Annotated in this window: 49 protein-coding genes; 34 read left to right on the top strand and 15 right to left on the bottom strand. The window is 66.0% G+C overall.

The genetic code is table 11. From position 1 onward, the window contains the following. From aroC to dxs, 10 genes are all read left to right on the top strand, one after another. Positions 1-708, top strand: a 708-nt coding sequence (gene aroC, locus EJC49_RS03245) for a chorismate synthase (RefSeq protein WP_126698029.1), incomplete at its 5' end; no start/stop codon positions are given. Between the two features lie 99 nt (positions 709-807). After that, entirely contained in the window at positions 808-1158 is a 351-nt protein-coding gene (locus tag EJC49_RS03240; RefSeq protein WP_126698028.1) for a type II toxin-antitoxin system prevent-host-death family antitoxin, read from the top strand. Beyond that, entirely contained in the window at positions 1155-1784 is a 630-nt protein-coding gene (locus EJC49_RS03235; protein WP_126698027.1) for a hypothetical protein, read from the top strand. The genes EJC49_RS03240 and EJC49_RS03235 overlap by 4 nt, the downstream gene beginning before the upstream one ends. 133 nt (positions 1785-1917) lie before the next feature. Beyond that, positions 1918-3027 (top strand): 3,4-dihydroxy-2-butanone-4-phosphate synthase, encoded by a 1110-nt coding sequence (gene ribB, locus EJC49_RS03225; RefSeq protein WP_126698025.1) that lies wholly within the window; start codon positions 1918-1920, stop codon positions 3025-3027. A 133-nt stretch (positions 3028-3160) separates the two neighbouring features. Then, positions 3161-4093, top strand: a complete 933-nt coding sequence (locus EJC49_RS03220; protein ID WP_126698024.1) for a histone deacetylase family protein — start codon at positions 3161-3163, stop codon at positions 4091-4093. Positions 4094-4099: 6 nt separating this feature from the next. Next, on the top strand, positions 4100-4351 hold the full coding sequence (locus EJC49_RS03215) for an exodeoxyribonuclease VII small subunit (protein ID WP_126698023.1): 252 nt from the start codon (positions 4100-4102) through the stop codon (positions 4349-4351). A 115-nt stretch (positions 4352-4466) separates the two neighbouring features. After that, positions 4467-4727, top strand: a complete 261-nt coding sequence (locus EJC49_RS03210; RefSeq protein ID WP_126698022.1) for a type II toxin-antitoxin system Phd/YefM family antitoxin — start codon at positions 4467-4469, stop codon at positions 4725-4727. Further along, complete coding sequence (locus EJC49_RS03205; RefSeq protein ID WP_126698021.1) at positions 4724-5116, top strand: type II toxin-antitoxin system VapC family toxin; 393 nt, start codon at positions 4724-4726, stop codon at positions 5114-5116. The genes EJC49_RS03210 and EJC49_RS03205 overlap by 4 nt, the downstream gene beginning before the upstream one ends. Before the next feature lie 10 nt (positions 5117-5126). Continuing rightward, positions 5127-6044 carry a pirin family protein gene (locus EJC49_RS03200; RefSeq protein WP_126698020.1) on the top strand — a complete coding sequence of 306 codons (918 nt, stop codon included), beginning with the start codon at positions 5127-5129 and terminating at the stop codon, positions 6042-6044. A gap of 125 nt (positions 6045-6169) precedes the next feature. Then, complete coding sequence (dxs, locus tag EJC49_RS03195) at positions 6170-8089, top strand: 1-deoxy-D-xylulose-5-phosphate synthase (RefSeq protein WP_126698019.1); 1920 nt, start codon at positions 6170-6172, stop codon at positions 8087-8089. A gap of 12 nt (positions 8090-8101) precedes the next feature. Here dxs and EJC49_RS03190 read toward each other — a convergent pair whose 3' ends face one another. Next, positions 8102-8995, bottom strand: coding sequence for a LysR family transcriptional regulator (locus EJC49_RS03190; protein WP_126698018.1), 894 nt, complete (start codon positions 8993-8995; stop codon positions 8102-8104). Positions 8996-9094: 99 nt separating this feature from the next. Here EJC49_RS03190 and EJC49_RS03185 point away from each other — a divergent pair, with 99 nt between their 5' ends. The 5 genes from EJC49_RS03185 (at position 9095) to EJC49_RS03165 (ending at position 13252) form a co-directional block, all read left to right on the top strand. Then, positions 9095-10084 carry an NAD(P)H-binding protein gene (locus tag EJC49_RS03185; RefSeq protein WP_126698017.1) on the top strand — a complete coding sequence of 330 codons (990 nt, stop codon included), beginning with the start codon at positions 9095-9097 and terminating at the stop codon, positions 10082-10084. Positions 10085-10172: 88 nt separating this feature from the next. Next, positions 10173-10610: a DUF6220 domain-containing protein gene (locus EJC49_RS03180; RefSeq protein WP_126698016.1), complete on the top strand. Its 438-nt coding sequence runs from the start codon at positions 10173-10175 to the stop codon at positions 10608-10610. A 102-nt stretch (positions 10611-10712) separates the two neighbouring features. After that, positions 10713-11096 carry a hypothetical protein gene (locus EJC49_RS03175; RefSeq protein ID WP_126698015.1) on the top strand — a complete coding sequence of 128 codons (384 nt, stop codon included), beginning with the start codon at positions 10713-10715 and terminating at the stop codon, positions 11094-11096. Between the two features lie 144 nt (positions 11097-11240). Continuing rightward, positions 11241-12005: a TlyA family RNA methyltransferase gene (locus EJC49_RS03170; RefSeq protein ID WP_126698014.1), complete on the top strand. Its 765-nt coding sequence runs from the start codon at positions 11241-11243 to the stop codon at positions 12003-12005. Continuing rightward, complete coding sequence (locus EJC49_RS03165) at positions 12002-13252, top strand: class I SAM-dependent RNA methyltransferase (protein ID WP_126698013.1); 1251 nt, start codon at positions 12002-12004, stop codon at positions 13250-13252. The genes EJC49_RS03170 and EJC49_RS03165 overlap by 4 nt, the downstream gene beginning before the upstream one ends. A gap of 16 nt (positions 13253-13268) precedes the next feature. Here EJC49_RS03165 and EJC49_RS03160 read toward each other — a convergent pair whose 3' ends face one another. Continuing rightward, positions 13269-13976 (bottom strand): NAD-dependent deacylase, encoded by a 708-nt coding sequence (locus EJC49_RS03160; protein ID WP_126698012.1) that lies wholly within the window; start codon positions 13974-13976, stop codon positions 13269-13271. Positions 13977-14092: 116 nt separating this feature from the next. On the opposite strand from EJC49_RS03160, the gene EJC49_RS03155 reads away from it, so the two are divergent. Next, on the top strand, positions 14093-14452 hold the full coding sequence (locus tag EJC49_RS03155; protein WP_126698031.1) for an antitoxin Xre/MbcA/ParS toxin-binding domain-containing protein: 360 nt from the start codon (positions 14093-14095) through the stop codon (positions 14450-14452). Next, positions 14445-14954, top strand: coding sequence for an RES family NAD+ phosphorylase (locus tag EJC49_RS03150; protein ID WP_126698011.1), 510 nt, complete (start codon positions 14445-14447; stop codon positions 14952-14954). Before EJC49_RS03155 ends, EJC49_RS03150 begins: the two co-directional genes overlap by 8 nt. Positions 14955-14969: 15 nt before the next feature. On the opposite strand, the gene tldD is transcribed toward EJC49_RS03150, so the two are convergent. Continuing rightward, on the bottom strand, positions 14970-16379 hold the full coding sequence (gene tldD, locus EJC49_RS03145) for a metalloprotease TldD (RefSeq protein ID WP_126698010.1): 1410 nt from the start codon (positions 16377-16379) through the stop codon (positions 14970-14972). A 148-nt stretch (positions 16380-16527) separates the two neighbouring features. Beyond that, positions 16528-17037 carry an invasion associated locus B family protein gene (locus EJC49_RS03140; protein WP_126698009.1) on the bottom strand — a complete coding sequence of 170 codons (510 nt, stop codon included), beginning with the start codon at positions 17035-17037 and terminating at the stop codon, positions 16528-16530. A gap of 370 nt (positions 17038-17407) precedes the next feature. On the opposite strand from EJC49_RS03140, the gene coxB reads away from it, so the two are divergent. From coxB to rnhA, 11 genes are all read left to right on the top strand, one after another. Then, complete coding sequence (coxB, locus tag EJC49_RS03135) at positions 17408-18277, top strand: cytochrome c oxidase subunit II (protein ID WP_425358789.1); 870 nt, start codon at positions 17408-17410, stop codon at positions 18275-18277. A gap of 40 nt (positions 18278-18317) precedes the next feature. Beyond that, positions 18318-19970, top strand: coding sequence for a cytochrome c oxidase subunit I (ctaD, locus tag EJC49_RS03130; RefSeq protein ID WP_126698008.1), 1653 nt, complete (start codon positions 18318-18320; stop codon positions 19968-19970). A gap of 79 nt (positions 19971-20049) precedes the next feature. After that, positions 20050-20985, top strand: a complete 936-nt coding sequence (locus EJC49_RS03125) for a heme o synthase (protein WP_126698007.1) — start codon at positions 20050-20052, stop codon at positions 20983-20985. A 5-nt stretch (positions 20986-20990) separates the two neighbouring features. Next, positions 20991-21152, top strand: coding sequence for a hypothetical protein (locus EJC49_RS25545; protein ID WP_170314588.1), 162 nt, complete (start codon positions 20991-20993; stop codon positions 21150-21152). A gap of 8 nt (positions 21153-21160) precedes the next feature. Then, positions 21161-21796, top strand: a complete 636-nt coding sequence (locus EJC49_RS03120; protein WP_126698006.1) for a cytochrome c oxidase assembly protein — start codon at positions 21161-21163, stop codon at positions 21794-21796. Between the two features lies 1 nt (position 21797). Continuing rightward, a complete protein-coding gene (locus tag EJC49_RS03115; protein WP_126698005.1) occupies positions 21798-22688 on the top strand; it encodes a cytochrome c oxidase subunit 3 in 891 nt (296 codons plus the stop codon). 163 nt (positions 22689-22851) lie between these two features. Next, on the top strand, positions 22852-23238 hold the full coding sequence (locus tag EJC49_RS03110; RefSeq protein WP_126698004.1) for a DUF983 domain-containing protein: 387 nt from the start codon (positions 22852-22854) through the stop codon (positions 23236-23238). Next, positions 23235-23984, top strand: coding sequence for an SURF1 family protein (locus EJC49_RS03105; protein ID WP_126698003.1), 750 nt, complete (start codon positions 23235-23237; stop codon positions 23982-23984). Before EJC49_RS03110 ends, EJC49_RS03105 begins: the two co-directional genes overlap by 4 nt. Before the next feature lie 61 nt (positions 23985-24045). Then, positions 24046-25062 (top strand): 4-hydroxy-3-methylbut-2-enyl diphosphate reductase, encoded by a 1017-nt coding sequence (gene ispH, locus EJC49_RS03100; protein WP_126698002.1) that lies wholly within the window; start codon positions 24046-24048, stop codon positions 25060-25062. A gap of 26 nt (positions 25063-25088) precedes the next feature. Continuing rightward, positions 25089-26057, top strand: coding sequence for a homoserine kinase (locus tag EJC49_RS03095; RefSeq protein ID WP_126698001.1), 969 nt, complete (start codon positions 25089-25091; stop codon positions 26055-26057). Continuing rightward, positions 26054-26497 carry a ribonuclease HI gene (gene rnhA, locus EJC49_RS03090; RefSeq protein ID WP_126698000.1) on the top strand — a complete coding sequence of 148 codons (444 nt, stop codon included), beginning with the start codon at positions 26054-26056 and terminating at the stop codon, positions 26495-26497. Before EJC49_RS03095 ends, rnhA begins: the two co-directional genes overlap by 4 nt. Before the next feature lie 73 nt (positions 26498-26570). Here the strand turns inward: rnhA and EJC49_RS03085 are convergent, their stop codons facing one another. Together EJC49_RS03085 and EJC49_RS03080 are read right to left on the bottom strand one after the other, a co-directional pair. Next, positions 26571-27056: a peroxiredoxin gene (locus EJC49_RS03085; protein ID WP_126697999.1), complete on the bottom strand. Its 486-nt coding sequence runs from the start codon at positions 27054-27056 to the stop codon at positions 26571-26573. 84 nt (positions 27057-27140) lie between these two features. Then, complete coding sequence (locus EJC49_RS03080; RefSeq protein ID WP_126697998.1) at positions 27141-27950, bottom strand: protein-disulfide reductase DsbD domain-containing protein; 810 nt, start codon at positions 27948-27950, stop codon at positions 27141-27143. Positions 27951-28096: 146 nt separating this feature from the next. Between EJC49_RS03080 and EJC49_RS03075 the strand changes: the two genes are divergently transcribed. Continuing rightward, positions 28097-28705 (top strand): YqgE/AlgH family protein, encoded by a 609-nt coding sequence (locus EJC49_RS03075; protein WP_126697997.1) that lies wholly within the window; start codon positions 28097-28099, stop codon positions 28703-28705. Between the two features lie 5 nt (positions 28706-28710). Here the strand turns inward: EJC49_RS03075 and EJC49_RS03070 are convergent, their stop codons facing one another. Genes EJC49_RS03070 through thrC form a run of 4 tightly spaced genes read right to left on the bottom strand, consistent with a single transcriptional unit; the run spans position 28711 to position 34945 of the window. Continuing rightward, positions 28711-31584 (bottom strand): EAL domain-containing protein, encoded by a 2874-nt coding sequence (locus EJC49_RS03070; RefSeq protein WP_170314590.1) that lies wholly within the window; start codon positions 31582-31584, stop codon positions 28711-28713. A gap of 19 nt (positions 31585-31603) precedes the next feature. Beyond that, complete coding sequence (locus tag EJC49_RS03065) at positions 31604-32215, bottom strand: GNAT family N-acetyltransferase (protein WP_126697995.1); 612 nt, start codon at positions 32213-32215, stop codon at positions 31604-31606. A gap of 16 nt (positions 32216-32231) precedes the next feature. Beyond that, entirely contained in the window at positions 32232-33524 is a 1293-nt protein-coding gene (locus tag EJC49_RS03060) for a M16 family metallopeptidase (RefSeq protein ID WP_126697994.1), read from the bottom strand. Positions 33525-33547: 23 nt separating this feature from the next. After that, positions 33548-34945, bottom strand: a complete 1398-nt coding sequence (thrC, locus tag EJC49_RS03055) for a threonine synthase (protein ID WP_126697993.1) — start codon at positions 34943-34945, stop codon at positions 33548-33550. A gap of 117 nt (positions 34946-35062) precedes the next feature. On the opposite strand from thrC, the gene EJC49_RS03050 reads away from it, so the two are divergent. Continuing rightward, on the top strand, positions 35063-35653 hold the full coding sequence (locus tag EJC49_RS03050) for a hypothetical protein (protein ID WP_126697992.1): 591 nt from the start codon (positions 35063-35065) through the stop codon (positions 35651-35653). A 3-nt stretch (positions 35654-35656) separates the two neighbouring features. Here EJC49_RS03050 and EJC49_RS03045 read toward each other — a convergent pair whose 3' ends face one another. After that, a complete protein-coding gene (locus tag EJC49_RS03045; RefSeq protein ID WP_126697991.1) occupies positions 35657-36355 on the bottom strand; it encodes an HAD family hydrolase in 699 nt (232 codons plus the stop codon). A 147-nt stretch (positions 36356-36502) separates the two neighbouring features. Here EJC49_RS03045 and EJC49_RS03040 point away from each other — a divergent pair, with 147 nt between their 5' ends. Then, positions 36503-37636, top strand: a complete 1134-nt coding sequence (locus tag EJC49_RS03040; protein WP_126697990.1) for a site-specific DNA-methyltransferase — start codon at positions 36503-36505, stop codon at positions 37634-37636. A gap of 31 nt (positions 37637-37667) precedes the next feature. Here EJC49_RS03040 and EJC49_RS03035 read toward each other — a convergent pair whose 3' ends face one another. Genes EJC49_RS03035 through mutY form a run of 4 tightly spaced genes read right to left on the bottom strand, consistent with a single transcriptional unit; the run spans position 37668 to position 39986 of the window. Next, a complete protein-coding gene (locus EJC49_RS03035; RefSeq protein ID WP_425358790.1) occupies positions 37668-37892 on the bottom strand; it encodes a Txe/YoeB family addiction module toxin in 225 nt (74 codons plus the stop codon). A 40-nt stretch (positions 37893-37932) separates the two neighbouring features. After that, positions 37933-38178, bottom strand: a complete 246-nt coding sequence (locus EJC49_RS03030) for a type II toxin-antitoxin system Phd/YefM family antitoxin (RefSeq protein ID WP_126697989.1) — start codon at positions 38176-38178, stop codon at positions 37933-37935. 60 nt (positions 38179-38238) lie between these two features. Continuing rightward, entirely contained in the window at positions 38239-38850 is a 612-nt protein-coding gene (locus EJC49_RS03025) for an HAD family hydrolase (protein ID WP_126697988.1), read from the bottom strand. Continuing rightward, positions 38847-39986, bottom strand: a complete 1140-nt coding sequence (mutY, locus tag EJC49_RS03020) for an A/G-specific adenine glycosylase (protein WP_126697987.1) — start codon at positions 39984-39986, stop codon at positions 38847-38849. The genes EJC49_RS03025 and mutY overlap by 4 nt, the downstream gene beginning before the upstream one ends. Before the next feature lie 75 nt (positions 39987-40061). Here mutY and EJC49_RS03015 point away from each other — a divergent pair, with 75 nt between their 5' ends. From EJC49_RS03015 to EJC49_RS03005, 3 genes are all read left to right on the top strand, one after another. Further along, on the top strand, positions 40062-40559 hold the full coding sequence (locus EJC49_RS03015) for a DUF721 domain-containing protein (protein WP_126697986.1): 498 nt from the start codon (positions 40062-40064) through the stop codon (positions 40557-40559). Between the two features lie 144 nt (positions 40560-40703). Further along, on the top strand, positions 40704-41411 hold the full coding sequence (locus tag EJC49_RS03010; RefSeq protein ID WP_126697985.1) for a DsbA family protein: 708 nt from the start codon (positions 40704-40706) through the stop codon (positions 41409-41411). 60 nt (positions 41412-41471) lie between these two features. Next, positions 41472-43389: chromosome segregation SMC family protein (locus tag EJC49_RS03005; protein ID WP_148106286.1), on the top strand; the 1918-nt coding region annotated here is incomplete at its 3' end.

The raw sequence follows: 43389 nt of genomic DNA, 5'->3' as shown, positions 1-43389 counted from the left end.
CGGTCCTCCGCGCGCGAGACGGCGGCCCGCGTGGCGGCGGGCGCGCTGGCCCGCAAGGTGGTGCCGGGCCTCGTCGTGCGCGGCGCGCTCGTCTCGATGGGCGAAAAGACCATCGATCGCGCCAACTGGGACTGGGACTTCGTCGACGACGCGGAAAATCCCTTCTTCACGCCCGACCGGTCCTCCGTGCCCGTCTTCGCCGGGTATCTCGACGGCATCCGCAAGGCGGGCTCCTCCGTCGGCGCCGTCATCGAGATCGTCGCCGAGGGCGTTCCGCCCGGCCTCGGCGCGCCGATCTACGCCAAGCTCGACCAGGACATCGCCTCGTTGCTGATGTCCATCAACGCGGTCAAGGGCGTCGAGATCGGCAACGGCTTCGAGGCCGCGCGCATCACCGGCGAACAGAACGCCGACGAGATGCGCATGGGCAATGACGGCGTGCCGCTGTTCCTGTCCAACAAGGCTGGCGGCATTCTCGGCGGCATCTCCACCGGCCAGCCGGTGGTGGCCCGCTTCGCCGTCAAGCCCACCTCGTCCATCCTGACCGAGCGCCAGTCGATCGACCTCGACGGCAACAATGTTCAGGTCCGCACCAAGGGTCGCCACGATCCCTGCGTCGGCATCCGCGCCGTGCCCATCGGCGAAGCCATGGTCGCCTGCGCCATCGCCGACCATTATCTGCGCCACAGGGGACAGACGGGGCGGTGAGCGAGGCAGGCAGACGGGCCACGGTCTCGTTTCTGGACTGCCCTTGCCGTCGGCGTAGAAAATACGTATTTTACGTCGATTGAAGCGGGGAGATGGCCCATGCGTGCTTTCAGTTCCGTCGACTTGCAGAAGCAGACCGGAGACGTTCAGCGGGCGGCGAATCGGGAAGGTGCGGTCATTACGTCCCACGGAAAGCCCCGGACCGTCATGCTTTCCGTCGAGGAATTCTGCCGGTTGAAACGCATCGCGGGAGAGGCCGTCGAGCCCGAATTGCAGCGGCACGGGTCACGGACCCTCCGTCCGCGCCCAGATCCGCTGGGATACGACGTGCGGCACTTCGAAACGGCCGCCCTGAGGATGGCCCACGAGGCCTTGTCGGGCGTCGGTGAAGACGCGGTCGAGATGGAACTCGCTGCGATTCGACGGAAATTCGGCCGTCCGGGTTTATGATCGAGCGGCCCGAAGGCGCGGATCGGCGGACCCTGCGCTTCCTGATCATGGACAGCACGCCGCTCTCCCTGCTGGGATGCATCGGGGCGCTGGACTGGCTGTTCCTGCCCGGTTGCCCCGTGATGATCACCGACATGGTTGTCACCGAGGTGCTCCGCGAGCCCGGAGAGGGGAAAGATCAGCGGCGCGGCGCGAGAGACGACATCCGCGCTTGGATGGACAGGAACAGGGACCGGCTTACCATTCTGGTGACCCCGGAAGGAGTCCGCTACGAACGTGAAATGAAACTCTGGGAACTCGCTTCGAAGCCGGAGTTCTTGATGCCATCCTGGAGTGATCGCGGCGAGCGGAGCCTCCTGTCCGCCGTTCAGGACCTCAAGCAGGCTCTCGCGCGTGGAGAGGAGATTGTCGTCATCGTCGACGACAGGGATGCGCGTGACGCCGTTCGGGCTGTCCGCGCGGACCTGACCATGATGGGGACACGGACGTTCATCCGCTGGATGGACGAGGATTTCGGCGCTCCCGGTGCGGACACCGCCTGGCACGCCATCCGGATCGCAACCGCAAGAAAGGCCGACGACGGCGATCCGGAGGACCCGGTCTTCATCCGGCCGTGGAGCGTCTGACAGCCAAACCCTCTTGCGTTCTGCGGCAGCGGGTTTATTCCCCGACTGCCGACTGCCGACTGCCGACTGCCGACTGCCGACTGCCGACTGCCGACTGCCGACTGCCGACCGACCTGCGAGCGAAGCGAGCCCCATGCCCTACGACCAGAAGAAGATCGTCGAAGCCCTGCGCGCCTTCGAGCGCGGCGAGATCGTCGTCGTCATGGACGATGACGGGCGCGAGAACGAGGGCGATCTGATCGTCGCGGCCGTCCATTGCACGCCCGAGAAGATGGCCTTCATCGTGCGCCACACCTCGGGCATCGTCTGCGCGCCGATGCCGCGCGATCAGGCCCGCCGGTTGAACCTGGCGCCGATGGTGGCCGACAACGACGCTCCGCATTCGACCGCCTTCACCGTCAGCGTCGATTTCAAGCACGGCACGACCACCGGCATCTCGGCCGACGACCGGACGCTCACGGTGCGCAATCTGGCCAACGGCAATGTCGGCGCGTCCGATTTCGTCCGGCCGGGCCACATCTTCCCGCTCGTGGCGCGCGAGGGCGGCGTGCTCATGCGTTCGGGCCATACCGAGGCTGCGGTCGACCTCTGCAAGCTCGCCGGCCTGCCACCGGTCGGTGTCATCTGCGAACTGGTCAATGACGACGGCTCGGTCATGCGCGGCCCGCAGGTTTCCGGCTTTGCCGAAACGCACGGCCTCAAGCAGGTCTCGGTCGCCGACCTCATCGCCTACCGCCAGCGCCAGGAAACACTCGTCGAGCGCATCGATTCCTTCGACGTCGAGACGCCGGGCGGCAAGGCGCGCGCCCACACCTACACGCTGCCCTGGGATCCCATGCACCACCTCGCCATCGTCTTCGGCGATATCCGCGACGGCGAGGAGGTGCCGGTCCGTCTGCATCCCGAGGACGTGGTGACCGACATGTTCGGCACCTCGGACCGGCTTCGCCGTATCATGCGCGAGATGGGTGAGAAGCAGCGCGGCGTCATCGTCTACCTGCGCGAGGGGTCCGTCGGCGTCGCTCACCAGCGCCGCGTGCGCCCCGCCCCCGGTACCGAGGAGAGCCATGACGAGGCGCTTCGCCGCGAGAACGAATGGCGCGAGATCGGCCTCGGCGCGCAGATCCTGCGCGATCTGGGCATCTCGTCCATCGAACTCGTCACCTCGCGCGAGCGCCACTACGTCGGGCTGGAGGGCTTCGGCATCCGCATTGCCCGCACCCAGATCATGGACAAGGACTGAGACGGATCGGAGCGGCGGGTTTTCCCACTCGGGCGCGGCCGTGCTGCGGGCGGGAGCCACAAGCCTGTTGACGGGCGTCCGCCGGGCTCATGGGGCTGTGGCAAAGCGGCCGCGCACGTCCTAAGTTCTCGCCATGACAACGCGCCTCTACACGCACCCCATCTATCTCGAACACCTCACCCCCTCCGGCCATCCCGAGCGGCCCGACCGGCTGCGCGCCATCGGCCGCGCGCTGGAGCACGAGAGCTTCGACGATCTCGACCGGGTGGAATCGCCGCAGGCCGATCCTTCCGCCGTGCTGCTTGCCCATCCCGAGGAGTATCTGGAGCGCGTGCGGGCGGCCATGCCCGAGGAAGGGCAGGGGCTCGTGCGCGTCGACGCCGACACTTCGGCCAGCCCCAAGACATGGGAAGCGGCCCTTACCGCCATCGGCGCGGCCAATGCCGCCGTCGACGACGTCTTCACGGGCAAGGCCGACAACGTCTTTGTCGCCGCCCGTCCGCCCGGCCATCATGCAGAGCGGGCGACCGCGATGGGCTTCTGCCTGTTCAACAACGCCGCCATCGCTGCCCGCCACGCCCAGAAGGCCCACGGCGCCGAGCGCGTCGCCATCGTCGACTGGGACGTCCACCACGGCAACGGCACGCAGGACATCTTTTGGGACGACCGTTCCGTGCTCTACTGCTCCACCCACCAGATGCCGCTCTATCCCGGCACCGGGGCGAAGGACGAGACCGGCGCCGGCAACATCGTCAACGCGCCCCTGTCGGCGCACACGGGCTCGGACGTCTTCCGCGACGCCTTCCGCTCGCGCATCCTGCCGGCGCTCGACGATTTCCGCCCCGACCTGATCATCATCTCCGCCGGCTTCGACGCCCATCATCGCGACCCGCTGGCCGAGATCAACCTCGACGAGGCGGACTTCGACTGGGCGACCGCCGAGCTGATGGACCGCGCCGACCGCTTCAGTTCCAACCGGCTTGTCAGCCTTCTGGAGGGTGGCTACGACCTCCAGGGCCTGGCCATGTCGGTCGCGGTGCATGTTCGGCGGCTGATGAAGGGATAGCGACAGATGACCGACAAGGCCAATGACGACGTGCGCGCCATGAGCTTCGAACAGGCGCTGGAAACGCTGGAACGCATCGTCGATGATCTCGAGAAGGGCGACGTGCCGCTGGAGAAGTCGATCGCCATCTACGAGCGCGGCGAAGCCCTCAAGCGCCATTGCGACAAGCTGCTCAAGGCCGCCGAAGCCAAGGTCGAGAAGATCCGCCTGTCCCGCGACGGCCAGCCGACGGGCGTCGAGCCGCTCGATCCGGACTGATGGGGCGGCGGCGCTCCGGTCGACAGGTTCCGGGTCCGTTGCATGGACCGGTATTCAGGCTTATCGTCTGAGTTTGCCGATCGTCATCTGGTGCAACCGCGAAGGAAGTCGGGCCATGGGCGTCGTGAAACTCTCCGATGCCGAAATCGATCTGGCGACGCTGGTCGAGGCCGTCGAGAACGGCACCGAGACCGAGATCGTCATCGAGCGCGACGGCAAGCCCGCAGCTAGGCTGGTCCCGATCGAAAAGCCGGCAGAGGCGCCCAAGGGAATACGCCTGGGCCTTGCGAGCGGAAAATATCCTCCGATGGACTTCGAGGCCTTCCAGGCCATGGACGCTGAGATCGAAAAGCTGTTCCTCGGCGAGGAGGAGTGAGGCTTCTCCTCGACACCCACGTCGCGATTTGGGCGACCAATACTCCCGAGCGCATCCCCGCACATATCCGTGTGCTGTTCGGCGGTGGGGATGGCACGGTGATGGTTTCGGCGGCCGCCGTATGGGAGATCGCAATAAAGCACGGTCGAGGTCGTCGCGACGCTCCGCCGATGTCGGCGCTGCAAGCCATCGAAGAGTTCGATGCGGCCGGTATCGGCATCCTCGACGTCACCGCTTCCCATGCCGCCTTCGTCGAAAAGCTTCCTCCCCTCCACGGCGATCCCTTCGACCGGCTGATGCTCGCCCAGTCGATCGTGGAGGACATGCACTTCGTCACCTATGATCGCCACCTCCTGCGCTACGATGCGCGGATCCTGACATGGCCCTGAGGATTTCCCCATGAGCTTCTTCCCCGGCAACGACCCCGAGCCCGGCGATGCCTTCGCCTGCGACGCCATCGAGCTGATGGTGATCCCCAACGCCAAGGACATCGGCGGCTTCGAGGTGCGCCGGGCGCTGCCGACGGCGAAACGCCGCCTCGTCGGCCCCTTCATCTTCTTCGACCGCATGGGCCCGGCCATCCTGCGCGCCGGCACGGCCATGGACGTGCGCCCGCACCCGCATATCGGGCTCGCCACCGTCACCTATCTCTTCGACGGAAAGATCCGCCACCGTGATTCGCTCGGCACCGAGATGGTCATTGCGCCCGGCGACGTGAACCTGATGACGGCCGGCCGCGGCATCGTTCATTCCGAGCGCACCCCCGAAGAGCTGCGCGGCGCGCCGATGTCGATCTCGGGCCTGCAGACCTGGATCGCGCTGCCCGACCACAAGGAGGAGATCGATCCGCTGTTCGAAAACACGGCCGCCGCCACCTTGCCGCTGTTTTCCGACGACGGCGCCTCCGGCCGCGTCGTCATCGGCGACTTCTCCGGCGTCCGCTCAGCCGTCCGCACCCATGCCGATACGCTCTATGTCGACATCACGATCGCGCCCGGCGGCCGCGTCCGCATTCCCGCCGATGCCGAGGAGCGCGCCATCTACGTGCTCGACGGCCGCGTCACCATCGCCGGCGACCGCTTTCCCTCAGACCGCCTTCTCGTCTTCCGCCCGGGCGACGAGATCGTCGTCTCGTCGGAGGAGGGCGCCCACCTGATGCTCTTCGGCGGCGCCTCCATCGGCTCGCCGCGCTACATCTGGTGGAATTTCGTCTCATCGTCGAAGGAGCGCATCGAGCAGGCCAAGGAAGAGTGGCGCACCGGCCGCTTCGACATCGTGCCGGGCGACGCCGAGGAGTTCATCCCGCTGCCTGAATGACGACACGTCCCGGCGCGGCAATGTGACCTTCGCCGGCTTGGCATGTCACTCATCGGCATCTCGCGCGTTTACTTTCAACGGCCCAGCGCCTATCTCCCGATGATCGGCAAATGCGAAACACCTGAATGACCGTCAAATCGCCGCCCGTGACCCCTCTTCTGGATCGGGTCTCCGTTCCCGCCGACCTGAAGAAACTCTCCGAGTCCGAGTTGCCGCAGCTCGCGGCCGAGTTGCGCGCGGAAATGATCGACGCTGTCTCGCAGACCGGCGGCCATCTCGGCGCCGGTCTGGGCGTGGTCGAGCTGACGGTGGCGCTGCATTATGTCTTCGACACGCCGGCCGACAGGCTGATCTGGGACGTCGGCCACCAGGCCTATCCGCACAAGATCCTGACCGGCCGGCGCGACCGCATTCGTACGCTGCGCCAGGAAGACGGGCTGTCGGGCTTCACCAAGCGCGACGAAAGCGAGTACGATCCCTTCGGGGCGGCCCATTCCTCGACGTCGATCTCGGCCGGGCTCGGCATGGCCGTCGGCCGCGACCTCAAGGGTGCGAAGAACAACGTCATCGCCGTCATCGGCGACGGCGCCATGTCGGCCGGCATGGCCTATGAGGCGCTCAACAATGCCGGCGCGCTCGACGCTCGGTTGATCGTCATCCTCAACGACAACGACATGTCGATCGCGCAGCCCTCGGGCGCCATGAGCGCCTATCTGGCGCGGTTGGCGTCCGGGCGCACCTACCAGGGCTTCCGCGATCTCGGCAAGAAGCTCACCTCCTATCTCGGCAAGAGCGTCGACCGCGCCATCACCCGCGCCGTCGAGCATGCGCGCGGCTACGTCACCGGTGGCACGCTGTTCGAGGAACTGGGCTTCTTCCACATCGGCCCGATCGACGGCCACAATCTCGAGCACCTGATCCCGGTGCTGAAGAACGTGCGCGACAATGGCGCCGGCCCGATCCTCATCCATGTCGTCACCCAGAAGGGCAAGGGCTACGCGCCCGCCGAGGCCGCGTCCGACAAGTATCACGGCGTCAACAAGTTCGACGTCATCACCGGCGCGCAGGCCAAGGCGCCTGCCAATGCGCCCGCCTATACGCGGGTGTTCGCCGAGACGCTGGTGCAGGAAGCGCGCGACGACGACCGCATCGTCGCCATCACCGCCGCGATGCCCACCGGAACCGGCCTCGACCTGTTCGGGGACCTTTTTCCGGCGCGGACCTTCGACGTGGGCATCGCCGAACAGCACGCCGTTACCTTTGCCGCCGGCCTCGCCACCGAGGGCTTCAAGCCGTTCTGTGCCATCTATTCGACCTTCCTGCAGCGCGCCTACGACCAGGTCGTCCACGACGTCGCGCTCCAGCACCTCCCGGTGCGCTTCGCCATCGACCGCGCCGGCTATGTCGGGGCCGACGGCGCCACCCATTGCGGCGCCTTCGACGTCGGCTATCTCGCCATGCTGCCGGGCTTCACCGTCATGGCCGCCGCCGACGAGGCGGAGCTGCGCCACATGATCCGCACCGCCGTCGAACATGATTCGGGTCCCATCGCCTTCCGCTATCCGCGCGGCAATGGCGTCGGCGTCGACATGCCCGAGCGTGGCGTGGCGCTGCCCATCGGCAAGGGACGCGTGCTGCGCGAGGGCACCAAGGTCGCGCTGCTTTCCTTCGGCACGCGCCTCGCCGACTGCCTCGCCGCGGCGGAAGAACTCGACGCCGCGGGTCTCTCCACCACGGTCGCCGACGCACGCTTCGCCAAGCCGCTCGACACCGATCTGGTCGCCCGGCTCGCGCGCGAGCACGAGGTGCTGGTGACCGTCGAGGAAGGCTCGATCGGCGGCTTCGGCACGCAGGTCCTGCATCATCTGGCCGGCGCCGGTCTGCTCGAAAGCGGCGTGCGGGTGCGACCGCTCGTCCTGCCCGACGTGTTCACCGACCAGGCCAAGCCCGAGCGGATGATCGAACTCGCCGGTCTCGACGCGCCGGGTATCGTCCGTACGGTCTTCTCGGCCCTGGGGACCGGGGCCAAGGCAGTCAGGGCGTAGCGTCGGCGCCGGTCACTTCTGCCGCGCCATCGCGCCGAACGACTCCACCAGCGAATCGAACACCGCGCGCACCCGCGAAACCCGCGCCAGGTTTTCGTGCGTGACGATCCACGTCTCCAGCACCGCGACCTCGATCTCCGGCAGAATGCGGACCAGATCGGGGTCGCCTTCGCCAACGGGTACCTGCGCGACCGCGATGCCGACGCCCGCCCGCGCGGCGGCAGTCTGCGCCGGGTGGCTGTCGGTGCGCAGCACCAATCGTTCGCGGTTCAGGGCGGGGCCGAAGCGCGCGGCCAGCGCAAGGTCGCTGCGATTGCGATCCGGTCCGATCAGGTCATGCGCCGCCAGTTCGGCGAGGCTCGCCGGCGCGCCGCGCCGCGCGACGTAGCGACGCGACGCGAACAGGCCGAGAGGAATAGCCGCGACCTTCCGCGCCACCAGCGCCTCCTGCCGCGGGGCCACGGTCCGCACAGCGACGTCCACCTCCTGCGCGAGGAGGTCGGCGGGCGCGTTGCTCAGCGACAGTTCGATCCGCACTCCGGGATGCGCCTCGCGCAGCCGCGCGAGCATTGCCGGCATGACTTCGATCCCCATGAATTCCGGCACGCTGATCCGAACCGTTCCCGCGACCTCGCCCACGGAAGACGAAGCCTGGCGCACGAACAGTTCCGACGCCATCGCCATGGCGCGCGCCGGGCCGCGCAGCGCTTCCGCCGTCTCGGTCGGGGTGAGGCCGTTCACCGAGCGGGTGAACAGCACCGTGCCCAGTCCCTTTTCCAGCGCCTCGATGCGGCTGCGCACCGTCGGGTGCGACAGACCGAGTTTCCGGGCCGCGGCCGAGAGGCTGCCTTCTTCGAGGACGGCCAGAAAGACGCGTTGGTCGTCCCATTCGATGGAAGTGCTCATAAGAATCTTTCTACCATCTGTCGGATCGTTTGCAATTCCCTTTCATCTGCCTGCGTCCCATCCTCTTTTCATCGTAACGACGAAAGACAGGAGATTTCGATGGAACGGAGCAGGACGGCGCTGGTACTCGGAGCGACGGGCGGAATAGGAGGCAGCATTGCCACGGCCTTGCTGCGCCATGGCTGGCAGGTGCGTGGTCTGGCCCGCGACACTGCGAAAGCGCGTGGCGTCGGCCCCGGCCGGGTGGAATGGGTCGAGGGCGACGCCATGCGCCGGGACGACGTGGTCCGCGCTGCGGAGGGCGTCTCGCTCATCGTGCATGCGGTCAACCCGCCCGACTACGCCAACTGGGACAAGCTCGTCCTGCCGATGATCGACAACACCATCGCGGCGGCGCTGTCGGCCGGCAATGCCCGCATCGTACTGCCGGGCACGATCTACAATTTCGATCCGGCGGCGACGCCTGTCATCGACGAAAGCAGCGTCCAGAACCCGAAGAGCCGCAAGGGCATGATCCGCGTGGCGTTGGAGGAACGATTGTGGCGGGCCGCGCCGGAGGTGCCCTCGCTGATCCTGCGCGCCGGCGATTTCTTCGGCCCGGGCGCTCGGGCCAGTTGGTTCGCGCAGGCCATGGTTCCGGCCGGAAAGCCGCTGCGCCGCATCCTCAATCCGGCGCGCGGAGCCGGTCACAGCTGGGCGTATCTGCCGGACCTTGCAGAAGCCTTCGCGCGGCTGGTCGATAGGCCCGAGCACCTGCGCCCCGTCGAGGTGCTGCAGTTCGAGGGCCTCTACGACGCCGACGGCACGCGGATGGTGGAGGCCATCCGCCGGGCCAGTGGTCGCCGATTGCGTGTCTTCGCCTTCCCCTGGTGGCTGATGCGTCTTGCGGGCCTGTTCGGCGGCTTCCCTCGCGAGGCGGCCGAGATCGCGCCGTACTGGCGTCATCCGATCCGGCTCGACAACACCCGTCTCGTCGCCCTTCTCGGAGAAGAGCCCCGCACCGATCTCGACGTTGCGGTCGCCGAGACGCTCGCCGCCCTCGGCTGCCTGGAGACCCCGCCGCAAGGGCGGATCCCTCAGGTTGCCTGAGACGCCCCGTCCGCGCTGTCCCGTGACCACGATGGCTCCGTCAAGGGCCGTGGCAGCCGACCTGTTTCCACACGACTGGAGATTTCTCATGGACGAGACGCATGACACGCTCGCCGAGCTTCGTTGCGGAACTCCCATTTGGTTCGCGGCTCTTGCCTGGCTCATGCCGGCCGGAGTGTTTTCCCAGTTCGTGATCGCGGGATTCGGGCTGCTCCTCGATCCTGCCCTGCTCGGACTGCACGGCGCGATCGGCTCGATCCTGGCGCTTCCTGCCATCGGGCTCGCTGCGGGCGCCTTCACGATCCGTCGCCTGCGCGGCTTCGGCTGGTGGGCGGCAATCCTGGTGGCGCTCTATCTGGTGCAGGTCGGGCTCGCGGCCGGCCCTATCCCGGTGTTGTTGTCGCTTCACCCGGCCAATGGTGCGCTTCTTCTGGCCGCGAGCCTTGTCCTGCTCGCCAAGGTCGAGCATCGCCGGTCGGCAAAGGGCGCCTCTGCGTCCACGACGCCTCCGCAGGCCTCCTCGTAACACCCTGTTTACGCTGCCTGTTCGCCTCCCGCTTACCGTCTCTCTTGGGCCGATCTTAGGATCGATGCGCTAGACACGCTCCCGGGACTGGGAGACGACATCATGAAGATGATCATCGCGGCCGCGGCGCTTGTCGCCGCGCTGAACGGTTCGGCTTTGGCCGACGGCAAGGTCGATCGCTCGATGGACCCGGTCGAGCAGGTGGCCCCGCTCGACCAGGCCGATCGATCGATCGACCAGATCGACCGATCGATCGACCAGGCGGCGGCGCGCATTCTCGCCGGCCGCATCGGCGACATCCGCGGCGGCTTCGCGCCGGGCCAGAAGCCGGCCTTCATCCGCACCGTCAGCGCCGAGACGACCGCCAGCACGAAGCGACAGGACCCGGCGCCGGTCAGGCGCGTTTCGAGGAGCGACGGCCCCTGGATCGACGGACTGGCAAGGGCCCGCGATCCTCTGGCCGGCCGGGCGATCGTCGGTCTCTGAGTCCATGTCCCCCGAAAGTGGCTCCCGGTTGCGGGACAGGGACATGCAAACAAGGGCGCTGAAGCGCAAAGCGCGGATCTGAAAGATCGCGACGCGCTTCAGCGCGACTTGCGCTCGGGCGCTGCATTCGCCAATGAGGGGCGGATGCAGCCCGACCAGCACAGTTCCGCAAAGATGCGCCTCGACGAAGCGCTGGTGGCGCGCGGTCTCTTCGCCTCTCGTTCGCGGGCGCGCGACGCCATCCTGCGCGGCACGGTGACCGTCGACGGTGTGTCCGAAACGAAGCCGGCGCTGGCGGTTGTGCCAACGGCCCGGATCGCGGTGGCCGATCCGGCACGGCGCTACGTTTCCCGCGCGGCGCTGAAGCTCATCGCGGCCCTCGACGCCTATGCCTTCGACCCGGCGGGCCGGGTGGCGCTCGATCTCGGTGCGTCGACCGGTGGCTTCACGCAGGTGCTGCTCGAGCGCGGGGCAGGGCATGTCGTGGCCCTCGACGTCGGTCACGGCCAGTTGCACGAGAGCCTGCGCGACGATCCGCGCGTCACCGTCCTCGAAGGTTTGAACGCCCGCGATCTCGCCGCCGCCCATCTCGCCGGCCACGCACCCGACATGCTGGTTTCCGACGTCTCCTTCATCTCGCTCAAGCTGGCCCTGCCGCCGGCACTGTCGCTCGCTGCCCCGGGCGCCCTTGCTGTCTTTCTCGTCAAGCCGCAGTTCGAGGCCGGCCGCGCGGCGATCGGCAAGGGCGGCCTCCTGCGCGATCCCGCCGATGGTGCGCGGGTCGCGCAAGACCTCGCCGCCTGGCTGGCCAACCAGCCTGGCTGGCGCACGCTCGGCTTCATGCCGTCGCCCATTGCTGGCGGCGACGGCAACCGCGAATTCCTGCTGGCTGGAGTAAAGGACGCATGAGCGCCGAATCGACCCGCCTCGTCATCGAACGCCTCGGCGCGCAGGGCGACGGCATCGCCCGCACCGCGCGTGGCCACGCCTACGTTCCCTTCGCGCTGCCGGGCGAGACCGTCACGGCCGCCGTCGTCGGCGAGCGCGGCACCCTGATGGCGCTGATCGAGCGGGCGCCCGAGCGCGTCGAGCCGCCCTGCCGCCATTTCGGCACCTGCGGCGGCTGCGCGCTGCAGCATCTCGAAGCCTCCGTCTATCATTCCTGGAAGCGCGACAAGCTTGTGCAGGCGCTGGCCGGCCGCGGTATCGAGGTCCCTGTCGATCCGCTGGTGACCTGTGCGCCCGAAAGCCGCCGCCGCGCCGGCTTCACGGCCAGGCGCACCGACCGCGGCATCGTGCTCGGCTACAATCAGGCGCTGTCCAACGAGATCATCGACATCGAGGAATGCCCGATCCTCGTGCCGGCCATCGTTTCGGCGCTGCCGGCACTGCGCGAGGTCGCCGGCATCATTGCGGCGACGAGCCAGCCTTTCCGCCTGCTGGTGACCGCCACCGATTCCGGTCTCGACATCGCGGCCATGGACTCCGGAGCGCTTTCCGAACATGCGCGCCATGCCGCCGGCCGCTATGTGCTCAAGGCGGGCTTCGCGCGCCTCTCGGTCGATGGCGAAATCGTCATCGAGCCCAGGAAGCCGATGGTGAAGGCGGGCGACGTCGCGCTCGAGCCGCAGCCGGGCGGCTTCCTGCAGGCGGTCGCGTCGGCCGAGGATGCGATGGCCGCGCTCGCCGTCGGCCATCTCGGCAAGTCCAGGAAAGTCGCCGACCTCTTCTCCGGCGCCGGCGCCTTCACCCTGCGCCTCGCCCGCTACGTCGAAGTCCATGCCGTGGAGGCCGAAGCCGCCGCGCTCGGCGCCCTCGACCGCGCCTTCCGTTTCGCCACCGGCCTGAAGCGCGTCACGCTGGAGCGCCGCGACCTCTTCCGCCGCCCCTTGACCTTCAAGGAATTGAACGCCTTCGGCGGTGTGATCTTCGATCCGCCGCGCGCTGGCGCCGAGGACCAGGCCAAGCAGCTGGCCCGCAGCGACGTGCCCCGGGTCGTCGCGGTCTCCTGCAATCCCGTCACCTTCTCGCGGGATGTCGCGACCCTCGTCGAGGGCGGATACGTCGTGAAGCGCGTGGTCCCGATCGACCAGTTCCTGTGGTCGCCGCATGTCGAGGCCGTGGCCCTTCTGGAGAAGCCGAAGAAGCGCCGCTGAGCGCGGGAGCGCGCGACTACCGCCCGTTGAGCAGTCGCTCGACGAAGGCGGGCACGATCTCGGTCGCCCTCCCGTGTTCCGCCTCGGCGAACAGCGAGTGCCCCTCCGATCTTTCCAGATTGAGCTCCACCGTATGGGCGCCATGACGGCGCGCTTCCTCGACGAAGCCTGCCGCCGGATAGACGCTGCCGCTCGTCCCGATCGAGACGAACAGGTCGCATCTCTCCAGCGCCTGCTCGATCCGGCCCATGTGATAGGGCATCTCGCCGAACCACACGACGTCGGGCCGGATCGTGCCCGTCGAATGGCAGGCGGGGCACATCGTGTCGACGCCCATGTCGCCCGGCCAGTGCAGACGGTTGCCGCAATTGGTGCACAGCGCCTGGCCGAGTTCGCCATGCATGTGGATCAGCCGGGATGAGCCGGCGCGTTCGTGCAGGTCGTCGATGTTCTGCGTCACCAGCAGAAGGTCGCCGGCAAACGCCTGCTCCAGCCTCGCCAGCGCAGCATGCGCGGCGTTCGGGGCCACGTTCGCCATGGCGCGGCGACGCTGGTTGTAGAAGTCGTGCACCAGCCGCGGGTCGCGCGCAAAACCTTGCGGCGTCGCCACGTCGCGATAGTCGACCTTCGACCATATGCCCCCCGCGTCCCGAAACGTGTCGACGCCCGATTCGGCGGAGACGCCGGCGCCGGTGAGGATGACGATGGAGGAGGGGCGGTTCATGCCGATTTCCATAGCCGTCCCGGCGTCGTTGCGAAAGTACGGTACTTGCACCATGCAGGAATTGAGCACATATTGAGCAGGAAGCGTTCAATGAGCGGAAGGCAATGAACATGGCCATGATGGCGGTTTCGGCTGCGAACCTTCACGAGGAGGGTGTGCCGCATCTGTCTGCTCGTCGGGTCGCCGATCATCTCGGCATCACCATGAGCGAACTTGCAACGCTGGTGGGCGTGGCCCGAAACACTCTGAGCACCGCGGTCGGTGGCCGCAAGGTGGACACGGCGCTCAGCCCGGTGGTTCGCATCCTCGCCATGGCGGGGGAGATGGCGGGTGGCGAGGATCGCGCCGTCATCTGGTTCAAGCACCAGCCGATCCCGGGATGGGCCGGAAAGTCGGCATATGATCTCGTGCGGGAGGGAAAATCCGAAAAGGTTCTGACCTATCTGGAGGCCGTGAGATCCGGCGTTTATGCCTGACGTCACCCCTTGCGACCTTCTTCTCTGGCGCGCCTATGTCCCACGATGGGCCTATATGCCGGGAGAAGGGGCGGCGCGCTTCGGCGGACGCTGGAACCCGGTTGGTGCGCCTGCCATCTATGCGGCACGCGAACTGTCGACGGCCTGGGCCGAATACAATCAGGGTTTCGTCCAGCATCCAGCCTTGATCGCTCGCCTGCAGCTGAAGGGTGCGCGCCTGATCGACCTCACGGACCGAGCCGTGCTCGCCGACCTTGGTGTCGGCAGCGACATTCACCGATGCGAGTGGCGACAGAACCTCGACTCGGGGCTGGAGCCACCCACCTACGCCTTGCGGCGCGTTCTGGTCGAGGCTGGCGCCGATGGCGTGATCTTCCCGTCGCACATGTCCCCCGGCGGAACTTGCATTGCGCTCTGGCGATGGAACGCGAAAGGATCGCCGGAACTCTCGATCATCGATCCCGACGAACGACTTCCGCGGACGCCTGCGTCGTGGACCTGACGCGCTTCTGTCGCCTCACGCCTGCGTTCCGCCCACCGTCATCTGGTCCATCCGCAGATGCGGCTGGCCGACGCCCACCGGCACGCCCTGGCCGGCCTTGCCGCACATGCCGATGCCGGTGTCGAGCTTCATGTCGTTGCCGATCATCGAGACGCGGTGCATGGCGTCGGGGCCGTTGCCGATCAGCATCGCGCCCTTGATCGGCCGCGTCACCTTGCCGTCCTCGATCATGTAGGCCTCGGTGCAGCCGAACACGAACTTGCCCGACGTGATGTCCACCTGCCCGCCGCCGAAGGAGACGGCGTAGATGCCCTTCTTCACCGAGGCGATGATCTCGGCCGGTTCCATGTCGCCGCCGGTCATGAACGTGTTGGTCATGCGCGGCATCGGCTGGTGGGCATAGCCCTCGCGCCGGCCGTTGCCGGTGGCGCGCATGCCCATCAGGCGGGCGTTCTGCCGGTCCTGCATGTAGCCGACCAGCTTTCCGTCCTCGATCAGCACGTTGCGCGCACTGGGCGTGCCCTCGTCGTCGATCGTCAATGATCCGCGACGCTCGGCGATGGTGCCGTCGTCGACCACCGTCACGCCCTTGGCCGCCACCTGCTGTCCCAGCAGCCCCGAGAAGGCGGAGGTCTTCTTGCGGTTGAAATCGCCTTCCAGGCCATGCCCGACCGCCTCGTGCAGCATCACGCCCGGCCAGCCGGAGGAGAGCACGATGTCGAAGGTGCCGGCAGGGGCGGGAATGGCTTCGAGATTGACCAGCGCCTGACGCAGCGCCTCTTCGGCCGCGTGCTTCCAGCTCTGTTCGGCCACGAATTCGCCGAAGCCCTTGCGGCCGCCCATGCCGTAGGAGCCGCTCTCCTGCCGGTCGCCCTCGCCGACGACCACCGAAACGTTCATCCGCACCAGGGGCCGGATGTCGCGCACCAGATGGCCGTCCGCCCGCAGGATCTCCACCTGCTGCCAGGATGCCGTCATCGCCGCCGTCACCTGCCGCACGCGCGGATCGCGCGCCCGCACCCAGCCGTCGATCTCCTGGAGAAGCGCGGCCTTTTCGGCGAAGGCGGGCGACGCGATGGGATTGACGTCGTCGTAGAGCTTGACGTTCGTTCCGGCCGGAGCCGGCGCCAGCGTTCCGGAATAGCCGGCCTTCACCGTGGACACCGCATCGGCGGCGCGCCGCAGCGCGGCACCGGACATCTCGCTTGCATGCGCGAAGCCGGTCGCCTCGCCGGCCACCGCACGCAATCCAAAACCCTGGTCGGTGTTGAAGCTCGCCGTCTTCAGCCGGCCATTGTCGAACACCAGCGCCTCGCCCTCGCTGTACTCGAGGAAAAGTTCTCCATCGTCGGCGCCGTCGATCGCATCGGCGACGACGCGCCGGACGGTGCTGTCATCGATGTCGAAGCGGGAAATCAGATCCATCGGAGGCTCCTTGCTGTCGACCCCGATGTAGGGCGTTCCGGCAAGACCCGCAACGCCGGCATGACGCCCCTGTCGTGGAACAGCCGCAGTCTCTCGCCGACTTCGCGGTCGAGCGCTGCGGAAGAGTGTCGGGGCGCGCCGCCCGGTGTTACGGCAGGGCCGCAAACCCGGCCGAGAACCCGCTGAGGTCGACCGGAATTCCGATGCCCTCCTCGGGCGTCTGGAACACGATGAACGTCGCCGACGTCCCCGCCTTCAGCGTGTCGAGCAGCGAGGCTTCGAGGATCACCTCGGCATAGCAGCCGTCCTGGAAGCAGCGCACGAAATAGGCGCGGCCTATGTCCTTGCCATCGACGTTGAGGCCCAATCCGTTCGGCAAGAGCACGCCGAGCGGGGCCAATACGCGCAGGATTTCGGCCTTGTTGTCGGCTGTGCGCAAAACCACGACGGACAGCCCGACCTCCGGCCTGTCTTCGGCCACCACGTTCTGCATCAGGGCGCACTGTTCGCCCGACGCGCCTGCCGGAACGTCGCAGATCACCGACCAGGCTCCATGCGTGGCACGTACGGTGCCGCTCTGCTGAGCGGCAGCGGGAAGTGCGGAGGCCGCGAGAACCGAACCGGCGAGTGCACCGGCAATGAAACGTGCGGGGATCATGGGGACTCCGTTTCGAATCACTTCAATCTGAGGTGCGTAGACGCTCGGCGAACCCTACCGCGCCGGCAGGCGCTTTCAAAGGAGAAGCCTTCTCAACCGCCCGAAGGAAAGCACTTGGCGCGCGATTGAGCCCGAATTGCGACGTTGCCTGGCGCCGCGTCGGCGACGGCGAAGCGGCGCAACATAAGGTACGCGGGCTCCGTCTCTTTGATCTCGCGCAAAAATGCCGCATGAAATGAACCGGAGCGTTTGTTGCGGTCGGGATCAGGATATGATTTTAACGGCCCAAACGCCGACCGGGGAGTCTCCCCCGGCGGAGAAGGCGTGACGGCGAGTTGGCCGAACCCGCAGCGATGAGGAGAATCCGAGCGTGACCAAGAAGTTCCTGACGATGCTGTCTGGTACGATTGCGCTTCTGGCCGCAGGGCAGGCCTGGGCCGCCCAGCCGGTCGACTGGCAAATTGGCTTCCAGCCGGCTGCCACGCCCATCATGGAGGCGATCCGCTGGTTCGAGCAGTACACGCTGTGGTTCATCATCCCCATCACGCTGCTCGTTCTCTTCCTTCTGGCCTGGGTGATCATCCGCTACAGGGCGAGCGTCAATCCCGTGCCGTCGCGCACCAGCCACAACACGCTGGTCGAGGTCGTGTGGACGGTCGGCCCCGTGGTCATCCTGCTCTTCATCGCCATCCCCTCCTTCCAGCTCCTGACCGCGCAGTACACGCCCACCGAGGAACCGTCGCTGACGATCAAGGCGACCGGAAATCAGTGGAACTGGGACTACGAGTACCAGATCGAGGAGCCCTTCTCCTTCAATGCGGCGATGCTGCAGGAAGGGCAGCGGGCCGACTTCGGCAAGGAAGACAGTGCTGCCTATCCGCGCCTGCTGGCCGTCGACAACGAGATCGTCGTTCCTGTCGACGCGACCGTGCGTGTTCTCGTCACGGCCAGCGACGTGATCCATGCGTTTGCGATGCCGGCCTTCGGCGTCAAGGTCGATGCCGTGCCGGGCCGGATCAACGAGACGTGGTTCAAGGCGACGCGCGAGGGTCTCTACTATGGCCAGTGCTCGGAGCTCTGCGGTAAGGATCACGCCTACATGCCGATCGCGATCCGAGTCGTCAGCCCCGAACTTTACGATCAGTGGGTTGGTGCAGCCGGTTCGGATCTGTCCGGCGCGAACCGTGCCCTGATGGCAGCGGTCGAAGCACAATCGAAGATGGCGTCCGCGGCCGAGTAAGGCCAGCGAACCGAACAAGAATGACAATGGAGCGGTGAACATGGCAGGCGCTGCAGCTCACGACGACCATCACGATCACAAGCCTTATGGCTGGACGCGCTGGGTCTATTCGACGAACCACAAGGACATCGGGACGCTGTACCTGATCTTCGCCATCATGGCGGGCATCGTCGGCGGCTTCCTGTCGGTCATGATGCGCTGGGAGTTGGCCGAGCCGGGCATCCAGATCTTCCATGGCCTCGCGTCCATGGTCTACGGCGTGGAGGGCGATGCCGCCATCGATGCCGGCAAGCACATGTACAACGCCTTCACCACCGCCCACGGCCTCGTCATGATCTTCTTCATGGTGATGCCGGCGCTGATCGGTGGCTTCGCCAACTGGATGGTCCCGATCATGATCGGTGCGCCGGACATGGCGTTCCCGCGCATGAACAACATCTCGTTCTGGCTGCTGCCGCCCGCCTTCATCCTTCTCATCCTGTCGGCCTTCGTGCCGGCCGGTCCCGGTGCCTATGGCGTCGGCGGCGGATGGACCATCTATCCGCCACTCTCCACCTCCGGACAGCCTGGCCCCGCGATGGATCTTGCGATTCTGTCGCTGCACATCGCCGGCGCCTCCTCGATCCTCGGCGCCATCAACTTCATCACCACCATCTTCAACATGCGCGCACCCGGCATGACGCTCCACAAGATGCCGCTGTTTGCATGGTCGGTGCTGATCACGGCTTTCCTGCTGCTTCTGTCGCTTCCGGTCCTGGCCGGCGGCATCACCATGCTCCTGACCGATCGCAACTTCGGGACCGCCTTCTTCGCACCCGAAGCCGGTGGCGACCCGATCCTGTTCCAGCACCTGTTCTGGTTCTTCGGGCATCCGGAGGTCTACATCCTGATCCTGCCGGGCTTCGGCATCGTCAGCCACATCGTGTCGACGTTCTCGCGCAAGCCGATCTTCGGCTATCTCGGCATGGCCTATGCCATGGTGGCGATCGGCGTCGTCGGCTTCGTCGTGTGGGCGCACCACATGTACACCACCGGCCTGTCGCTGGAGACGCAGCGCTACTTCGTCTTCGCCACGATGGTCATCGCGGTGCCGACCGGCGTGAAGATCTTCTCGTGGATCGCCACCATGTGGGGCGGTTCGATCTCCATGCGCACGCCGATGCTGTGGGCGATCGGGTTCATCTTCCTGTTCACCGTCGGCGGCGTGACGGGCGTGCAGCTCGCCAATGCCGGCCTCGATCGTGCCATGCACGACACCTACTACGTGGTCGCGCACTTCCATTACGTGCTGTCGCTCGGCGCCGTCTTCGCCATCTTCGCGGCCTGGTACTACTGGTTCCCGAAGATGTCCGGCTACATGTACTCGCCGCTGATCGCGCGCACGCACTTCTGGGTGACGTTCGTCGGCGTGAACCTTGTGTTCTTCCCGCAGCACTTCCTCGGCCTGGCGGGCATGCCGCGCCGGTACATCGACTATCCGGATGCCTATGCGGGCTGGAACATGGTTTCGTCCTACGGCTCCTACCTGTCGGCGATCGGCGTGCTGATCTTCCTCTACGGCGTCTTCGAGGCCTTCTCCAAGAAGCGCGAGGCAGGGGCCAATCCGTGGGGCGAGGGCGCAACCACGCTCGAGTGGCAGCTGCCTTCTCCGCCGCCGTTCCACCAGTGGGAGCAGCTGCCGAAGATCAAGTAGGCGCGACCGGATGGACTCGGGGCCGCCGATCCGTCGGCGGTCCCGCACCAAGAACAACAAGAACCTGGAAGCATTAGGCATGGCCCTGGCCACAACCGACCGCGAGATCGAAACCGGCATTCACCTGTCCGAGGCGACGCCGTCCGACTATTTTGCGCTGCTCAAGCCGCGCGTGATGGCGCTCGTCGTGTTCACGGCGGTCGTCGGCCTCGTGGCGGCGCCGGTCTCGGTCAATCCGTTCATCGCGCTGATCGCCATCCTCTCCATCGCGGTCGGCGCCGGCGCCTCCGGTGCGCTCAACATGTGGTACGATGCCGACATCGACGCCTTGATGTCGCGCACCGCCACCCGGCCGGTGCCGAGCGGTCGCGTCCAGCCCGGCGAGGCGCTGGTCTTCGGGCTCGTGCTCTCGGCGCTGTCGGTGATGACGCTCGGCGTGCTGGTCGACTGGCTGGCCGCCTCGCTGCTGGCCTTCACCATCTTCTTCTATGCCGTCGTCTACACGATGTGGCTCAAGCGCTGGACGCCGCAGAACATCGTCATCGGCGGCGCGGCCGGCGCCTTCCCTCCGATGATCGGCTGGGCCGCCGCCACGGGCTCGGTAAGCCTGGAAAGCGTCATCCTTTTCGCCATCATCTTCCTGTGGACCCCGCCGCATTTCTGGGCGCTCGCCCTGTTCAAGTCGGCCGACTACGGCCGCGCCGGCGTTCCGATGATGCCGAATGTCGCCGGCAATGCCTCGACGCGCCGCCAGATCTTCGCCTATTCCGTCATCATCGCCCCGGTCGGCGTGCTGCCCGCGGCGCTCGGCTACGCCAGCCTCGGTTACGGCATCGGCGCCGCCGCGCTTGGGGTCGGCTTCGTCTGGTATGCCTGGCAGGTCCTGCGCATGAGCGACGACGACCAGGTCATGAAGCCGGCCAAGGCGCTCTTTGCCTATTCGATCCTCTATCTCTTCGCGATCTTTGCAATCTACCTGGTCGACACCGTCGTTGGCCGGGCCATGGCGGGATGACGCAGATGAGCGAGGACGACAAAGGCATCACGCTCACGCCGGCCCAGAAGAAGGCACGTCGGTCGCGCAATGTCGCGATTGCGATCGGTCTGGCGCTTCTCGTGGTGATGTTCTACGTGGCGACGATCGCGAAGTTCGGCCCCGCGATCCTGAGCCGGCCCTTGTGAGGTGAGCGATGAGCGACAGCGCTAGGTCTGCGAATGTGGAACGCAAGGCATCCTCGAACCTTCTGGTCGCGGGAGCCTGCACGGCAACCTTCCTCGGCATGATCGGCATGGCCTACGCAGCCGTGCCGCTCTACCAGCTTTTCTGCCAGGTCACCGGCTATGGCGGAACGACCCAGCGGGTCGAGCAGTATTCCGACACCGTCATCGACCGCCAGGTGACGGTCCGTTTCGACGCCAACGTCGCGTCCGGCCTGCCCTGGGAGTTCAAGCCGGAGCAGCGCTCGGTCACGATGAAGATGGGCGAAACGGTGCAGGTGAGCTATCGCGCCGTCAACCCGTTCAACAGGCCGACCCGCGGACGCGCCAGCTTCAACGTCTCTCCGGCGATGGCAGGGGCCTACTTCAACAAGGTCGAGTGTTTCTGCTTCACCGACACCGAATTGAAGCCGGGCGAAGCGCTCGAGATGCCGGTGGTGTTCTTCGTCGATCCGGCCATCGACAAGGTTCCGGAATTGCGGAACATGACGACCATTACATTGTCCTATACCTTCTTCGGCATCGACGGGGAGCCGGCCGAGTCCGTCTCCGTACGCGGAAGCGCGCCTGTCGACACCGGCATCACGTCCAGCAACTTTGGGGGCTGAAATGGCTGACGCTCACGCCAAACCGCAACACGACTATCACATCATCGACCCCAGCCCCTGGCCGTTCATCGCCTCCGTCGGGGCGTTCGTCATGGCGATCGGCGCGGTCGCCTGGATGCAGGCCCTCAAGAGCGGATCGCTGAACCTGTTCGGGCTCGATTTCTCCGCGGCGAACTACTGGATCTTCGCGATCGGCCTGCTGATCGTGCTCTACACCATGTACGCATGGTGGGCCGACACCATCAAGGAAGGCAACGAGGGCCACCACACCCGGGTCGTCTCGCTTCACCTGCGCTACGGCATGATCATGTTCATCGCCTCCGAGGTGATGTTCTTCGTGGCCTGGTTCTGGGCCTTCTTCGACGCCGCCCTCTTCCCCGGAGAGGCTGCGCAGGTGTTGCGGTCCGATTACACCGGCGGCCAGTGGCCGCCTGCGGGCATCGAAGTCCTCGACCCGTTCCACCTGCCGCTCTACAACACCATCATTCTCTTGCTTTCGGGCACCACCGTCACCTGGGCGCATCACGCGCTGCTGCACGACGATCGAAAGGGCCTCGTCTGGGGTCTCGCCCTGACCGTCGCGCTTGGCATCTTCTTCTCCTTCGTGCAGGTGTATGAGTACATGCACGCGCCGTTCGCGTTCAGCGACTCGATCTATGGCGCGACCTTCTTCATGGCCACGGGCTTCCACGGCTTCCACGTCCTCATCGGCACCATCTTCCTGCTGGTCTGCCTGCTGCGCGCCATGGCGGGTGGCTTCACGCCGAAGCAGCATTTCGGTTTCGAAGCCGCTGCCTGGTACTGGCACTTCGTCGACGTGGTCTGGCTGTTCCTCTTCGCCGCCATCTACGTCTGGGCATCGGCCGGCGCGACGATCGCCGTGATGCACTGACGGCTTCCCATCGAAAGACGGGTTCGTACGAACGGCCGCCGCAAGGCGGCCGTTCTGCTTCCGGGCAGGCGCATCGCGCCTGCGGCATCGGGCGTTGTCGACCTGCCGTCGCCATTGCTCTATACCGCCGCCATGGCGGCTGCGGGGTGAAGGGAGCTTCGACATGAGCAACGACAAGGCCTTCTACCCCTCCGTCGATCCCGTGCAGGCGGGCCTGCGGGGCCGGTGTCCGCGCTGCGGGGAAGGGCGGCTCTTCAAGGGCTTCCTCACGGTCGGCGATCAGTGCTCGAATTGCGATCTCGACTATTCCTATGCCGATGCGGGCGACGGACCGGCCGTTTTCGTCATTCTCATCATCGGCTTCGTCGTGGTCGGTCTGGCGCTGTGGATGGAGGTCACCTACGGACCGCCGATCTGGCTCCAGTTTCTGCTCTGGACGCCACTGACGCTGTTTCTCACCCTCACGTCGCTGCGGCTCATCAAGGGCGTGCTGCTCACGCTGCAGTACGCCAACAAGGCGCGCGAAGGGCGACTGGACCTTCCCGAATGACGGACGATGTGATCCTTCCGCGCCGCGGTCGTCTGGCGGTCGTTCTTGCGCTGATCGTCGGCGCCGTAGCCTTTGCCACCCTTCTCATGCTCGGAAACTGGCAGGTCCAGCGGTTGCATTGGAAGGAGGCGCTGCTTGCGACCATCGAGGCGCGAATCCATGCCGAGCCACGGCCGCTCGATGAGGTGCTGTCTTCCGGCCCGGCGATCGCGGACCTGGAATACACGCCGGTGACGCTGGAAGGCGTCTTCGTCCACGCGGCCGAACGCCATTTCTTTGCCACCTGGAAAGGCGCATCCGGCTTCTTCATCTACACGCCGCTTCGACGCCCGCAGGGCGACCACGTCTTCGTCAACCGCGGCTTCGTGCCCTATGACCGCAAGGACCCGGCCACGCGCCCGCAAAGCCTCGTGGAGCAGCCGGTCGAGATCACCGGTCTGCTGCGTGCGCCGCTGGTCGAAAAGCCGTCATCGATCCTTCCCGACAATGATCCGTCGAAGAACCTGTTCTACTGGAAGGACATTCGCGCCATGGCCGATTCGTCCGGCCTTCCGGACGACCTCCCGGTTCTCGGCCTCTTCGCGGATGCCAACGAGGCGCCCAACCCGGGCGGTCTGCCGATCGGGGGCGTCACGATCATCGATCAGCCGAACAATCACCTGCAATATGCCGTCACCTGGTACGGTCTGGCCGCTGCGCTCGCAGTCGTGCTCGGCATCATGCTCTGGCGCAATTTCCGGCGTTGAGGGACCGACGGCTGGCGGCCTGCTCTTGACAGAGCGGGATGGTCGACATCATGTCCGGGCCATGGATATCCCCCCCGCCCCACAGACGGAAAAGCCCCTTCTGACGATACGCCTCTGCCAGCCGCGCGGATTCTGCGCCGGCGTCGACCGGGCGATCCAGATCGTCGTTCTGGCGCTAAAAAAGTACGGCGCGCCCGTCTATGTCCGGCACGAGATCGTGCACAATCGCTACGTTGTCGAGGGGCTGGAGGCCAAGGGCGCCGTGTTCGTTGAGGAACTCGACGAGATTCCGCTTGAACATCGCCGCCAGCCGGTCGTTTTCTCCGCGCATGGAGTGCCGAAATCCGTGCCGGCCGATGCGAAGGCACGTGAACTCTTTTATCTCGACGCCACCTGTCCGCTGGTCTCCAAGGTTCACAAACAGGCAATGCGGCACCAGCGGCTTGGCCGTCATGTGGTTTTGATCGGCCATGCCGGCCACCCCGAGGTCATTGGCACGATGGGGCAGTTGCCGACGGGCGCGGTGTCGCTGGTCGAGACGGTCGAGGACGCCGAACGCTACCAACCCGTCGATCCCGACAATCTCGGCTTCGTCACGCAGACGACGCTGTCGGTCGAGGACACGGCAGGGGTGATTGCGCGGCTGCGCCAGCGCTTTCCCAATCTTCAGGCGCCGGCTGCGGATTCGATCTGCTACGCCACCACCAATCGACAGGATGCGGTGAAGGAAACGGCGGACGGCGCTGATCTCTATCTCATCGTCGGAGCGCCCAATTCCTCGAATTCGCGCCGGCTCGTCGAGGTCGCGGAGCGGGCAGGGGCCGCGCGCGCGCTCCTCGTCCAGCGGGCTTCGGAAATCCCATGGGAGACGGTCGACGGGATTCGCACGCTCGGCCTGTCGGCAGGCGCATCGGCGCCCGAGATCATCGTCGACGAGATCATCGAGGCTTTCAAGACGCGGTTTGACGTCAAGGTTGAACTCGCGGTCACCGCGACCGAGACCGAGGAATTTCCGGTCATGCGCGATCTGCGCGATGTCGAGCTCACCAAGGCCGACATGGCCTTCGTCAACGGCTGATCGACGGTACCGGCGGGCGGGTCAAGATGGCGGTCTACACGGACATCTCGGAAGAGGAACTGGCGGCCTATCTGAAGGGCTACGCGATCGGCGAGACGCTGTCCTACAAGGGGATCGCCGAAGGTTCGGAAAATTCCAACTTCCTCCTGCACACCACCGGTGGCGTGTTCATTCTCACGCTCTACGAAAAGCGCGTCGAGCGCGCCGAATTGCCCTTCTTCCTCGGCCTGATGCAGCATCTGGCGCAAAAGGGTATCAACTGCCCGTTGCCGGTTGCCCGCAGCGACGGCGAACTCATCGGCGAACTGGCCGGTCGCCCGGCCGCGATCATCACCTTCCTCGAAGGTGTGTGGATGCGCCGCCCCACGGCCACTCATTGCCGCGAAGTCGGCCGCGCGCTGGCCGGGATGCATGTCGCCGGTGCTGACTTTTCCATGCACAGGCCGAACCGCCTGTCGGTCGCCGGCTGGAAGGAACTGTGGGAGCGGGCGCGCCCGATGGCCGATTCCTACGAGCCCGGCCTCGTGGCCGAAATCGACGCCGAGTTCGCCGCTTTCGAGAAGGGATGGCCGGTCGACCTGCCGACGGGCGTCATCCACGCCGACCTCTTTCCCGACAACGTCTTCTTCCTTGGCAACAGCCTGTCGGGCCTGATCGATTTCTATTTCGCCTGCAACGACTTGTTCGCCTATGATCTCGCCACCTGCATCAACGCCTGGTGCTTCGAGAAGGATCACTCGTTCAACCAGACCAAGGCGCGCGCGCTTCTGGCAGGCTATCAGTCCGTGCGTCCGCTCGAAGAGGCCGAGCGTCGGGCGCTCCCGCTTCTGGCGCGCGGCTCGGCGCTGCGCTTCATGCTGACGCGCCTCTACGACTGGCTGACCATCCCCGATGGCGCCCTCGTCCAGAAGCGCGATCCGATGGAGTTCATTCGCCGCCTGCGCTTCCATCGCCACATCGCTACGGCGGCCGAATATGGTTTGAAGGACGCATGAAGACAGTCGAAGTGTTTACCGACGGGGCCTGCTCCGGCAATCCGGGTCCCGGTGGCTGGGGCGCCTACATGCGCTTCAAGGGCAAGATCAAGGAACTGTCCGGCGGCGAAGCGGACACCACGAACAACCGCATGGAGCTCATGGCGGCAATCGAGGCGCTGAACGCGCTGAAGGAGTCCTGCCACGTCATCCTGACCACCGACTCGAATTACGTCCGGGACGGCATTTCGAGCTGGATCGATGGCTGGAAGAGAAACGGGTGGCGCACGGCGTCGAAGCAGCCGGTCAAGAATGTCGAGCTCTGGCAGGCGCTCGATCAGGCGCGCCTGCGCCACAAGGTCGAATGGCACTGGGTCAAGGGCCATGCCGGCCATCCTGAGAACGAGCGTGCCGACGAGCTCGCCCGTATGGGCATGGCGCCCTTCAAGCGGCGTCCCTGACGGCACCTTGAAACGAAATCAGCCGCCCGGAGGGCGGCTGACGGGGCGTGACCGGCGAGAGCCGCAGCCGATCTCAGAGCTGCTCGAGAATCTTCGCCGCGCCGGAATCGATCGCCTTGCCGGGCGAGTCCTCGATGTTGAGGGCGGTCACGACACCGTCCTCGACGATCATCGAGTAGCGCTTGCTGCGCATGCCGAGGCCGCCCATCGACAGATCCATTTCCAGACCGGCGGCCTTGGTGAAGGCGCCGTTGCCGTCGGCCAGGTAGAGAAGGCGTCCCTCACCGCCGGTGAAGCGTGCCCAGGCGCCCATGACGTGGTGATCGTTGACGGAGACGACGGCGATGGTATCGACGCCCTTTGCCAGGATCGCGCCGTGGTTCTCCAGATAGCCCGGCAGGTGATTGTTGCTGCAGGTCGGCGTGAACGCGCCTGGGACGCCAAACAGCACCACCTTCTTGCCTGCGAAAATGTCCGCGACGCTCATGTCCTTCGCGCCATCTTCAGTCAACGTCTTGAACGTCGCGGCAGGCAGTTTTTCGCCCACGGATATCGTCATTGAAAAGTCTCCAGGAATGGGATTCGCACGCAGGAAGCGAGTTGACCTTCAATAGCGGGCGAGCGAATTTTGTCCAGCCTCTCCTCAAGGAACGGCAAAAACGCCTGCCACTGCGGCGCTCCCGGACGTCAGCGTATAGGATATCTCGGCAGCCGGCTGGCCGTCAGCCGGTCTCGAAAGAACCGCCGCTTCGAAGGTGATGCCGTCCGGACCGGCTTTCACCGCCTTCGGTGCGCCGAACGCAAAGCCGCCGCCCGGCGCCAGGAAGAGGGCGGTCGCGCCGGAGGCGCTGTCCGGTATGATGGTCTTCAGCCGCAACACGTTGCCCGAAAGCGTCGCGTCGTCGATGCGGAAGGTCTCTCGGGGCTCGCCGGGGAGTGCCCGGATGGCTGCCTCCACGAAGGCCGCGTCATCGGGATCGTCCGGCGCGCTTGCCGGCTCGACCGTCAACCGCGCCTGGACAGGGATGCACATCGTCTCGCAGATGCCCAGAAAGACGTCGGCTTCGATCACGGAGAAGCGATCCGGCGCATCCACGGTAAACGTGATCGGCAGCACGACCGGCTCGCCATATCCCGCCCAGGCTCCATACTTGTCCTCGTGCCATGCCGGAGCCGGGAAATGGATGACGGCCGTCGAGGCGTTGATCGAGGCGCCGATGTCGATCTGCGGCGGAACGCCGGAGGCGCCCGGCTCCTTCCAGTAGGTCTTCCAGCCGGATGCCAGCCTGATGTCGAGGGCACCCATGAGCCTGCCGGTCTCGTCGGGAAGTCCGGTGGTGACCAGACGAAGCGTCACTCCATCGATGGCATGCGCCTCGCTCGACGACGACGAGGATGTGTTCACGCTTGCCGAAAGGGCAGCCGCGGCGACGAGGAGGCGGGCAAAGGACATGAGCGGCTTTAAGCCGGGCTCCAGCCGCGATGCAAGCGCGCCGCGTTCGCGCTGGCTTCATTTCTGCGTGACCTTGCCCGGCCTCAGCCCCGCCCGTCGACCGAAGCGTCTTTCAACCGAGCGGAAAACACGCTAGCTTTCACAGCATGGACATCTTGCGCCAGAAGAAAGACATCGCCCAAGGCGGATTTCTGGACGACCAGTTCCTCATTGCCATGCCCGGCATGCAGGACGAGAATTTTGCGCGCGCGGTCATCTATGTCTGCGCCCATTCCGAAGAAGGCGCGATGGGCATCGTCATCAATCGGGTCCAGCCGCTCCGCTTCCCCGACCTTCTCGTGCAACTCGGCGTCGTCGACGAGAAGCAGGCCATACGCCTTCCGGCACCCGCCCGCGACCTCCTGGTGCGAAACGGTGGCCCCGTCGACCGCAGCCGCGGTTTCGTGCTTCATTCCGACGACTACATCGTGGATTCGTCGCTTCCCGTCTCCGAAGACATCTGCCTGACCGCGACCATCGACATTCTGCGCGCCATCTCGAAGGGCAGCGGTCCGCGCCACGCCCTGATGGCGCTCGGCTATGCCGGCTGGGGGGCCGGACAACTGGAGCGCGAAATCGTCGACAATGGCTGGCTGACCTGCCCGGCCTCGCAGGACATGCTGTTCGATGGCGACATCGACCGGAAATACGAGAGACTCCTGATGTCGCTCGGCATCGACATGGCCCATCTGAGCCCCTACGCCGGCCACGCCTGACGACGTCAGGCCTGCGTGAGGGGAAACTGCTCCTTCAGCATCTTCGTCACCGCCTCTGACGACATCGGCTGTCCGAACATGAAGCTCTGGACATACTCGCAGCCCATCGACCGGAGGTGGTTGGCGTCCTCTTCGGTCGACACGCCTTCCGCCACCACCGACAGGCCGAGATCATGCGCCATGCCGACGATGGACTTCAGCAGCATGGGCTTCTTGGGGCTCTGGTCGTCGATGAAGCTCTTGTCGATCTTGATCGTGTCGAAAGGAAAACGCGTCAGGTAGGACAGCGACGAATACCCGGTGCCGAAATCGTCGAGCGAAAGGCCGATGCCGGTCTCGCGCAGCTTGTCGAGGATGTGGACCGAGCGTTCCGGATTGTCCATCACGAGCGACTCCGTCATCTCGAGCCGGAAATACAGCGGGTTGAGGTTGGCACGGGCGAGCGCCGAGCGGACGTCGGCGACGAGGTCCTGGCGGATCAACTGCCGGCTCGACAGGTTCACGGAAACCGAAAGCGGCGTCTCGCCGATCTGCTTGTGCCAGGACGACAGATCCTCGGCCGCGGTCTGCATGGCATACAGGCCAAGCTGCACGATCAACTCGCAGCTTTCGGCGATCGGGATGAACTCCGACGGGGCGATCATGCCGCGCCGCGGATGCTCCCAGCGCAGCAGGGCCTCGAAGCCGGCCACCGAATTGTCTTCCAGGCGGATGATCGGCTGGTAGGCGAGGCGGAACTCGTTGCGTTCGAGCGCGCGCCGCAGGTCGGATTCGAGCTGCAGGCGATCGCTCCCGAAGGACCGGAAAGCGGGGCGGAAGGGTTCGATGCGATCGCCGCCGAAGCGTTTCGCCTGCTGCATGGCCAGTTCGGCGTCCTTGACGAGATCTTCCGCCGATGTCTGTGGCGCAGTCCACGAGATCAGTCCAACGGAGGCTGTCAGCACGATGTCGCGCTTGGCATAGTTGATCGGTGACCGGATCGCCTGCCGCATGGCGTCCGCGAAGGCGGCGATACGCGCCGGATTCGGCTCCGAGAGGAGGATCAGCCCGAACTGATCGCCGGACAGCCGCGACAGCGAGTCGCCCGTCTTCATGAGCCGGTGCAGGCGGCGGGCGACGGTCAGGAGGATGGTATCGCCCGCCGACATGCCGAGTGCTTCGTTCACCTGCTTGAAACGGTCGATGTCGATGACGAAGACCGTCGGACGCACGGTTTCCTGGGTCTGGGCAATCGAGATCACCGTGTCCAGCCGGTTCAGGAACAGGCCTCGGTTCGGCAGGCCGGTCAGATTGTCGTGCACCGCATCGTGGAGGAGCCGTTCCTCGGCCTTCTTCTGCTCGGTCACGTCGATCATCGTGCCCACGCAACGGATGATCTCGCCATCGGAGCCGATGACGGGTCGTGCCCGCATCAGGAACCAGCGATAATGCCCATCGGCGCCCCGCATGCGGAAATCGATCGAGATGCGGCCGCGGCGATGCTCCAGCACGATGTCGAGCGTGGTGCGGAAATTGTCCCTGTCCTCGGGGTGCAGCGCCGGCAGCCAGCTGCGCGCTGGTCCAAGCAGGCTGCTTGCGGGCAGCCCGATCATTTCGGCGACGTCGGGACGGGTGATGATGCGGTCGCGCATCACGTCCCAGTCCACCACGATGTCGCCCGAGCCGGTGATCGCCAGCGCCTGGCGCTCCATGTCGCTGAACAGGCCCTGGTGCAGCGCGCCGCCGGAAAATGCGTGCTGCATGACCGTGAAACCGATCAGGAGAATGATCAGGATCAGTCCGCCGCCGAGCGCTGGCTGCACGATGTCGTTGTCGAGCGCGCCGGTGATCGTCATCCACGCAGCCAGAAGCCAGACCAGCACCATGATCCAGCTTGGAACGAGCATGATCGCGCGGTCGTAGCCCTGCATGCCGAGATAGATGATCAGCCCGACGCCGATCAGCGCGGTCGCGGCAAAGGACATGCGGGCGATGCCGGCGGCGACCGGGGGGTCGATCAGGGCCACGCCCGCGATCAGGCCCAGGCCGAGTATCCACGCGATGGCGCCATAGCTGAAGTGGCCGTGCCACCGGTTCAGGTTCAGATAGGCGAACAGGAAGACCACGAACGTGCCGGCGAGCGCGATCTCGGTGCTTGCGCGCCAGAACTGCTCGTTGCCCGGAGCGATCTCGATGACCTTGGTCAGGAATCCGAAATCGACGCAGATGTAGGCGAGAACCGCCCATGCGAGCGAAGCGGTCGCCGGAAACATCGACGTGCCCTTCACCACGAACAGGATCGTCAGGAAGAGCGCCAGGAGTCCGGCGATTCCGATCACGATACCGCGGTAGAGCGTGTAGGAGTTGACGGTATCCTTGTACGCTTCAGGCTCCCACAGATACACCTGCGGCACGCGCGGCGATGCCAGGTCGGCCACGAACGTCACCACGACACCAGGGTTCAACGTCAGCAGGAAGACGTCGGCATCCGGCGCTTCCTGACGGTCGAGCGCGAACCCTTCGCTGGGCGTAATCGCCGCGATGCGCCGCGAGCCCAGGTCGGGCCAGATGAGACCGGATCCGACGAGTCGGAAATGCGGTGCCACGATAAGCCGGTCGATCTGTTGCTCGGTCGTGTTGGCAAGCGCGAAAACCGCCCAGTCGCCCGTCGACTGCTGGTCCTTCGCCTCCACTTCGATGCGGCGCACGATGCCGTCGATGCCGGGGGCGGTGGAGACCTGGAAATTCGAGCCCCGGTTGCGGTAGATTTCCACGGCTTTGGACAAGTCGAGCGCAACGTCGTCTCGCGAAATCCGAATGGGCTCGATGGCTTGGGCCGTGGTGACGAGCGTCGACAACGCGATCAGCAACGCCACGAGCAGGCCTGAGAGGCCTTGCATCCTGCGTGTGAAGATTGAATCAACTTTCAACCGCTGCGCCCCGCGAACCATGGTCGTGATACTCCCCGGCCAGGAGAGCGTAAAGGTAGTGATCCTGCCAATCCCCGTTGATCCTCAGGTAGGATCGGAGAAGTCCTTCGCGGGTAAATCCGGCTTTTTCAAGCACTCGGATGGAGCGCAGGTTGTCGGGAATGCAGGCCGCTTCGATGCGGTGAAGCCGAAGCGGTCCAAAGCAGTATTTCGCGAGCTCGCCGACGGCTTCCCCCATCAATCCCCGCCCGGCATAGGGCTCGCCCATCCAGTAGCCTATCTGGCCGCTTTGAGCGACGCCGCGACGGATGTTGCCCACCGATATCCCGCCAACGACGGAATCGGTGTCGTTGAGCACGATCAGGAACGGGACGCCGGTTCCCCGACTGATCTCCTCCCTGTAGCGGCGAACCCGCTGCCGCCATGCGGCGCGGTCCAGTTCGTCGTTGGCCCAGCGCGGTTCCCATTTCTCCAGGAACGCGCGGCTCCGGCGGCGAAGGCTCGACCATTCCTCATAGTCGGACGTCGCGGGAATGCGCAGGGTCACCCGGGCCCCTGCCAGTCGCAGGCGGTCCCTGCCGAAATAGGAAAGGCCCAGCATGGCCCCGGGTCGGCGGTCAACCCGCCATCTTGCGGACGTGCGGCTGCGGCGAGGCCAGCAGGCCAAGAATGTCCTCGAAGGGGGCAAGGGTTCCGACCGGCCCGACGGCGGCGATCGTTGGGCGCGTCGAGAAGAGGCGTGTTGAAAGGTCCGTCAGCCGCTCGATGGTGATGCCGGAGAGGCGGTCCATGAGCTCCTCCTTCGAAATGGGGCGCCCGAACAGCATGATCTGTCGGGCAATCTGCGAGGCTCGGCTGGCGGCGCTCTCGCTCGACATCATCAGGCCGGCGCGGTACTGCGCCCGGGCTCGATTGAGCTCCTCGATCTTGATGAGTTCGCCCGTCTTTTGAAGCTCCGACAGGAGCACCGGAACGAGTTCGGCGATGTCCTCGCGGCCCGTCGCAGCGTGGACGCCGAAAACGCCGGTATCCGAAAATCCCCAGTGAAAGGCATAGACCGAATAGCACAGGCCGCGCCTCTCGCGGACTTCCTGGAAGAGACGGGACGACATGCCGCCTCCGAGGATCATCGACAGCAGCTGCGATGCGTAGAAGTCCCGCACATGATAGGCTCTGCCTTCGAAGCCGAGCACGATCTGGGCATCCATCAGATCACGATCCTCGCGGAAATCGCCTCCGACGTAGTTCGCGCTTGCCGGTGGCAATCCCGGCGCGTTGGGCCGGAATGCGCCGAGCCGTTTCTCGACCTCGCGGACAAACTCGTCATGCGTGACCGCGCCTGCCGCAACGACCACCATGCGGTCGGCGCCGTACTGCCGCGCCATGAAATCGTGGATCTGCTGCGCAGAGAATGATTTCACCGTCTCGGGCGTTCCCAGGATCGAGCGTCCGATCGTCTGGTGGCGGAAGGCGGTTTCGGTGAAGCGGTCGAACACGATGTCGTCGGGCGTGTCGTGCGCGGCGCCGATCTCCTGCATGATCACATGCTGCTCGCGCTCGAGTTCCTCGGCGTCGAACTTGGAGTCGGTCAGGATGTCTGCAAGGAGATCGATCGCAAGGGGCATGTCGTCGCGCAGCACGCGGGCATAGAACGACGTGGTCTCGACGCTCGTAGCGGCGTTGATCTCGCCGCCAACATCCTCGATCTGGGACGCGATGTCCCAGGCGGATCGGCTGCCTGTTCCCTTGAACGCCATATGTTCGAGGAGATGGGCGATGCCGTGCTCATCCTCGCGCTCGTTTCTCGAACCGGACTTGACCCAGACTCCCAGGGCGACGGTCTCGATGTGGGGAAGGGTTTCGGTCGCAACCGTCAGGCCGTTCGAAAGACGGCTTACCTCAACTCCCATGTAACGCGAACTCCTCGGGCTCCCTAGCCGGTCACCCTGGTATGACGGCTGATGTGATCTTCCACCATTTTCACGTCCGATGGAAGCAGGCTGTATTTTTCCTGACGCTCCATAAGGCCCGACAGCCAGGAAGGCAAGTTCGGGCGGTTTCCGACGGCGCTCTCGACCGAATCCGGGAACTTGGCTGGATGCGCCGTCGACAGCACGATCATCGGCGTTTCGTTGCCTTCCAGCGTGCGGGCGACATGAAGCCCTGTCGCCGTGTGCGGATCGGCCAGATATCCGCTCGCCTTCAGCGTCGCTGCGATCGCTGCGGCAGTCTGTTCCATCGTCGAACGACCGGCGGAGAACTCGGTCCGGATAGCTTCGAGCGTGGACCCGGCGATCGTGAAGGCGCCTGACTGCCGCAGGCTCTCCATGGCTGCGACGGTGGCCGACGCATCCCGGTTCGACGCTTCGAACAGCAGCCGTTCGAAGTTGGATGAAACCTGGATGTCCATCGAGGGGGATGTGGTGGCAATCACGCCGCGTGTCTCGTAACGCCCGCTCACGAGGGTGCGCGCCAGAATGTCGTTGTCGTTGGTCGCGATCACCAGCCGGTCAATCGGCAATCCCATGCGTTTGGCCGCATATCCTGCGAAAATGTCGCCGAAATTGCCGGTTGGAACCGTGAAGGACACCGGACGGTCTGGCGAGCCCAGGCTGATCGCGGCGGAGAAGTAATAGGCGATCTGAGCCATGATCCGGGCCCAGTTGATCGAGTTGACGCCCGACAGGCGCACCGAGTCGCGAAAATGATGGTCGTTGAACATGGCCTTCACGATCGACTGGCAATCGTCGAAATTGCCTTCGACCGCCAGCGCATGCACGTTCGAAGCGGTAGAGGTGGTCATCTGACGTTGCTGGACCGGCGATACCTTGCCCTCCGGAAACAGCACGAACATGTCGGTTCGGTCACGCCCCGCAAAGGCATCGATCGCCGCGCCGCCGGTATCACCCGAGGTGGCGCCGACGATGGTCGCGCGTTCGCCGCGCTCGGCCAGCGCATGGTCCATGAGACGTGCCAGCAGTTGCATCGCCACGTCCTTGAAGGCGAGCGTCGGCCCGTGGAAAAGCTCGAGGATGAACTCGTTCGGACCGGTCTGCACGATGGGGCAGGTGGCCGGGTGGCGGAAGGTCGCGTAGGCCTCGTGAACGATGGTCGCGAAGGTCTTCTCGTCGATTTCGCCCTCGACGAAGGGAGACAGGATCCGGATGGCGAGCTCGGGATAGGACAGTCCGCGCATGGCGCGAATGTCGGCAGCCGAGAAATGCGGCCATATCTGCGGCAGATACAGGCCTCCGTCGCGGGCGAGACCCGCCAGGAGAACGTCGCTGAAGCCGAGAATGGGGGCCGAGCCCCTGGTGCTGATGTAGCGCATGGTGTCCCTGTAGCCTGCGCCCGGACGGTCTGCCGTTGAAAAACCGCATTCCATCGGTCGCATTCCGGTTGCGGCGTTGGTATAGAACGTCCGCTTTATGTAGGGGAAGTCCGGTTCATGGCGTTTGTTGCACGGAAGTTGCGGATTGTGGCGAAGACGGCGGTGATCGGCGGTCTCGTCGCCTTGGCTGGATGCCAGTCCGGCGGGGCGCTCGATCTGGGTCTCGGTGGCTGGGGCAGCCAGAAACAGCAGCCGGCTGCGCCGCCGTCGGGCACGATAACCGCCGACGAATTGCGGGCCTATTGCCCCCGCGTGACGCTGCGATCCGGAACCGCCTTCTATAGCTCGTACGAGCGCGGCGGCGAAGGTGACAGAAACAAGATCGTCTACCAGGCCTCCCTGACCGATGTGACACGCAGCTGCGACTACAGTGGCGGCATGCTGAACATGGCAGTGGCGGCCGCAGGCCGCGTGGTCCCCGGACCCGTGGCCAGGGACGGCACCATAACCATGCCGATCCGCATCGCCGTCGTGCGTGGCGAGGAGGTGCTCTATTCGAAGCTGCACCAGTACCAGACGTCGATCGCGGCCCTGTCTCCGGCCACCCAGTTCGTGTTCAAGGATCCAGGCGTGTCGATCCCCGCACCGACGGCACGCAACATCGAGATCTTCGTCGGCTTCGACGAGACGCCGCAGACGCGGCGCTGACGCTCAGGCGTCGGCCGACCATTCCGATAGCGCCGCCACCACGGCGGCGAAGTCCGACCAGCGGCTGATGACCGTTTCCGCGCCCGCTTCGGTCAGCGCGTCGGCGTGGCCTGGCCAGGTGTGGCTGGCGCCCGTGAAGCCGATCACCCGCATCCCGGCGGCCTTCGCGCCGGTAATGCCGTGCACCGAATCCTCCACCACGAAGCACTTCGCCGGGTCGGCCGCCATCTGCGCCGCTCCATGCAGGAAAACGTCGGGCGCGGGCTTGGTGCGCTTGGACGGGATCTCCCGCGCCGAATGGATGCGCTGCTTGTCGAACAGGGGGAGCATGCCGACGCGGCCGAGCATCGCCTCGATGCGGTCGAGCGGCGAGTTCGAACAGATGCAGTAGGGCAGCTGCGCGCCGCGGACGGCCGCCACCGATTGCGCCGCGCCGTCGATCGCCTTGACGTCGCGGGCGAGCCGCTTGTCGAGTTCCACCTTGATCCTGTCGATCAGGCTCGCCTGGAACGGCACTTGCGACACCGTTTCCAGCCGCATGAGGATGTCGCGCGTCGTCAGGCCGGCGAACCGCTCGATCATCTCCTCGGCCGAGATGGGAAATCCCGCCTCGGTGATCATGTCGGCCTCGACCCGCGCCGCGATGATCTCGGAATCGACGAGCACGCCGTCGCAGTCGAAGATGATGAGGTCGGGTCGCATGAAAGCTCCGTGGAACGGGGAGGGATCGCGCCGCCCCGATAGCGCAGCCTCGGCCGCGACGCAAACCGTCCGTGCTTCATCAAATATTTACGCTGACGGGTAACCATAACGGCAGGTAAACAGTGTCAAGCGTTCCAGGTGTAACCCATGTCCGCCATCCGTCTCGTCGACGACCTTTCGCCGTCCGCCAACCGGGCCGAATGGCTGGACACCATCCTCAGGGGAGACTGCGTCGCGGCACTGAACCGGCTTCCGGAGAAGTCCGTCGACGTGGTCTTCGCCGACCCGCCCTACAATCTCCAGCTCGAAGGCGACCTGCATCGCCCCGACCAGTCGAAGGTCGACGCCGTCGACGATGCCTGGGACCAGTTCGACAGCTTCGCCGCCTACGACGCCTTCACCCGCGCCTGGCTGCTCGCCGTGCGCCGCGTTTTGAAGCCGAACGGCACCATCTGGGTGATCGGCTCCTACCACAACATCTTCCGCGTCGGCGCCATGATGCAGGATCTCGGCTTCTGGATCCTCAACGATGTCGTCTGGCGCAAGACCAACCCGATGCCCAATTTCCGCGGCCGCCGCTTCCAGAACGCGCACGAAACCCTGATCTGGGCCTCCCGCGACCAGGCATCGAAGGGCTACACGTTCAACTACGACGCCATGAAGGCGGCCAATGACGACGTGCAGATGCGCACCGACTGGCTGTTCCCCATCTGCACGGGTGGCGAGCGCCTGAAGACGGCCAGTGGCGACAAGGTCCACCCCACGCAGAAGCCGGAAGCGCTGCTGGCGCGGGTCATGATGGCGTCCAGCCGGCCGGGCGACGTGATCCTCGATCCCTTTTTCGGCACCGGCACGACGGGCGCGGTGGCGAAGCGGCTCGGGCGCCACTTCGTCGGTTGCGAGCGCGAGAAGGATTACATCGACGCCGCCACCGCGCGCATCGCGGCGGTCGAGCCGCTCGGCGCGGCCGAAATCGCGTTGATGACCGGCAAGCGCGCCGAGCCGCGCGTGGCCTTCGGCAGTCTCGTCGATGCGGGGCTTCTCGCCCCCGGTGCGCTGCTCACCGACGCCCGCAAGCGCTGGACCGCCAGCGTCCGCGCCGACGGCACGATCGCCATCGGATCCGAAGCCGGCTCGATTCACCGCATGGGCGCGCGTGTCCAGGGCCTCGACGCCTGCAACGGCTGGACCTTCTGGCATTTCGAGGAAGCCGGTACGCTGAAGCCGATCGACGACCTGCGCAGCCAGGTGCGCCAGGGTATGCGCGCCGCGGGGGGCTGAAGCCGTCCGGCGAACGCCCGCCGAGCATCGGCTATCTCCGACAGTGGAAACGGCAGGCCGAGATTTCCAGCGATTGATCCTCGTCTTTTCCAGTTACACGATAGACGAGCCGATGCTCGTCGGTGGTCCTGCGCGACCACCAGCCCGCCATCTCGTTTCGCAAGGGCTCCGGCTTGCCGAGGCCGCTGAAAGGGTTGCGCCGCGCATCACGGATGAGCTCATTGATCCGGTGAGTCAGGCGTCCGCGCCCTGCCAATGCAGATAGTGTTCCCAAGCGACATTCGAGAAGATGATCCTCACGGATCTATCAGCTCTCTTTCGATGCCTTTTCCGGCGTCGAGTTCGGCGATCGATCGAAGCAGCATCTCCTTGTTTGCCGGGTCGGAGAGCAGATAGGTCGTGTCGTCCATGGCCTGCCAATCGGCAAGCCGCATGACGACCATCGGCTCGTGGCCCTCGCGAACCACGACCAGCTCGCCGCCCTCCTTCTCCAGGCGGTCGAGGTCGGCATCGCTCAGGCGCTTGAAAGAAACCTGGTTCATTGTCTCGCTCCGGTCAGGCAATGTGCGCCTTTCGATCGCCAAATCAACAAGGCACACGCATCACGCCTCGATCCCCATCGCCGCCAGGTCCCGCCGCAACTGCTCCGCGTCGGTGAAATGGATGCCGCGCCAGCCGGCGGCCCGCGCGCCCTCGACGTTCCTGATGCTGTCGTCGATGAAGACGCTGCCCGCCGGGTCGAGGTCGAAATCCGTCGCGTGCCGTTCGTAGATCGCGACGTCCGGCTTGATCAGGCCGATCTCGCCCGACACGGTCACGCCGCGCGGGCGGTTCAGGAAGTCGAAGCGCTGCCGCGCCTCGCGGAACGTGTCGGCGGCGAAGTTGGTCAGCATCGTCACGTCGTGGCCGGCGTCGATCAGGCCGGTCATGATCGCGGCACTGTCCTCGTAGGCGTACGGCACCATCTCGTGCCAGTGCTTGCGGAAGGCGCGGATGTTGTCGGCCTCTTCCGGGTGGCTCGCGATCAGCAGCGCCTCGGCGTCGGCCCAGCCGCGCCCCCGGTCCTGCTCGAGGTTCCAGTCATGCGTGCAGACCGTCTCGAAGAACCAGCGGCGGCCTTCCGCATCGGGGATGATGCGCTGGAACGGCAGGTCCGGATCATAGTGGATCAGCACCTTGCCGATGTCGAAGACGATATGGCGGATTTCAGTCATTGATCGTTCCTTCCGGTGCTTGGGCGGCCGCCGGCGACGCCCGGCTTGCGGGTCGCTCCCGGTATCGCTGTTTCGATTGCATGTTTCATGACGGTGGGCAGCGCCTCGCCCGAAACGTCCTCGCGGCTCGACCACCATGCCCCCGTCGGCGCCGGTCGGTCGACCCGGGCATGAAACACCCTCAGCCTGAGTTCGAAATGGGTGAACACATGCGTCACCGTTCCCGCGTCCCGCCATTTCGCGGCGAAGGGTGCTGCGTCGATATCCGTCGCGCCGTCCGCGCGCGATGTCCACTGGGTGGTGGGGGGCTCGCTCATCCCGCCGAGCAGGCCCTTCTCCGCCCGCTTGCGCAGCAGCACCGCGCCGTCGGCGTTTTCGGCCACGAAGGCCGCGCCCACTCGAACCGGCTTCACCGCCTTCGGCGCCTTCACCGGAAAAGTCTCCTGGGTGCCGTCGGAAAACGCCTCGCAGCCATGGCTGATCGGGCACAGCGGGCAGGCCGGGCGTCTTGGCGTGCAGATCGTGGCGCCGAGGTCCATCGTCGCCTGCGCGAAGTCGCCCGGCCTGTCGACCGGCAGCAGCGCCTGCACCCGCGCCCGGATTTCCGGCTTGGCGGCCGGAACGGGCGTCGCGATCGCGCAAAGCCGCGTCACCACCCGCTCCACGTTTCCATCCACCACCGCGGCCGGCCGGTCGAAGGCGATCGCGGCGATCGCGGCGGCGGTATAGTCGCCGATGCCGGGCAGCGCCTTCAGCCCCTCCAGATCGTCCGGGAAGCGGCCGCCATGCCGCTCGACCACCAGTTCGGCGCATGTCTTCAGGTTTCGCGCCCGCGAGTAATAGCCGAGCCCGGCCCAGGCCTTCATGATGTCGTCGGTGGGCGCGGTGGCCAGCGCCGCCACCGTTGGCCACCGCGCGGTGAACCTCTCGAAATAGGGCTTCACCGCCTGAACGGTCGTCTGTTGGAGCATGATCTCCGACAGCCAGACGCGATAGGGGTCGGCGCGCAGGCCGGCGCGCGCGTCGGCCGGCCCCACCCGCCACGGCAACCGGCGGTGATGCCGGTCGTACCAGTCCAGCAGCGCCGCTGCGATCGGCGACGGCTCGTCCTTCGTCCTTATCGTCGGGGCATTCATGCGCTAGGGTGCGTTCCTGGCTGCGGCTCTCGCCCGGGCCATAGCAGACGTGTCAGGCTTGAGGAAACGCCATTCATGACAGGAAAGCCCGGCAGGGCCGGCGCCGTGCCCGTCAGCGACCTGACCACCGCGCTGCTCGATCCCGTCCTGCGCAAGCGCGCCGGCATGACCGTCGGCCTCGTCCAGTCCTGGGACGAGATCGTCGGGATCCGCCTGGCGTCGGCCACCCGCCCGGAACGCATCGCCTGGCCGCGCCGCATGCACGAGGACGATCCTTTCGAGCCGGCGACGCTCGTCATCGCCTGCGAGGGCGCCATGGCGCTGCGCCTTCAGCACGAGACCGGCGAGATCATCGGCCGCGTCAACGCCTTCCTGGGCTTCCAGGCGATCGGCCGAATCAGGATCGTCCAGAAACCCGTGACGGTCCCGCAGAACAACGTTCCACGTCCGCCTCGGCCCTTGCGCCCCGACGAGGCGACGCGGCTGGCGCAGACGGTCGGCGACATCGAGGATGATGGTCTTCGCGCCGCGCTCGAGCGTCTCGGCCGATCGGTCATCGGTTCGAAAAAATGAAGTCGTGCCGGCGGCAATTCGCGTGTTCGTGATGCGATCGTGATATTGGGGGCTGTGAACGAGGCCCCGACTGCCTTAAATAGCGCGCACTGTCGTTCTTGACTGACGACTGTCACAATATCGAAGGTGCGCCGGATGGTTCGGATGGTAAACAAGATTTCGCGTCGTCAGCTGGTTGGATCGTTGGCGCTTCTGCCGGCGGCGGCCATGCTGGCATCCTGCAGCGATGCGGCGGGACCGGCCCAGGCCCAGTCCACCCCCGACACCACCACCACCGGCGCGACGGCCGCCAAGCCGGCATCGCGCGGCAAGGTCGACATGGCCAAGCTGCTCGAGGAAGGCTCGCTGCCGGACAAGGTCTACGGCCAGGCCGACGCGCCTGTCACCATCGTCGAGTATGCCTCGATGACATGCGGCCACTGCGCCACCTTCCACATCAGCACGTTCCCCGAACTCAAGTCGAAATACATCGACACCGGCAAGGCCAGGCTCATCCTGCGCGAATTTCCGTTCGATCCCCGAGCCGAGGCCGGTTTCATGCTGGCGCGCTGCTCCCAGGACAAGTATTTCGCCATGGTCGATGTCCTGTTCAAGCAGCAGGATACTTGGGCACGCGTGCAGGACGCCCGTACCGCGTTGCTTCAGATCGCCCGGCTGGCCGGTTTTTCACAGGAGTCCTTCGAGGCGTGCTTGACGGACCAGCAGCTTCTGGTGGATGTGAGGGCGGTGAAGGATCGCGGCGAAAAGAATTTCGGTGTCGACTCGACGCCGACCTTCTTCATCAATGGCGACAAATATCCGGGGGCGATGTCGATTGGCGAGTTTTCGGCCATTATTGACCCGTTGCTCTGATCCTGCCTTGATCGGAGGACGCGGCAAGACCGCTCCTCCCTTTTCGCGGGCAGCGCCCTGATGCGCTTCTCCCGCCTTCGTGTCCTCGGCTTCAAATCCTTCGTCGAGCCCGCCGATTTCGTCATCGAAGGCGGGCTGACCGGCGTGGTCGGACCCAACGGCTGCGGAAAGTCCAACCTCGTCGAAGCCTTGCGCTGGGTGATGGGCGAGAACTCCTACAAGAACATGCGCGCGTCCGGCATGGACGACGTCATTTTCTCGGGCTCCGGCACCCGTCCGGCCCGAAACACCGCCGAAGTCACCCTCTTCCTCGACAATTCGAGCCGCTCCGCGCCGCCGGCCTACAACGACGCAGACGAATTGCAGGTGTCGCGCCGCATCGAACGCGAGGCCGGCTCCGTCTATCGCATCAATGGAAAGGAGGCGCGGGCCCGCGACGTACAGCTGCTCTTCGCCGACCAGTCCACCGGCGCGCGCTCGCCCTCGATGGTCGGGCAGGGCCGCATCGGCGAATTGATTCAGGCCAAGCCGCAGGCGCGTCGGGCTCTTCTGGAGGAAGCGGCCGGCATTTCCGGCCTCCACACCCGCCGCCACGAGGCCGAGCTTCGCCTGCGCGCGGCCGAACAGAACCTCGAACGGCTGGACGACGTCACCCGCGAACTCGAAAGCCAGATCGACAGCCTCAGGCGCCAGGCGCGCCAGGCAGCGCGGTTCCGCGGCCTGTCGGCCGACATCCGCCAGGCCGAGGCGACGCTCCTGCATCTTCGCTGGACCCTGGCGAAGGCACAGGAGGCCGAGGCACAGCAGGCGCTTTCGGCCGCCACGGTCGTCGTGGCCGAGCAGGCGCAGGCCCAGATGAACGCGGCGAAGGAGCAGGCCGTCGGAGCCATGAAGCTGCCGGAACTGCGCGATGTCGAGGCCGCGTCGGCGGCTGCGCTCCAGCGTCTGACGATTGCCCGCACACAGCTCGACGAGGAAGCCGAGCGCCTGCGCGCCCGCACCGGCGAACTGGACAAGCGTCTTGCCCAGCTCGACGCCGACATGGCCCGCGAGCAGCGGATCTTGCACGACAATGCCGAGACGCTGGCGAGCCTCGACGCGGAGGCCGCGACGCTGTCGGCGGAACATGCCGGCTCGCAGGAGCGGGAAGCGGGCGCCGCGCAGTCCTTCGAGGCGGTGACCGTCCGGCTTGCCGCCAGCGAGGCCGGGCTGGCGGAGATCACCGCCCGAAGAGCGGAGGCCAACGCCCAGCGCATGCAGCTGGAACGGTCGATGCGCGAGCATGCCGAGCGGATCGGCAAGCTCGATCGCCAGCTCGCCGATGCCGCGCGCGAAGCGGACCAGATCGCGGCGCGGCTGGCTGCTCTGCCCGACCCGGCCGAGAAGAAGCGGCTTGCCGACGCGGCCGGGGCGCGCGCCGCCGAGGCCGAGGCTGCGACCCTGCTGGCCGAGAAGAAGGTGGCTGAAGCCCGGTCTCGCGAGGCTTCGCTCCGGCCGGCCGTGCAGGACGCGCGCGCGGCGTTGCAACGCATCGAAACCGAGGCGCGCACCCTCGCGAAGGTCCTCGGTGCGGGCGGCTCGGGGCGCTGGCCCGCCGCGCTGGAGGCGATCAGGGTCGTGCGCGGCTACGAGACGGCGCTCGGCGCTGCGCTTGGCGAAGACCTCGACGCCCCGCTCGATCCCGCCGCGCCGGCCCACTGGGGCGGCGCTTCAGTCGCGCCCGGCGATCCCGTTCTGCCCGCCGATGTCGAGGCGCTGTCATCGAAGGTCGAGGCGCCGGCTGCGCTCGCCCGGCGCCTCTCGCAGATCGGCCTTGTCGACAAGGCCGACGGTCCTCGCCTGCAGCCCGTCCTCGCCCCCGGACAGCGGCTCGTCAGCCGCGAAGGAGCGGTCTGGCGCTGGGACGGTTTCGTGGCCGGCGCCGACGCGCCCACTGCCGCCGCGCAGCGTCTGGCGCAGAAGAACCGGCTGGCGGAAC

Source organism: Aquibium carbonis, from assembly GCF_003970795.1.
GTDB lineage: Bacteria > Pseudomonadota > Alphaproteobacteria > Rhizobiales > Rhizobiaceae > Aquibium > Aquibium carbonis.
This window is presented reverse-complemented; position numbering and strand designations above follow the sequence as displayed.

Bases quoted from the DNA above. Each gene is read 5' to 3' on its own strand.
- EJC49_RS03240 (WP_126698028.1), top strand. From the start codon at position 808: ATGCGTGCTTTCAGTTCCGTCGACTTGCAGAAGCAGACCGGAGACGTT.
- EJC49_RS03235 (WP_126698027.1), top strand. From the start codon at position 1,155: ATGATCGAGCGGCCCGAAGGCGCGGATCGGCGGACCCTGCGCTTCCTG.
- ribB (WP_126698025.1), top strand. From the start codon at position 1,918: ATGCCCTACGACCAGAAGAAGATCGTCGAAGCCCTGCGCGCCTTCGAG.
- EJC49_RS03220 (WP_126698024.1), top strand. From the start codon at position 3,161: ATGACAACGCGCCTCTACACGCACCCCATCTATCTCGAACACCTCACC.
- EJC49_RS03215 (WP_126698023.1), top strand. From the start codon at position 4,100: ATGACCGACAAGGCCAATGACGACGTGCGCGCCATGAGCTTCGAACAG.
- EJC49_RS03210 (WP_126698022.1), top strand. From the start codon at position 4,467: ATGGGCGTCGTGAAACTCTCCGATGCCGAAATCGATCTGGCGACGCTG.
- EJC49_RS03200 (WP_126698020.1), top strand. From the start codon at position 5,127: ATGAGCTTCTTCCCCGGCAACGACCCCGAGCCCGGCGATGCCTTCGCC.
- dxs (WP_126698019.1), top strand. From the start codon at position 6,170: ATGACCGTCAAATCGCCGCCCGTGACCCCTCTTCTGGATCGGGTCTCC.
- EJC49_RS03190 (WP_126698018.1), bottom strand. From the start codon at position 8,995: ATGAGCACTTCCATCGAATGGGACGACCAACGCGTCTTTCTGGCCGTC.
- EJC49_RS03185 (WP_126698017.1), top strand. From the start codon at position 9,095: ATGGAACGGAGCAGGACGGCGCTGGTACTCGGAGCGACGGGCGGAATA.
- EJC49_RS03180 (WP_126698016.1), top strand. From the start codon at position 10,173: ATGGACGAGACGCATGACACGCTCGCCGAGCTTCGTTGCGGAACTCCC.
- EJC49_RS03175 (WP_126698015.1), top strand. From the start codon at position 10,713: ATGAAGATGATCATCGCGGCCGCGGCGCTTGTCGCCGCGCTGAACGGT.
- EJC49_RS03170 (WP_126698014.1), top strand. From the start codon at position 11,241: ATGCAGCCCGACCAGCACAGTTCCGCAAAGATGCGCCTCGACGAAGCG.
- EJC49_RS03165 (WP_126698013.1), top strand. From the start codon at position 12,002: ATGAGCGCCGAATCGACCCGCCTCGTCATCGAACGCCTCGGCGCGCAG.
- EJC49_RS03160 (WP_126698012.1), bottom strand. From the start codon at position 13,976: ATGAACCGCCCCTCCTCCATCGTCATCCTCACCGGCGCCGGCGTCTCC.
- EJC49_RS03155 (WP_126698031.1), top strand. From the start codon at position 14,093: ATGATGGCGGTTTCGGCTGCGAACCTTCACGAGGAGGGTGTGCCGCAT.
- EJC49_RS03150 (WP_126698011.1), top strand. From the start codon at position 14,445: ATGCCTGACGTCACCCCTTGCGACCTTCTTCTCTGGCGCGCCTATGTC.
- tldD (WP_126698010.1), bottom strand. From the start codon at position 16,379: ATGGATCTGATTTCCCGCTTCGACATCGATGACAGCACCGTCCGGCGC.
- EJC49_RS03140 (WP_126698009.1), bottom strand. From the start codon at position 17,037: ATGATCCCCGCACGTTTCATTGCCGGTGCACTCGCCGGTTCGGTTCTC.
- ctaD (WP_126698008.1), top strand. From the start codon at position 18,318: ATGGCAGGCGCTGCAGCTCACGACGACCATCACGATCACAAGCCTTAT.
- EJC49_RS03125 (WP_126698007.1), top strand. From the start codon at position 20,050: ATGGCCCTGGCCACAACCGACCGCGAGATCGAAACCGGCATTCACCTG.
- EJC49_RS25545 (WP_170314588.1), top strand. From the start codon at position 20,991: ATGAGCGAGGACGACAAAGGCATCACGCTCACGCCGGCCCAGAAGAAG.
- EJC49_RS03120 (WP_126698006.1), top strand. From the start codon at position 21,161: ATGAGCGACAGCGCTAGGTCTGCGAATGTGGAACGCAAGGCATCCTCG.
- EJC49_RS03115 (WP_126698005.1), top strand. From the start codon at position 21,798: ATGGCTGACGCTCACGCCAAACCGCAACACGACTATCACATCATCGAC.
- EJC49_RS03110 (WP_126698004.1), top strand. From the start codon at position 22,852: ATGAGCAACGACAAGGCCTTCTACCCCTCCGTCGATCCCGTGCAGGCG.
- EJC49_RS03105 (WP_126698003.1), top strand. From the start codon at position 23,235: ATGACGGACGATGTGATCCTTCCGCGCCGCGGTCGTCTGGCGGTCGTT.
- ispH (WP_126698002.1), top strand. From the start codon at position 24,046: ATGGATATCCCCCCCGCCCCACAGACGGAAAAGCCCCTTCTGACGATA.
- EJC49_RS03095 (WP_126698001.1), top strand. From the start codon at position 25,089: ATGGCGGTCTACACGGACATCTCGGAAGAGGAACTGGCGGCCTATCTG.
- rnhA (WP_126698000.1), top strand. From the start codon at position 26,054: ATGAAGACAGTCGAAGTGTTTACCGACGGGGCCTGCTCCGGCAATCCG.
- EJC49_RS03085 (WP_126697999.1), bottom strand. From the start codon at position 27,056: ATGACGATATCCGTGGGCGAAAAACTGCCTGCCGCGACGTTCAAGACG.
- EJC49_RS03080 (WP_126697998.1), bottom strand. From the start codon at position 27,950: ATGTCCTTTGCCCGCCTCCTCGTCGCCGCGGCTGCCCTTTCGGCAAGC.
- EJC49_RS03075 (WP_126697997.1), top strand. From the start codon at position 28,097: ATGGACATCTTGCGCCAGAAGAAAGACATCGCCCAAGGCGGATTTCTG.
- EJC49_RS03070 (WP_170314590.1), bottom strand. From the start codon at position 31,584: ATGCAAGGCCTCTCAGGCCTGCTCGTGGCGTTGCTGATCGCGTTGTCG.
- EJC49_RS03065 (WP_126697995.1), bottom strand. From the start codon at position 32,215: ATGCTGGGCCTTTCCTATTTCGGCAGGGACCGCCTGCGACTGGCAGGG.
- EJC49_RS03060 (WP_126697994.1), bottom strand. From the start codon at position 33,524: ATGGGAGTTGAGGTAAGCCGTCTTTCGAACGGCCTGACGGTTGCGACC.
- thrC (WP_126697993.1), bottom strand. From the start codon at position 34,945: ATGCGCTACATCAGCACCAGGGGCTCGGCCCCCATTCTCGGCTTCAGC.
- EJC49_RS03050 (WP_126697992.1), top strand. From the start codon at position 35,063: ATGGCGTTTGTTGCACGGAAGTTGCGGATTGTGGCGAAGACGGCGGTG.
- EJC49_RS03045 (WP_126697991.1), bottom strand. From the start codon at position 36,355: ATGCGACCCGACCTCATCATCTTCGACTGCGACGGCGTGCTCGTCGAT.
- EJC49_RS03040 (WP_126697990.1), top strand. From the start codon at position 36,503: ATGTCCGCCATCCGTCTCGTCGACGACCTTTCGCCGTCCGCCAACCGG.
- EJC49_RS03030 (WP_126697989.1), bottom strand. From the start codon at position 38,178: ATGAACCAGGTTTCTTTCAAGCGCCTGAGCGATGCCGACCTCGACCGC.
- EJC49_RS03025 (WP_126697988.1), bottom strand. From the start codon at position 38,850: ATGACTGAAATCCGCCATATCGTCTTCGACATCGGCAAGGTGCTGATC.
- mutY (WP_126697987.1), bottom strand. From the start codon at position 39,986: ATGAATGCCCCGACGATAAGGACGAAGGACGAGCCGTCGCCGATCGCA.
- EJC49_RS03015 (WP_126697986.1), top strand. From the start codon at position 40,062: ATGACAGGAAAGCCCGGCAGGGCCGGCGCCGTGCCCGTCAGCGACCTG.
- EJC49_RS03010 (WP_126697985.1), top strand. From the start codon at position 40,704: ATGGTAAACAAGATTTCGCGTCGTCAGCTGGTTGGATCGTTGGCGCTT.